This window comes from Chromobacterium sp. FG89 (genome assembly GCF_057808735.1).
Window position 1 is genome coordinate 55,655 of sequence record NZ_JBMDIQ010000006.1, and the last position, 56,916, is coordinate 112,570.

The following is a 56,916-nucleotide window of genomic DNA, read 5'->3' on the forward strand; positions in this document are numbered from 1 at the left end:
CAGCCGGTGTTCTCCTTCAAGCTGCGCGGCGCTTACAACAAGATGGCCAAGCTCAGCGCGGAACAGCGCGCGCGCGGCGTGATCACCGCCAGCGCCGGCAACCACGCGCAGGGCGTGGCCTTGTCCGCCAGCCGGCTGGGCTGCGCGGCCACCATCGTGATGCCGGTGACCACGCCGCAGATCAAGATAGACGCGGTCAAGCAATACGGCGGCCAGGTGGTGCTGCATGGCGATTCCTTCAACGAAGCCTTCCACCACGCGACTGAATTGGCCGCGCAAAACGGCATGACTTATATTCCGCCGTTCGACGACCCGGACGTGATCGCCGGCCAGGGCACCATAGGCATGGAGATTCTGCGCCAGCACCCGGACGGCTTGAACGCCGTCTTCGTCGCCATCGGCGGCGGCGGCCTGGCCGCCGGCATCTCCAGCTTCATCAAGCGGCTCAAGCCGGAGATCAAGGTGATAGGCGTGCAGCCGGTGGATTCCGACGCCATGCGCCAATCCATCGCCAAGGGCGAGCGCGTGGAGTTGAAGGACGTGGGCCTGTTCGCCGACGGGGTGGCGGTCAAGCTGGTGGGCGAGGAGACTTTCCGCATTTGCCGCGAGCTGCTGGACGAGATCATCCTGGTGGACACCGACGCCATCTGCGCGGCGATCAAGGACATCTTCGAAGACACCCGCTCCATCGTGGAGCCGGCGGGCGCCTTGGCGGTGGCCGGCGCCAAGGCTTACGTGGAGCGCGAAGGCTGCGTGGACCAGACCCTGGTGGCGATCTCCTGCGGCGCCAATATGAATTTCGACCGCCTGCGCCATGTGTCCGAGCGTTCCGAACTGGGCGAGCGGCGCGAGGCCGTCATCGCGGTGACCATTCCGGAAAAGCCGGGCAGCTTCAAGCGCTTCTGTACCGTGATAGGCGGCCGCAACATCACCGAATTCAATTACCGCTTCGCCGATCCCGGCACCGCCCATGTCTTCGTCGGCGTGCAGATCAGCGGCAAACAGGACCTGGAGAACATACTCTCCAGCCTGAACGCGCATGAGCTGGACAGCATCGATCTGACCGACAACGAATTGGCCAAGCTGCACATCCGTCATCTGGTGGGCGGTCACGCGCCGCAGCTCAAGGACGAGCGAGTGCTGCGCTTCGAGTTTCCGGACCGCCCGGGCGCGCTGATGCGTTTCCTGGAGGCGATGAGCGTGGACTGGAACATCAGCCTGTTCCATTATCGCAATCACGGCGCCGATTACGGCCGCGTGCTGGTGGGCATACAGGTGCCGGCCAGCGACGACGCGGAGTTCCAGCGCTTCCTCGACAATCTGGGCTATCCCTATGTCGAGGAAACCCAGAACCCGGCCTACAAGCTGTTCCTGGGCAAGACCATACGTTGAACCGGGCCGGCGGGCTGCTTGTGGTCGGCAGCCTGACGCCGCGCTCCTTCTTTGAAGCGAATCATGATCAAGGCAGTTCTATTCGATCTGGACGGCACCTTGGCCGACACCGCGCGCGATCTGGGCGCCGCGCTCAACCGCCTGCTGGCCGAGGAAGGCCTGCCGCCGCAGCCGTACGCGGCGGTGCGTCCCATCGCCAGCCACGGCGCGCGCGGGCTGGTCAGCCTGGGCTTCGGCATCGACCGCGAGCACCCGCGTTTCGAGGAATATCGCTTGCGCTTTCTGGATCACTACGAGCACAGCTTCGCCGACGAGACCGTCCTGTTCGACGGCGTCAACGGCCTGATCCAGGGCTTGATGGACAAGGGCTTGCTGTGGGGCATCATCACCAATAAGCCGATGCGCTTCACCGACCGTCTGGTGCCTTCGCTGCCTTTCATCGCGGCGCCGGCGGTGACGGTCAGCGGCGACACCGTGGGCGTGCCCAAACCGGATCCGCGGCCGATGCGCTTCGCCGCCGAGCGGATCGGCATCGCGCCTGAGCATTGCCTGTACGTGGGCGACGCCGAGCGCGACATCGCCGCCGGCCGCAGCGTGGGCATGAAGACGGTGTTGGCCAATTGGGGTTACATCGCCGACAGCGACCGGCCGGCGGAGTGGGGCGCCGACATCGCCATCGATCATCCGCTGCAATTGCTGGATCACGTTTAAGCGGCAATGGAAATGAAAAAAGCCACGGTTCTCCGTGGCTTTTTTGGTTTCGGCCTGGTGATTCTCAGGCGCGCAGGTTCTGCGCTATCGCATAGATGGGCGACAAGGCCGCCTCGCCCAGGCGCAGGCTGCGCTGGCCGCTCCAGCCGAAGTCGTCGTCCGGCAGATTGGCGTTGTCCTTGAACGGCATCTCCAGCGTGAAGGCGAGACAGCCGAAGTGTTCGCATACCCAGTTGGTGGCGATGGTCATATTGGCCTTGCCCGGCGCGTTGCGCGGGTAGCCGTGCTCGGTCTGGTAGTCCGGGCTGGCCAGCAGCAGGTGGTGGCGGAACTGATCGGCCAGGGTTTCCAGGCGCTCGTTCCACGATGGCACGCCTTCGGTGCCGGCCAGGAACACATAAGGAATGTTCTCGTCGCCGTGGATGTCCAGGAACAGGTCCACGCCGGTTTCCTGCATCTTGTTGCGCACCGCCAGCACTTCCGGGCTGGTCTCCGCGCTGGGGGCCGCCCATTCGCGGTTCAGGTTGGCGCCGGCGGCGTTGGTGCGCAGATTGCCCAGCACCGAGCCGTCCGGGTTCATATTGGGCACCACGTAGAAAGTGGCGCGGTCCAGCAGCGCGCGGCTGGTGGGATCCTGCGGGTCCAGCAGGCGGTTGAGCAGGCCTTCGATGAACCATTCGGCCATGGTTTCGCCCGGATGCTGACGGGCGATGATCCAGATCTTGAGATCCGATTCCACCTCGTGGCCTATGGTCAGCAGATTGATGTCGCGCTGCTGCACGGTAAAGCCCAGGTCGCTGACCTGGCACAGGCCGGAGCCCTGCGCCTGACCGATCAGGTTCAGATGCTGGTCGTAGGAATAGGGTTCGAAATAGGCGTAGTAGATGCTGCCGGACAGCGGCACGTGATCTATCGTCATCACGCCGTTTTCGTAGTGGGTGGGCACGCGGAACCAGTTGATGCGGTCGTAGGAGGCCACCGCCTGGTAGTCGACCCAGCCGTCCGGATAGGCGCTTTCGCCGGCGTTCAGGAAATTGAAGGTGCAGTGCTGATAAGCGGCGCCTTGCACGCGGAAGTAGAACCACTGGGCGAAATCGGCCGCATTGTCGCGGCGGATGCGCAGTTGGATGTCTTCGTAGTTGTCGGCGGAGACGATCTCGATGCTGCCGGCGTCAAAATTGCTGCTGATTTTCATGCGCTGAACCTATTGGTTTCCTGAAACGTGCTTAAGGCGGAGATTGTAAACCTGTCGCCGCTCACATGCCATCCTCAGGCGCAAGGCAAAGAAAAACCCCGTCGGCTGGACGGGGTTGCGCTTTAGCCTGAAACTGGACTTAAGCGGTGGGCGCGCGCTTGCTGGCGGTCTTCACCGCGTCGGCGGTGGCGCTGGTGGCGGCCTTGACGCTGCTGTCGGTGAACTCCACCACTTGCTGGGCGGCTTTGCTGAAGGTGTTGACCGCGGCGGCTGCGGCGGCTACCGAGCTTTTCACCGCGTTCAGCGCGGCGTCGGAGCCGGCCGGAGCGTTTTTGGCTGCGGACTCGATCGCGCCGATCAGCGACTTGTTGAAGCTGCCCAGGTTTTCTTCGGCCAGCTTGGTCAGTTCGCTTTGAGCGGAGGAAACGATGTCGTACAGATTGCGGGAATTGGCCAGAGCGGTGTCGATGTTCTGGGTGGCCAGCTTGTTCAGGTGGCTAACCGCTTCTTGCGGGTCGGTCACGCCGCTCAGCTGCTTGGCGATTTTGACGTTTTCTTCCAGCGACTGCTTGGAGATTTCCAAGTTCAGCTTGACCAGGCGCTCGGCGCTATCCAGAGTGATTTGCGAAAAGCGGAAAATGGTTTCCAGACCGTTCAGGGACAGCTTGTTCAGTTGCTCATTGCTGATGGACATAATGTATTCCTCCGCTGTGGGGTGAGACCTTAAAAGGAGATAGTCTGAATCAAAAATTTTGCACTGCACAATGACGAGTAAATGTATCATGCATTGCAGCAAAATTGGGAGCACTGACTGAAGATTTACTCTAGCGTGTTGTATTTATGATAAATTGCCGGCACACGGCACACCGTACCAAAATAAACCGGGAGCGTTACATGAGTGTTGAAAAGCGGGTCATCAAAAAGTACCCGAACCGCCGGCTGTACGATACCGCCACCAGTTCCTACATCACCTTGGGGGATGTGAAGCAATTGGTGCTTGATAATGTGGACATTCAAGTCGTCGACGCCAAGAGCCAAGAGGACATCACCCGCAGTGTGCTGTTGCAGATCATCCTGGAGGAGGAGAACGGCGGCATGCCGATGTTCAGCTACGAGGTGCTGACCCAGTTCATCCGCTCCTACGGCCAGGCCATGCAGGGCATGATGGGGCCCTTCCTGGAGAACAATCTGCAACTGTTCGCCCAGCTGCAGCAGAAAATGCAGGAACAAACCCGCGCGATTTACGGCGACAACACCATGTTGAACGCCAATCTGTGGGGCGAGTTCATGAAATTTCAGGGGCCGGCGGTGCAGAACATGATGGCCAACTACATGGAACAGAGCACCAGCATGTTCCTGGACATGCAGAATCGGATGCAGGAACAGACCAAGCAACTGTTCGGCGGTTTCGCCTTCCCGGCTTACAAGCAGGGCGAGGACGACAAGGACCCGTCCTAAAGAGCGCGTGTACGATCTCGCGAGCCAGCGAGACAAGGCGTTTTCAACGTCGTATCGCGCGCAGCGCAGCAGATCGCAAACAGACTCTAAGGCGCAGGCGGCCGGCTGGAACGGCCGCCTGTCCGTTTCCATCCGCCGCTTGCCCCCGGAGGGCTTGCCATGCCGATTCCCGCATGTTGGATGCCGGGCGCCGTTAGCGGCGCCCGCTACTCTTGCACGGCGTCCGCCGTGTTTCGATTTTCCCCGTTTCCCATTGACGACTCTAGCCGGCCGGGCCGGCAAGGCGCCGCGCCATGTCCGCCGAAGCGCTGAGCGCCTGCCTGCGCGCGGCGCAGCGCAGCCATCTGGACGGCGACTGGGCCGAGGCGGAGCGGGCTTATCGCGCCTGCCTGCGCGATTGGCCCGCGTGCGCCGCGGCCAAATCCTTTCTGGCTTTCCTCTTGCTGCAGACGCAGCGCCCGGCCGAGGCCGAAGTCTGGCTGAGCGAGGCGATCGCCGCGGAGGCGGGCCATGCGGACTGGCATTTCAGCCTGGGCATGGCTCAGGCGCGGCAGGGCCGTTCGGGCGACGCGCGGCGAGCTTTCGCCGCGGCCGCGGCGCTGGACGGCGGCCAGCCCATGTATTGGACCAATCTGGCCGCCGCCTGCGAGCAGGACGGCGATTTCGCCGCCGCGGAACAGGCGTGCCGGCAAGCGCTGAGCGCGGACGCCGGCTGCGCCGACGCGCACTTCCTGCTGGCCGGCCTGTGTTTGCGACAGGAGCGCCATGCCGAGGCGCGGCGCCACAATGCGTTGGGCATCGTGGCCCAGCCGGCCGCGCATGGGCCGATCGCGCGCATCGAGGCGCATTGCGAGCTGGATCAGCGCGACGCGGCCCTGGCCTTGTTGCATGACTGGCTGGCGCAAGCGCCGGACGATCCGGTGGCCTTGCATCTGTTGGCCGCCTGCGGCGGCGCGGAGCCGCCGCCGCAGTGCAGCCCGGAATTCATCCGGCGGACTTTCGACGCCAACGCCGAGGCGTTTGACGCCACCCTGACCAACCTGCATTACCAGGGGCCGCAGTGGCTGGCGCAATGTCTGGAACGATTGGCGCCGCCGCCGGCCGCTCTGGACGCGCTGGATCTGGGCTGCGGCACCGGCCTGGCCGGCGGGGTCTTGCGGCCGTATGCGCGCCGCTTGCAGGGGGTGGATCTCAGCGGCGAAATGCTGGCGCGCGCCGCGGACAAGGGCGTGTACGACGTCTTGACCCAGGGCGACATCATCGAATTCCTGGCGACGGCTCCATTGCCGGTCGATCTGATCTGCTGCCTGGACACCCTCAGCTATTTTGGCGATCTGGAGCCGGCCCTGAACTGGATGGCGCGCGCGCTCAAACCGGGCGGCTTGCTGCTGTTCAGCATAGAGCGCGCGCCGCGGGCTCTGCCGGGCGGTCACCGGCTGCAGCCCTGCGGGCGCTATCTGCACGATCCGGACTGGGTGGAGGGGCTGCTGGCGGCGTGCGGGTTGGCGTTGCGGGAGCGCCGGGACATGATGTTGCGGGAGGAGGCGGGGTGTCCGGTGCCCGGCGCTTTCTATTGCGCCGAGCGCATGCCTTAGCCAAGGCCTCTGCGGGCGCCTGCGCTCAGTGCTTGCTTTGCATCAGCTTGTCGGTCCAGGCCATCACCAGCGCGGACAGCAGGAAGGTGCAATGGATCACCACCTGCCACATCACGCCCTGCTCGGTGAGCGGATTGCCGGGGCTGCCCAGATTGGACGCGCTGATGAAGGTTTTCAGCAGATGGATGGAGGAGATGCTGATCAGCGCCAGCGACAGCTTGGTCTTCAGCACGCCGGCGTTGACATGGGACAGCCATTCCGGCCGGTCCTCGTGGCTGTTCAGACTGTCGATCTTGGAGACGAAGGTTTCGTAGCCGCCCACCACCACCATGATCAGCAGATTGGCGATCATCACCACGTCGATCAGGCCCAGCACGATCAGCATGATCTGGGTTTCCGTCATGCTGGAGGCGTCGGCGACCAAGTGGATCAGTTCTAGCAGAAACTTATAGACGTACACCCCCTGGGCGACGATGAGGCCAAGATAGAGCGGAGCCTGCAGCCAGCGGCTGGCGAAAATCAGGGACTCCATGCGTGAAACGAGAGTTTTCATATCGGTATCGTGTGAGGGGTTGACGGCTCAGAAGCTGTTCAAAGTCTGCGGCGCGGCGGCGGGATTTTAGACGAGGGCGTTGAAACCGGCTTCGAAATGCTCATGCATCACTGCCATATTCCGCTTTACAGCCGTTGTCGCCTTGTCTCGCCCCAGCTCGCGAGACTTTGAACCGGCTCTCAGGCCTATATGGAGGCGTCGGATTTTACTATCAAGTGAGGTCTGAAAGGAGAGCGTCGCTCGGCGGCGTCCGCATCCGGCCCTGCGTCGGCGGGGTGAAAACGAATTGGGGAGCCCGCGGCGCAAACCCCTCCGAACGCTGCGCATCGCCTGTCAAATCGTTGTATACTCTCGCGTTTTTCTTCAGCAAGGCCATCATCATGGCAGACAAGATTCCAAGCATCGGCTTCGTGTCGCTGGGCTGTCCCAAAGCCTCCAGCGACTCCGAGCAGATCCTGACCCGCCTTCGCGCCGAAGGCTACGATATTTCCGGCAGTTACGCCGGCGCCGACCTGGTGGTGGTCAACACCTGCGGCTTCATCGATTCCGCCGTGGCCGAGTCCCTGGACGCGATCGGCGAAGCTCTGAACGAGAACGGCAAGGTCATCGTCACCGGCTGTCTGGGGGCCAAGGGCGATGTGGTGCGCGACGCGCATCCGTCGGTCTTGGCCGTGACCGGCCCGCACGCCACCGACGAGGTGATGAGCGCGGTGCACGCGCATCTGCCCAAGCCTCACGATCCCTTCGTCGATCTGGTGCCGGACATCGGCGTGCGGCTGACGCCCAAGCATTACGCCTATCTGAAGATTTCCGAAGGCTGCAACCATCGCTGCACCTTCTGCATCATCCCGTCCATGCGCGGCGATCTGGAAAGCCGGCCGATTCACGATGTGCTGCGCGAAGCGGAGAACCTGGCCAAGGCCGGGGTCAAGGAAATCCTGGTGATCTCGCAGGACACCTCGGCTTACGGCGTGGACACCAAGTACAAGCTGGGCTTCCACAACGGCCGTCCGGTGAAGACCCGGATGACCGAGCTGTGCGAGGAACTGGGCCGCCACGGCATTTGGGTGCGTCTGCATTACGTCTACCCGTATCCGCATGTGGACGAGGTGATTCCGCTGATGCGCGACGGCAAGATCCTGCCCTATCTGGATATCCCGTTCCAGCACGCCAGCCAGAAGGTGCTGAAGCTGATGAAGCGTCCGGCCAATAGCGACAATGTGTTGGCGCGCATCAAGAAATGGCGCGAGATCTGTCCGGAACTGGTGATCCGCTCCACCTTCATCGTCGGTTTCCCCGGCGAGACCGAGGAAGACTTCGAAGAATTGCTGAGCTTTATCCGCGAGGCGGAACTGGACCGCGTAGGCTGTTTCACCTATTCGCCGGTGGAAGGCGCCACGGCCAACGATTTGCCGAACCCGGTGCCGGAAGCGGTGAAGGAGGCGCGTAAAGAGCGTTTCATGGCGGTGCAGGAAGAGATCAGCGCCCGTCGCCTGGAGCGCCGCGTCGGCCAGACCATGCAGGTGCTGGTGGACGAGATCGACGACGAAGGCACGGCGATTTGCCGCAGCTACGCGGACGCGCCGGAGATCGACGGCCTGGTGTTCGTCGAGGACGCCGCCGGCATGCGCGCGGGCGAGTTCTATTCGGTGAAGATCGTCGATTGCAGCGAGCACGATCTGTGGGGCGAGCGCCTGTCGTCCTGATCCGCCGACAAGAGCCGATCCACGCGGCGCGTCGCTTTCTGGCGACGCGCCGTTTTCATTTCAGCTCCGGCGCAGCAGGCGCTGGCGTGCCACCCAGGCTTGGCCCAGGCTCAGACCGCCGTCGTTGGGCGGCAGCTGCTCCGCGGTCAGCGGACGCAGGCCGGCCTGCTCCAGCAGCGGCAGCAGTTGCGCCATCAACTGGCGATTGCCGCAGCAGCCGCCGGCCAGCGCCACGATGCGGGTGCCGGTGGTGCGCGCCGCCTTGATCGCCCAGTCCGCCAGCGCGGCGGCCAGCGTGGCGTGCCACAGGCTGGCGATGGCCTGGTCGTCGTCCAGCCCGCAAAGATGGCGCGCCAGCGGCGTCAGGTCCAGCAGATTGGCGCGGGTGCGCCAGCCGCCGGCCAGCGGCTCGGCCGGTCCGGCCTGAGCCTCCAGTCTTTGCGCGGCTTCGCTTTCGAAGGTTTCCACCCCGCATTGGCGGGTCAGGCCGGCGATGGCGCCGAACCAGCGGCCCAGGCTGGTGCTGTCCTGGCAGTCGCGGCGGATGGCGAGCTGCTTCTCCAATTGCTGGGCGCCGGGCTGGGCCGCCAGCCGCGGCGGCAGCGGTCCCAGTTCCAGGGTTTGCCACAAGGCCACGGCCAGCTTCCACGGCGGCAGCCGGCTGCGTCCCACGCCGGGCAGCGGCAGCGGCGAGATGTGGCCGATGCGCTCGCAGCTGTCGCCGTCCACCAGCATCATTTCACCGCCCCAGGCGCCGTTGTTGTGGCCCAGGCCGTAGCCGTCCAGCGCCAGGCCCAGCGCCGGCTCGGTCACGCCGTGTTCGGCCAGCACCGCGCCCAGGTGGGCGTGATGGTGCTGAACCCGGATCAGCGGCACCTCCCATTGCTTGGACAGGTGTTCGGCCAACAGGCTGGAGTAGGTGCCGGTTTCCAGATCGCAGGCCACCGCCTGCGGGGCGACGCCGGTGAGGTCGAGCAGATGGTCGGCCGCCTGCTGCAGCGCCTCGCAGGTCAGCGGATGGTTGAGCGCGCCGATGTATTGCGACACGAAGGCGTCCTTGCCGCGCAGCACGGTGGCGGTGGCCTTCATATAGGCGCCCAGCGCCAGCACCGGCGGGCCGTCCAGCGCCAGCGGCACCGGGTCCGGCACGAAGCCGCGCGCGCGGCGGAACAACAGCGGCCGCCGCCGTTCCAGCGACACCACGCTGTCGTCGCAACGGGTGACGATGGCGCGGTTGTGCAGCAGGAAGACGTCGGCGACCTGGTTCAGCCGTTCGCGCGCTTCCTGGTTGCCGGTGACGATGGGCTCGCCGGACAGATTGGCGCTGCTCATCACCCACAGCCGCGAGCAGGGCTGGCGCAGCCAGCTGGCGCCGCCCGGGCGGCCCAGCGCTTCGTGGAACAGCAGCCATTGCAGCGGGGTGTAGGGCAGCATCACGCCCAGCGCGGACAGGCCGGGGGCGATGTCCGGCAGCAGCTGGTCGGCTTCGGGCTTCTTGTTCAACAGCACGATGGGGCGTTCCGGGCGCTGCAGCCAGGCGGCTTCTTCCTCGCTGACGTGGCAGAGCGCGCGGATGGATTCCACGTTCAAGGCCATGATGGCCAGCGGCTTGCCGGGGCGATGCTTGAGTTGGCGCAGCCGCGACACCGCCGCCGGGCTGGCCGCGTCGCAGACCAGATGGAAGCCGCCCAGGCCTTTCATTGCGATGCTGCGGCCCATATTGAGGATTTGCACCGCGCCGACGATGGGGTCGCCGTTCAGGCTTTGGCCGAAGCGGTCGGTCAGTTGCAGCTTGGGGCCGCACACCGGGCAGGCGGTGGGCTCGGCGTGAAAGCGGCGGCTGTTCGGGTCCAGGTATTCCTGGCGGCAGACCGGGCACAGCGGAAAGGCCAGCATGCTGGTGTTGGCGCGGTCGTAAGGCAGCCGGTGGGTGACGGTGTAGCGCGGCCCGCAATCGGTGCAGTTGATGAAGGGAAAGCGGTAGCGGCGGTCGCCGGGGGTGAACAACTCCTCCACGCAGCGCGGACAGGTGGCCACGTCGGCCGGCAGCCGGGCGTGGGTGACCGCGCCGCTGCTTTCTTCTATTTGAAAGCGTTGTTCGGCGTCGCGCAGCGGGATGTCGCGTTCTTGCAGCGCGTCGATGTGCGCCAGCGGCGGCAGCCGGGTTCGCAGCGCTTGCCGGAAGGCGCTCAGCGCCTGCGGTTCGCCCTGCAGTTCCAGCGTCACGCCTTCGCCGCTGTTGCGGACAAAGCCGGTGAGGCCGCATTCGCTGGCCGTGCGCCAGATGAAGGGACGGAAGCCGACGCCTTGAACCCGGCCCTGAACCGATAGGTGGATGCGTTGTTGGCTCATGGTGCTTGTGTCGCTGTGTGGGTGGTAGGGCAGGTCATGCGCAATGCCGCCAGTCCGAGAGGCCGTTCACGATCCGCTGCGCGGTGAGTGCTGCGTTGGGAATGCCGATGTGCTAAGCATGCATTCCGCTGTCTCCGCCGCAACGCCTGGTCCCGCTCCGGCTTGAGGGATCGTCAACAGGCTCTTAGAGGTTTTGCTGCGATGCGCAATACCTTTGTCATTTCCTTGGCGAATTTAAATTCGCCGATTCTGTTGCCAGCCTAGCAGCGCTCCCCGGTCTCGCGCTTTGTCCTAGATCATGTATATGAGTATTTGACGATTTACTGAATGCAAAGGGAATGCGCTGCGGGAGGGCGGGACGGGAGCGGAGCGGAGATCTCGGGTCTCGACGCCGCTGCGGGGCGGGGCTGTTGCAATCTGACTACATGACGGCGGTTTGCATCGTTATAATGCCATTTGGAATTTTTACGTGAACAGCCCGGCTTGGATTGTTAATGTATTACTTAAAACAGTGTATAAAAGAAATCTCTAGCCCTGACATCCTGGCGTGCGCGGCGGATACGCCGCTGGCGGAAGCGGCGCGGCGCATGTTGCTGGCGGGCTGCGGCTCCATCGTGGTGCAGGATGAGGCGGGACGGCCGCTGGGGATTTGGACCGAGGCCGACGCGCTGACGCTAGACCGGCTGGACGGCGCGGCCGGCATGCGGCCGGTGGGCGGCGCGATGAGCGCGCCCTTGGTGGTGTTGCCGCACGATCTGCCGGTGAGCGAGGCGGTGGCGCTATTCCGCGAGCGCGGCATCCGGCATGCGCTGGTGGAACAGGCCGGCAAGCCGTGCGGCGTGGTGTCGCTGACCGATATCGTATTGAGTCAGGGCAGCGAATCCTTTCTGGGCGTGCGGCGGGTGGTGGCGGACCGCGCGGCGCCCTTGTGCCAGCTGGGGGCGGTGGACTCGCCGGAGCAAGCGCTGGCCCTGATGCGGCTGCAGGGCGCCACCGCCTTGGCGGTGCGCTTCGACAACGGCGACTACGGCATCCTGACTCTGCGCGACCTATTGCGGCTGCTGGCCGAGGGGCGCGCGCCGGCGACCTTGGCCGAAGCCTGCTCCTGGCCGCTGTTGGGCGTGCGCGACGGCAGCAGCCTGCTGCAGGCCAGGCAGTTGATCCTGCAGCACAAGATCCGTCATCTGGCGGTGTACGACGCCGACGGCGTTCTGCTGCAGCTGCTGGGTTTTCGCGACATCATCCAGATGGTGGAGCAGGAGTTTCTGCAGGAATTGCACTCCGCCTTGCGCGAGCGCGACGACGCGCTGCTGCATTCGCGGCGCAGCTTGTTGCTGGCGGACAAGGTGTTCGAATCGACGCTGGAAGGCATTCTGATCACCGACGGCAACGGGGTGATCCAGATGGTGAACCCGGCGTTCAGCCGCATCACCGGCTACAGCAGCCAGGAGGCGCTGGGCCGCACGCCCGCCTTGCTCAAGTCCGGCCGACAGCCGGCGGATTTCTACCAGAAGCTGTGGCAAAGCCTGAAAGAGAGCGGGGTCTGGCAAGGCGAGGTGGTCAACCGCCGCAAGGGCGGCTTGCTGTACACCGAGCATCTGAGCATTACCGCCATCCGCGACGCGGACGGCGAATGCCTGCATTACGTGGCGGTGTTCTCCGACATCACCCAGCGCAAGCAGTCCGAAGAACGGCTGCATTTTCTGGCCAATCACGACGCGCTGACCGGCTTGCCGAACCGGACGCTGTTTCTGGAGCGCTTGCAGGAGGCGATAGAGCGGGCGCCGCCGACCCAGGTCCAGTTCGCCTTGTTGTTCGTCGATCTGGACCGTTTCAAGCTGGTCAACGACACCCTGGGCCATCACGCCGGCGACGAATTGCTGGTGCGCATCGCCTCGGTGCTGTTGCAGCACGCGCCGCCGCACTCCACCGTGGCCAGGCTGTCCGGCGACGAGTTCATCCTCTTGCTGCCGACGGTGGAACGGGTCACCCAGGTGGCGGCGCTGGCGCAGCAACTGCTGGACGGCGTCACCGAGCAGTCCGGCCTGACCGGCCACGAACTGTTCATCTCGGCCAGCATAGGCATCAGCATGTATCCGGAGGACGGGGTCAGCGCGGACGCCCTGTTGGTGAACGCGGACTCGGCGATGTACCAGGCCAAGGAGCGCGGCAAGAACAATTTCCAGTTCTACACCTCGGACATGAACGCGCGGGCGATGGAGAGGCTGAAGCTGGAGTACAGCCTGCACCGCGCCTTGGCCCAAGAGGAGCTGGAGGTGTGGTATCAGCCCAAGGTGGAGTTGGCCACGCGGCGGGTGGTGGGGGCCGAGGCCTTGCTGCGTTGGCGTCATCCTGAGCTGGGCCTGATGGCGCCGGCCAAGTTCATCCCCATCGCCGAGGACGGCTCGCTGATGGTGCCGATGGGCGAATGGGTGCTGGACACCGCTTGCCGCGACTGGGCGCTGTGGCGGAGACAGGGCCTGACCCCGGGGCGGATCGCGGTCAATGTGTCCGGCCGCCAGCTCAAGTACGGCAGCTTCGCCGACACGGTGGCGCACACGCTGCGCCGGCATGGCCTGGATAGCGGCGAACTGGAGCTGGAAATCACCGAGAGCGTGGCGATGGACGAGGACTGCGGCATGGTGGAAGCCTTGCAGCGGCTGCGCGAGCTGGGCGTCTATCTGTCCATCGACGATTTCGGCACCGGCTATTCCTCGCTGTCCTATTTGAAGCGGCTGCCGGTCAAGGGCTTGAAGATAGACCGCTCCTTCATCATGGACTTGCACCATGACGGCGACGACGCCGCCATCACCCGCGCCATCATTTCCATCGGCCGCAGCCTGGGCCTGGAGTTGGTGGCCGAGGGGGTGGAGCTGGAATCGCAGCGGGACTTTCTGTTGCAGCAGGGCTGCCGTTTGGGACAGGGTTATCTGTTCAGCAAGCCGCTGCCGCGAGCCGAGTTCGAGGCGCTGCTGGCGGCGCGGGCATGAAAAACGGCGCCCATGGCGGGCGCCGTTGTCTTCCTGCGGCGGAGGGTCAACCGGGGCTTAGCCGCCGATCTTGTCGCGGCCGCCGAAGTAAGGCCGCAGCACGGCCGGAATGGTCACGCTGCCGTCGGCGTTCTGGTAGTTTTCCAGCACCGCCACCAGGGTGCGCCCCACCGCCAGGCCGGAGCCGTTCAGCGTGTGCACCAGCTGGTTCTTGCCGTTTTCGTCCTTGTAGCGCGCCATCATGCGGCGGGACTGGAAGGCCTCGCAGTTGGAGCAGCTGGAGATTTCGCGATAGGTGTTCTGCGCCGGCAGCCAGACTTCCAGATCGTAAGTCTTGGCGGCGCCGAAGCCCATGTCGCCGGTGCACAGCGTGATCACGCGGTAGGGCAGTTCCAGCGCCTTGAGGATGTTCTCGGCGTGGCCGACCATGTCTTCCAGCGCGGCGTAGGAGTCTTCCGGCTTCTCGATGCGCACCATCTCCACCTTGTCGAACTGGTGCTGGCGGATCATGCCGCGGGTGTCGCGGCCGTAGCTGCCGGCTTCCGAGCGGAAGCAGGGCGAGTGCGCGGTCAGTTTCAGCGGCAGCTCCTCGGCCTTGAGGATGCTGTTGCTGACGGTGTTGGTCAGGGTGATTTCCGAGGTGGAGATCAGGTACTGGTCCACATTGCCTTCTTCGCCGCCCTTGGTCACCTTGAACATGTCTTCGGCGAACTTGGGCAGTTGGCCGGTGCCCAGCAGCGCGCTGTCGTTGACGATGTAGGGGGTGTAGTGCTCGACGTAGCCGTGATCGCCGGTATGGGTGTTCAGCATGAACTGGGCGATGGCGCGGTGCAGCCGGGCGATGTCGCCCTTGAGCACGGTGAAGCGCGCGCCGGACAGCTTGGCGCCGGTGTCGAAATCCAGGCCCAGCGGCGCGCCCACGTCGACGTGGTCTTTCACTTCGAAGTCGAACTGGCGCGGCGCGCCCACGCGGCGCACTTCCACATTGTCGTTTTCGTCCTTGCCCGCCGGCACCGATTCGTGCGGCAGGTTGGGGATGGACATCAGCCAGGCGTCCAGCTGTTTTTGCACCGCGTCGAAACCTTGTTCGGCGGCTTTCAATTCGTCGCCCAGCGTCGCCACTTCGGCCAGGATGGCTGACACGTCTTCGCCCTTGCCCTTGGCTACGCCGATCTGCTTGGAGGAGACGTTGCGCTTGGCTTGCAGTTCCTGCATGCGGGTTTGCAGGGATTTGCGTTCGGACTCCAGCTGGTTGAAGGCTGCGGTGTCCAGGGTATAGCCGCGGCCGGCCAGACGGGCGGCGACGGCTTCGATGTCGTTGCGAAGCAGATTGATGTCGAGCATGGTTAGGTTGGTCCTGTTTCTTTCACTTATTCGGAGTCTTGCCGGGCGTCGTCGTCGAGCTGACGCAGGAAATCCAGCTTGTCCCTTATTTTGCTTTCCAGTCCGCGCGGAGTCGGCTGATACCAGCGCATGTCTTCCAATCCTTCCGGCAGATAGGTCTCGCCGGCGGCGTAGGCATGGGGTTCGTCATGGGCGTAACGGTATTCGTGGCCGTAGCCCAACTCCTTCATCAGCCGAGTGGGCGCATTGCGCAAGTGTACCGGCACCGGCCGGGATTTGTCCTGCTTGATGAAGGCGCGGGCCTCATTATACGCCTTGTAGCCGGCGTTGCTCTTGGCGGCCACGGCCAAATACAGCGCGGCTTGAGCCAGCGCAAGTTCGCCTTCCGGGCTGCCCAGGTGCTCGTAGGTGGCGGCGGCGTCGTTGGCGATCTGCATCGCGCGCGGATCGGCCAGGCCGATGTCCTCCCAGGCCATGCGCACCAGCCGGCGCGCCAGATAGCGCGCCAGATAGCGCGCGTCGGCGCCGCCGTCCAGCATCCGCGTCAGCCAGTACAGCGCCGCGTCCGGATTGGAGCCGCGCACCGATTTGTGCAGCGCGGAGATCTGGTCGTAGAAATCGTCGCCGCCCTTGTCGAAGCGGCGCGCGTTGACGGTCAGCACCTCGGACAGGAAGTCGCGGTCTATCTGGCCGGTCTTGCGCGCGTAGGCGGCGGTGCGGGTCTGTTCCAGCAGGTTGAGGAAGCGGCGGGCGTCGCCGTCGGCGTAGCCGGTCAGGGTGTCGATGGCGGCGTCGTCGAAGCTCAGCCCCTCCAGCGCGCCGTTGGCGGCGGCGCGTTCGAACAACTGGCGCAGCTCCTCCTCGTCCAGGCTGTTGAGCACATAGACCTGGGCGCGGGACAAGAGCGCGGAATTGACCTCGAAAGAGGGGTTTTCCGTCGTGGCGCCGATGAAGGTCAGCAGGCCGGATTCGACGAAGGGCAGGAAGGCGTCCTGCTGGCTCTTGTTGAAGCCAGATACGATCCTATGCACCTGTTGTAAATCAATAGGTTGGAGTGCCTGACTCACGGTTTTTTGCACAAAACGCCGCTTTTCATGCACAATTTTTTGCACCAACAAAATTGATTGTGCAAGCCAAGGATCAGATTGGCTTGTGCAGGTCAGCATAGGAAGGGGTCACAGTGTCGGTCTACCCAATCAAGTACAAGGTTCTGAACAAGGAGACTGGCCGCAAGGTCAGTGTCACCAGGTGGCGTGTCCAGATCCGCAAAGGAGGTGAAAACCTCTCTAAGCTCTTTGATGATGAAGCTGTAGCTAGGTCATGGGAAGAGCAAGAGCTGCACCGTATCAATACTGGTTTTCCTCAGAATCTCATCTTTGATCAAAAGTATCAACTTGAAATGCCTGACATGAGAAGGCTGCTCAAGGACTACTTTGAGCAATACATGAGCAAGCATTCCCCTACTTCACTGAAGACCAACAGCAACCGTTGCCTTCGTGCCATTCCTCAAATTCCAATCTATCTTAAAGAACTTGGTCCCAAGATCGACAACTATCGTTATAAGAACACAATTGTTGATGCAATGCTTGGAAGGACATTCAACAAAGATCACATCGAATTTGGGAACTTCAAAATTGATACGGTGGACTTCTGGCTCTTAATTGCCTACATAGAGTCAAGGAAAAGCACAGGCATCAAAAACAACACCATTCTCCGAGAAATTTCAACAATCAGTTCGGCTTTTGAGAAAGTCTACAAGCTCTATCCAGAACAATTCCCTCATGGACTCATGAACCCTGTGAAGATGCTTCCCAAGGGCGAGAAGCCAAAGGCATATCTTGGCAGGAAGCGAGTTCTTTCTGATGATGAGGCCGTGCAAATTGCCGAATGGATGAAGCTCAAAGCCAATCAAGAGCCCTGCTACTTGTTTGTCACCTGCCTTGAATCAGGAGCACGAAAAAGCGAGGTTCTTGGCGCTCAGTGGGAAAACGTCAATCTTAACCTTTGGTCTATTCATATTCCGAAGACAAAGAATGGCAAGCCAAGGGACATCATGATCCCTGATGACGAAGACTTTAGGGAATGGCTCAAAGCAAACCGATTGGCAAAGGGTCCTATCTTTAAATTAACGGCATGGAATTTCCGTCAATATTGGGTTGATGCCTTGAAAGCTCTTGGTCTTTATGATGATCCAGATACCCGCCTTCACTTTCACGATACCCGCAGGACAGCACTGACCAAGTTGATTCGCCAAAAGCGGTCAAATAACTTCCAGATTGCAAAAGAAATGGGAGTGTCACCACAGACTGTTGAGCAGACCATTCAAAATATGCCCGATAGGTTGGCAGAGGTCTTTGCGAAACTTCGATCAGGTGCATCATTGAACGAAGAAGAAATCATGCTTCTTGCCGGTCATAGCTCGTCAGCCATGACCAATGTGTACTATGGCGACAGGAACTGACCCCTCCACCGTCAAGCTTCATTTGATAGGGTTATTTGACAACCCAAATTTGCACAACAAGTTTGATTTATTAAATAGAGAAAGATAAAAACAATGGCAGTTCTCCCGCTAGTGGATACTTTCACCACGCCCTATGAAGTCTGGTCCCAAAGAGATGCGACACAAGAAGAGATGTTGGCTCAGTTACGGACCACAGGACGTATGCCTCACTCCCGTATCAATTATCAGCTTCAACTATCAGTTACCAATGGACTTCAAGCCGCCCAATATATGGCACAAGTCGCTGCGGATGGTGGGTTGGAACGCCACATAGATGCTGAGTTAGCCAATAGCACCGCGTATGGCACTTGGAGAAAAGCCATGCCTTCGGCAACACCCAAGAGTCTGTCCGACTATCAGAAAAAGTACCCCGCCTGTAATTTCTCAGCTATCAACAGCGATATCAACAGCATTGGCGCAGCCCTCTCACCCGGACAAGTCCTGTTTCATGGCGGCTGCTGGCCTAGTGGAATGAGCCTCACAACTTCAATGCCGCTTTCCACGACCTTCTGCCCGCAGGTAGCATTGAGAGAAGCAGAGCATGGTGGCAAGGCATACGATGCTGGTTGCATTGATCTGTTTGTACTTCGGGTAACTACGTCTTCGACTAATGTTTTCGCCTTTAGGCTAAATGGCACGAACTTGGGTCACGAAAAAGAGGTACTTTTTGCATCAGGGGCCACCCTGACACTTCGCAACCGAATACTCATTCGTAATAACTACCAAGTTGCAAAAGTCACCACTGGTGTAACTATGGTGTACAAACAAGTGCCTATCCAAGTTCTGGAGATCGACATTTCTTAGCTCGATCTAAGGCACAGCAATGCCACCGATTGAAGCCAGTGCAAAGGAGACGGCTTTTAACATGGTCATTCTTTCTTGTTGACGCAACTTGTTCCCCCTCATACAGTACGACCATCAACAAGCAAGAAGCACTGTAGTGGCTTGTTGAGCAATTCAAGCAACTACAGTCTTACCTACTACTGGAGAAATTTATGGCAGAAGCCAAGAAGCTGACCCTTGCAGAGATCATTGCCAAGCGCAAAGAGTTTGAGGAAATGGTTGCCGCCCAAATGGAAGCAGAGCGTCCTGCTGCGCTGATTGCCGTCAAGGAGCAGATCGCCACCTTCAACTTCACCGCTGACGAACTCGGTTTCAAGGGTGGCTCTTCTGGCAAGGCTGCTGGTGGCAAGGGAGCTTCTGCTGGTGGCACTCGCACCATCACCAAGCCGCTGAAGTCCACGAAGGGTGACGAAACTGGCGTGTGGCTGGCTCACCCACCCAAGTTCCTTGAGACTGAAGGTTGCTTCACCGCCTATGAGAGCGGCAAGTCCGTTGATGCATGGCTGGTCACTCCCTCTGAAAGCAAGGCCAAGCTCAACTTCCTGAAGAAGCTGTCCAGCCGTCTGGGTAAAAAGCCCACCAAGGAACAGTTGGGTGAAATCACCGAAGCAGAGTTCAAAGCAGCGTAAGCTTCTCCCACCCAGCAGAAGCACCCCTCGGGGTGCTTTTTGCCGTTGACAGTCCGATCATACGTAGGGCCGCTTTCCAATGAACATCGCGCAAGTAGAAGAAAAAGTTAAGGCACTCGCAGGAGGCATCAAACAGGCTGAATTCCTGTATGACTTGCTTGAGTGCTATGGCAAGCCCAAGGCTTCCATCACTCGCCTAAGAATGGCTGGTAAGGGTAGCTACAACCTCTCCAAGAATGCCGACGAAGTTCTTTGGAAAAAGCAGGTCTACTTCAAGGCCACTAACAGCGACAAGTTGCTGACGATCATCGATGAGATGAAGCATGCTGACGTGGTTGCCAAGCACCAACCGCGCTTCATTATCGCCATCAATGCCACCCACCTTCTGGCGATTGATACCAAGACGGAGGATACCCTAGATATTCCTCTGGCCGAACTGAACAAGAAGTTTGATTTCTTCCTTCCGTGGGCTGGTTTGGAGAAGACTCAAGCTCAGGGTGAGAACCCCGCTGATGTCAAAGCCGCCGAAAAAATGGCGAAGCTCTTTGACCTCTTGCGCGATAACAACCCGGCGACCACAGCACAGGAAATTCACTGGCAGAACGTGTTCCTGTCCAGGATATTGTTCTGCTACTTCGCTGAAGACACTGGCATCTTCCCGCCCAAGCTCTTCACCAACCACATCGGCTCGCACACGGCTGCTGACGGCAGCGACCTGGACGACTATCTGAAGCGTGCCTTTGACATCATGGATCAGGAAAGCCGTGAGGGTGTTCCTGAGTACCTGGTCGATTTCCCCTATGTGAATGGCGGACTGTTCGCTGACAGGCTACCCGTTCCGAAATTCAATCGGAAGTCACGTGCCATGCTCATTGAGTGTGGTGCCGATCTGAATTGGTCAGAGATCAATCCCGATATTTTCGGGTCGATGATTCAGGCAGTGGTTGACCCCAGCCAACGGGGCAACATGGGCATGCACTACACATCAGTGCAGAACATCATGAAGGCAATTGAACCTCTCTTCCTCAATGAAATAAAGGCAGAATTTGAGAAGCACTTTGACAGCAAAGCAAAGCTTGAACTGCTTCTTCTTCGCTTGGAACATCTGAAAATTTTCGACCCAGCCTGCGGATCGGGCAATTTCCTCATCATTGCTTACAAGGAACTTCGCCAGCTTGAAATGGAAATTTTCAAGCGACTGCAAGAGCTAACCCCAGAAGGCATTTTTCCGCTTTCAAGAATTAAGCTGTCTCAGTTCTATGGCATTGAGCTTGACGACTTCGCGCACGAAATTGCAATCCTGTCCCTATGGCTGAAAGAGCATCAGATGAATCTGAAGTTCAAAGCCACCTTTGGTCACTGCAACCCGGCGCTACCCCTGAAGAGTAGTGGCAACATCAAGAGCGACAACGCCGTTCAAGTGAATTGGGAAGACTTCATCGCAGCAAAGGAAGACGAACAAGTCTACCTGCTTGGCAACCCTCCCTACCTTGGAGCCCGAAACCAAGAGCCAGAGCAGAAAGCAGACCTAGCATTGGTCTTTGAGGGGCACGAAGAGTACAAGGACTCCGACTATGTATCTTGCTGGTTCCTAAAGGCTGCGCGCTTCATTGAAGGCAAGAACGCCAAGTTCGCGTTCGTGGCGACAAACTCCATTTGCCAAGGCGAACAGGTTTCCTATGTGTGGCCTCGAATCTTTGACCGGGGCCTTGAGATCGACTTCGCCTATACATCTTTCAGGTGGTCCAACTTCGCCAAGAGCAATGCGGTGGTCACTTGCGTGATCGTCGGCGTGCGAAACGAAAGTGACCGAGAGAAGCGGTTGTTCGGTCTGGACAGCTACAAGATCGTCAAGAACATCAACGCTTACTTGGCCGAAGGCAGGAACGTCTTCGTTCGCAAAGCCGATACTAGCATTTCTGGCTTCCCTCAGATGGCTATGGGCTGCATGGCACGGGATGGTGGCAATCTCATTCTAAAGCCAGAAGAGCGGGATGCCATCGTTAAGCAATACCCTCAGTCCAAGCCGCTATTCAGGAAGCTCTACGGCACTCAGGAATTCATTGATGGCAACCCACGTCAATGCCTTTGGATCGAGGACGAACAGCTTGATCTTGCACGTTCTATTCCACCCATCAAAGCACGCATTGATGCCTGCTATGACTTCCGTGTGAAGTCAAAGGCTAAGACTACGAACGGCTACGCAAAGATCGCTCACAAGTTCGCACAGCGTGTGCAACTCAAGGGTGGCTCGATCATCGTTCCAAAAACGTCTTCCGAGAGACGCGAATACATTCCTATCGGTTACATGGACGCGGCTTCGGTCGTGTCCGACTCGGCATTCGTCATCCTGAATCAGGACCCAACCGTCTTCGGCTTGGTCTCATCGAAGATGCATATCGTCTGGGTAGGGGCCGTAGGCGGCCGCATGAAGACGGACTACAGGTATTCGTCAGCAATCTGCTACAACACCTTCCCATTCCCAGAGGTCAGCGACAAAAAGAAGCAAGCTGTCGCAGAAAAAGCGATGGCCATCGTTGCCATTCGTGAAGCCTATCCTGAGCTGAGCATCGAGGATTTATACGACCCCGACACTATGCCTGCCGATCTGAAGCAGGCACACCACGAACTGGACGTGGTGGTTGAGCAGTGCTACCAGATCAAGCCGTTCTACAGCGATACCGAGCGCTTGGAATGCCTCTTCAAACTCTACGAAAAAATGATGGAAGCAGAGCATGCCTAATATCGTTGACGTCACCTACGCCCAGACCGGCAAGAGCACCAGCACCAATCAATACGGCATGCGGGAGATGCAGGAGCGTGCCTTTGAAGCTCGCAATGCTCAATACCTGCTGCTGAAAGCGCCTCCAGCTTCAGGGAAGTCTCGTGCCCTCATGTTCATCGCTCTGGACAAGCTCATCAACCAAGGGCTGTCCAAGGCAATTATTGCAGTGCCTGAACGCTCCATTGGTGCTTCGTTTGACACCGTAGAACTGAGCAAGTTTGGCTTCTTCTCAAACTGGACCGTCGAGCCAAAGAACAACCTCTGCACGCCTGGTGGCGATCAGGGGAAGGTTCAAGCACTGGTCGACTTCATGAAGGGTCCAGACAAGATTCTGATCTGCACCCATGCCACCCTTCGCTTTGCTTTTGAGGCATTGGAAGAATCAGATTTTGACAATGTGCTACTTGCCATTGACGAGTTCCACCATGTCTCTGCTGACGGGGAGAACCGGCTTGGTGAGTTGCTGCGCACCGTCATGGCAAAGTCAGACGTGCACATCGTGGCAATGACAGGCTCTTACTTCCGTGGTGACAGTGTGCCGGTCCTGCTGCCCGAAGACGAAGCCCAATTCACCAAAGTCACCTACAACTACTACGAGCAGCTAAACGGCTATACCTTCCTCAAGTCTTTGGGGATCGGGTATCACTTCTACCAAGGAAAGTACACCACCGCCATCGGTGAAATTCTGAACACCGATCAGAAGACCATTCTTCACATACCCAATGTCCAGTCAGGTGAATCCACCAAAGACAAGTATGACGAGGTGGATCGTATTTTGGACATCATTGGCACGGTCACTCACCGTGACCCTGAAACCTGTGTCATTCACGTCAAGCGACATGGTGATGGCAAGGACTTGAAGGTTGCCGATCTCGTTCATGACGAACCCAAGGCACGCGATCGCATCGTTGACTACCTGCGCAAGATTGAGAAGCCAGAAGACATGGATCTCATCATTGCCCTGGGCATGGCAAAGGAAGGTTTTGACTGGAAGTTCTGCGAACACGCCCTGACCGTTGGCTACCGCGGATCGCTCACCGAAATCATTCAGATCATTGGCCGCTGCACCCGCGACAGCAACAACAAGAGCCACGCTCAATTCACCAACCTCATCGCCCAGCCTGATGCCACTGACGAGCTTGTGAAGCTGTCGGTGAACAACATGCTCAAAGCCATCACTTGTTCCCTCCTTATGGAGCAGGTTCTGGCACCAAACTTCAAGTTCAAGACCAAGGTCAACGATGACGATAAGAGCACCGATACCGAGATCAAGGTTCGTGGCTTGAAGGAGCCGAGCTCCAAGCGTGTCAAGGACATCATTGAGTCCGACCTGAACGACCTGAAAGCGGCCATACTTTCTGACGACAAGCTAGTGAAGGCTCTGCCTGGCAATGTTGATCCCGAAGTGATCAACAAGGTCATGATCCCCAAAATTATCAAAATCAAATACCCTGAACTGAGCGATGAGGAAGTTGAAGAAGTCCGTCAGCACGTGGTTGTCGATTCGGTCATCAAGAATGGCGAGATCAAACAGGAAGGTGACAAGCGTTTTGTACGCATGGCTGACAAGTTCATCAACATAGACGACTTGCACATTGATCTGATCGACCGGGTGAACCCGTTCCAGAAAGCGTTTGAAATTCTGTCCAAGTCACTGACCACGAAGATCTTCAAGGTGATTCAGGACACCATTGAAGCCACACGTGTGCAGATGAGTGACGAGGAAGCCATCCTGCTCTGGCCCAAGATCAAGGACTTCGTGAAGACCCACGGCAGGGAGCCAAACATTGCTTCGCTTGATCCTCTTGAGCGCCGCATGGCTGATGCCGTGGTCTACCTGAAAGCCCAGCGACGTCAGCAAGGAGTCTGACCGTGGAGAAGGATGACCTTCTAAAAATCCTGCAAGACGATGACATGGGCTTGCTCAATGTAAAGCCCAAACGTGCTGCTATCGGCGTGGATGAACGTCTGCTGGCCTCGTTCCAGCAGATCAACGATTTCTACCGTCAGCACGGCAAGGAGCCAGAGTCCAACCCCTCCAACATCCTTGAGTTCCAACTCTTCAACAGGCTCAAGGGACTTCGCGCCAGCAAGGAGAAATGCGAAGCCTTGCAGGACGCAGACGAGTTCAAATTACTCAACTTCGTGGAGCCTGCCAAGCCCATAACCTCAGTTGCTGACATCTTCAAGGATGACTCTCTGGGCCTATTGGACGACGAAGCCGCCAGCATCTTCGAACTAAAGCATGTGCCGTTGGTAAAGGAGATGCCCGACAAGATCGCACAGCGCAAACGCTGCCCAGACTTTGAACAGTTTGAGCCCTTGTTCAAACAGTGCCATGCAGAGCTTACCGCCGGCGTCCGTGAGGCACGCGGCTTCACTGGTGAGCAGCAGATCCAGCCTGGTCACTTCTTCATCCTCCATGGCATAACTGCCTATGTGGCTGAAGTCGGTGAGAAGGAGGTGAAGAACGGCAAGGTCAACGCCCGGCTTCGCTGCATCTTTGAGAATGGCACCGAGTCCAACATGCTGCTTCGTTCGTTGGCAACTGAACTCTACAAGGACGAGACTGGCCGCCGCATTCTGGACCCCACAGAGAAGGCCCTCGAGGCTCTGGAGCAGATCAAAGCAGACGACGAGAAGTCAGGCTACCTCTATGTGCTTCAGTCCCTCAGCACCGTGCCTGAGATCGCAGACACGAAGAACCTGTTCAAGATTGGCTACTCCACAGTGCCTGTGCCTGAACGGATCAAAAACGCGGCCGAGGAACCAACCTACCTCATGGCACCTGTGAAAGTGATTTCTGTCTTTGAGTGCTACAACCTCAACCCGCAGAAATTTGAACTGCTGCTGCACACCTTCTTTGGTAAGGCATGCCTCAACGTGGATGTTTTTGACAAGGCGGGCAAGCGGTTCTCACCTCGTGAGTGGTTCATTGCGCCACTTCACATCATTGAAGCAGCGGCACACATGCTGATCAACGGGGACATCGTGAACTACCGATACGATCCTGAAGCCCAGAGCATAGAAGAACGATAGAGCTTCCTTCCCAAAAAGATAAGGGCAAGTCGCAATGACTCGCCCTTTTTCTTTCTCGTTAGATTCGGCACCACCCGGTTTCTAACAGAACACCCTTGACATTCAAAGAATTTTTCAATATAGATGTTCTACCAAGACAATTAAATAGTATTAAATTAATAGCCGCTTGTCAACGCTCAAAATTATGCAATTGCTCTTGGTGAAAATCAAGGGCATTTTTTATGTCCGCGAAAGACAAGTTGAAGTGTTATATGTCCTTGGGCAGCAAGAGTAATCGTAAGACCCTTGACTCAGCATCGATCAACTTGTGAAGAATACAGGAATTCTAGACTGCTTGATCTTGGTTGCACCATACAGCGACGAATGAAACAGCAAAACTTGAGTGATTGGGGGTTAATCAGCAACCAGGAAGAATCCTGTGCCCACACAACATGCAGTCTCGACATCCTGGAAGTATTCAGTCAGTCATTTGTGTGACGAAAAGAGCACGGCTCATTAAAGTGAAGTAGATTGGCAGTTTACAGCGATGCGATAGATTACCGAAGGCAATAGACGAGAAGTTGCCACCACCGCCAAACGAAAGAGCCCAATAGCACAAATGTTCTTGTCCAAGGGATAAGGGAGCTACTTTCAAGCTACTGACGGAGAGCTATTCATGTCAGCTCTCTTAAGCCAGATGTTGGGAGGTGCGAGCAAATATAGGTTTAGGCTTAGTTCTGGAAGGAACGTCTTGGATACCCTGCACCCTGCTGTTAGTTGAGCAGAAAGAAACCAAGATTCGTGCAAATAGCTAACTATTTGCAAGGGCCGCAGTTCGACAGGATGAACTCGGCAGAAAGCAGAATTGCACTAGAACTCAATTGTGAGATTTTTCTAGCCAGCAAGGGATAAGGCTTTGCCGCAGTTTCCGAAGGAAACAAGGCAAAGCCATGTACTCTTCATATAGAAGATGGATTAATCATCATCCAAGAAGAATAGATTAGCCCCACTGAAACAAAGAAGAACTCGCAGAGGATTGACGATAGTCAATCAAAATTGGAAACGGCAAAAATACGCCTTGAAGCAATCAACAAAAAAGCACCCGAAGGTGCTTTTTTTAATCGGCAGGCATCTTACATCCGCCTGTAGTAGCCAACGATCTCCTCCCTCACGGCCTCAGCAAGCTCCAGCTTCATATGACCTGTCAGCTTCATTTGCTGCCCCAGTGCATCGGCGCAAACATAGGCAGTTTGGACATATCCATTGGCAGAACCACTAACTGATTCTGTAACAACAGAGAATTTCTTAATGTCAGAGCGAGAGTTGCTTCTTGCCCCCACCAAACTGAACCCCATCAGGAAGAAGACGGATGCGGTATTTACGGCCTCCAAACACAAACTTCAAGAGTAGCAGCGGAGCAGCCAGAGCTACCAGTGCCGCCTTTCCCATGTGGTTCTCAATGAATCCAATAGAAATGTACTCACCGAGAAAAACCAAGCCAATCCAAACCACCGCATAGGTAAACAGCAGGATTACGGTCAAACCGACAGGGTTAGATGCGGCTCCGAATGCCCCTGCACGGCTACCTTTGACCACAACTTCAGCCGAGCCATCAGATTGCTGAGTCACCTGGTATTGCTTCACAAACGAGCTTTTCATATGTAGAGGATCAATCATGTTCAAGGTTGTTCTGGTAAGTCGCTGGCATCAACAAGCTGCTTTTCCAGCTACTCATCCTCAACCCGACCTTTCGGGTTGATACTCAACTTTAACGCATGTTCATCTTTTTGGGTTGACAAGCAACCATTTGGGTTGTCAAAGATCGTGGAGAGAACATGCCGCCAGAGAACAACCAGCACGGAGAATTATTCAAGAGCATCGGGCGCACATTGGCCCAACGGCGGGAAGCCAAGAGCCTCACACAGGATCAGGTGGCGGAAGCCCTTCACATCGGTACAGAGGCTGTATCCCGCATGGAGCGAGGCATCACCATGCCTACCGTCCAACGTCTGGCAGAGCTTGCCGAGGTCTATGGATGCGGCATCGATGAGCTACTGATTGCCAGCAGCACCAGGACCGGCGACCAGGCCGAACTGATCTCTCAGATCCTCCACACGCTTCCCGAAGCAGACAGAGCCATGATCGTTGAGGTGGTGCAGCAGATAGCCGCACGCTTGAAGGATCGGCTTTAAGTCAGAAGAAGGCTATGGATTTATGGACGATATGCGTTGCATAGCGGCATGCTTGCCGTGGACAACTCTACGAGTTCTCCACCGCACATACCTTCGCCCACAAGCTCCACAGCCTGCCATTACATCAATTCAAGATTTAAAGAGAAGAACAGCCAAAACTAAAATCGTGGCTTCATTTTTGTACCTTGAGAAGTTTCACTGTCTTCAAGAAACTTCTGCCTGATAGCCAAGATTCGGTTTTCCACGACCTTTATTGGCTTGTCGTAGGAAGCTCTAATCTCAACAATCTTCCTATTGTTGAATGCTTGCGGCCTGTCATCCTCATCGGGAACACGCTTGCCGTGGCGATGCCACTCCCTTGTGCCATCAGCACCTTCCACAGCCGGCCCGTTCTCGCGGTGTAACTCGCCGTTTTGGTACCAAGCTGTAGCTCCACTAGCTGCCTCGACGGCTGGCCCACCGATACGGTGCAAGCTACCGTTCAGATACCAACGGCGGCTTCCATCCGCATTGACCACAGCGGGCTCATTCAGTCGGTGCCTATTGCCGTTGATCCACCATTCCTGACTTCCATCCGCCCAAATAACCGCTGGGCCGTCCAAGCGATGAAGCGCCCCATTGCGATACCAAGACTGGGTGCCATCAGCTTCTGAACAAGCTGGGCCAGCTTCACGATGAAGTTGATTATTGAAGAACCAAAGCTCCGCTCCTTCTTCTTGGTAGCGTCCATTCTTCATACGCGCACCTCCCCCTGAGTCTTTCTCATAACCTAGCAAAATTCATCGATAAATCAAGTAATCTTGGCTATCGATCTTGAGCACCTATCAGGTGCTTTTTTTACGACCCTACGTTTTCCTTGGTACCACCAAGAACCAGTTCATGGACCCTTTTTCGATTAAGGCGTAAAGTTCGCATCATTGATTGACGACGTGAACAAATCAATCAAACAAAGCGATCAACTTGTAAATATAGCGATTACCCTATCAATTACCTACTTAGTGCATGGGGCACTAGAAAGGAAGGTTCTAACAATGACTTAAACAAAGGATATTTATCATGCAAACACTTATCTCTGTGCCTACTGGCACTTTTATTGCGGTACCTAACGGTGCCTTCCCTCTTAAAGATGTTTTGGTTGCTCCAACAACAAAGCAGATCATTGAAATTCTTCGCAATGAAACTCGTGCTAATGGTAGGAAGTTGAGGATATTCCTTTCTTTCTACCAGACCTTTGACATGGTGGCCCAGCTTCAAGAACAAGGTGTTGCTCCTGAAACAGTAGATATTGAAGAGATTTCCACTGTTGCTTCTCTTGTGATTGAACAGGGCTTTGACACCATCATGGAAACCTTTACTGAAGCAGAGCGTGCCTTTTTGAACTCCCTCTTCAAAGAAGGTGAGGTGAGCCATGTCTAAGAAGGCAGCGACACCTGAAGTTGACTTTGCAGGCATTCCACACGGCCTTCTGACTTTGGAGCAGTTCATGGATTCTTCAGATGGTCAGGAAGTTATCCAGACCATGAAGAGCATTACGAGTGACCCTTATTCACTCATTGTTCCTTGCCTTATCTCTTATCAATATTATGACTTGTTCGCTCATTTTAATGATAAGGCGATTCCAACGAAGGAAGAGCGCAAGAATGATGAGGCTCTTCTAGACTTGGCAACTAGGTATGTTGTTGAATACCTTCCAAATATCGTGAGCGATATTGGACAAGAGAGGATTGGGAAGCTGATTCAGGCTCTTTCACCAGATTCATCAGTTTAGTAGAAATAATCGAGCCGTTAATGGCTCTAGCTGACAACTAGAGCCAAGCACCTGAATAGGCCTGGTGCATCCCATACAGCGATCAACTGCCAGTTTAGCGACTACCCACTTAACACCTACCAGTGAAATGGTTCATCTGGAAAGGAGGGCTCAAACATGACTTAAAACACAAAGGAATTCATCATGAAAGAACAAGAATATTTTGATGTTGGTTCTCATACCAACTACTTCAGTAACGCGGATGGCCAGACAGGCTTGGCCGCGGTCCCTTCCAACTTCGTTGATTTGGTGCTGACCGACCCACCTTATGGCATTGCAGACAGTGCCAAGCTCACCAAGAAAGGCAGCAAAATCGTCACCACCAGCCAGGCATGGGGTGCTGACTTCCACGATAGCTGGGCCAGCATTGACGACTACTACCACTGGCTCAAGCCCTTCATTGCGCAGTTTGTGCGGGTGCTTAAGGACAATGGTTCCTTGATTCTCTTCTTGGATCGGAAGTACACCGGCTTGATTGCTCACTACTTGGAACGTGACTTTGATCTGAATTTCAAGAACAAAATCTACTTCAAGAAGAAGAACCCCGTTCCCAGCATTCGCAAGAACAACTATCGCAGCACGATTGAAGAAGCTGTGTGGTTCACCAAGGGCAAGCAGTACACCTTCAACTTCGGTGCGCAGGCAGACATGGTGCAGGTGTATGAAGGTCCCATTGGGAAGAAGAAGACTGCCCACCCTACCGAGAAGTACACATGGATGGTGGAGCCTTTGATTCGCAACCACACCAATCCAGGTGACGTGGTGCTCGACGCCTTCGCAGGGTCTGCCACCACCTTGGTAGTAGCGAAGCAGCATGCCAGGAATGCTATTGGCTTTGAGAAGAGTCCTGCCATCTATGCGATGGCCAAGGCCCGCATCGAGGCAGAGCAGCTTGAACTCGCCTTCCATGCACCTGACGACGAAGCCGCCATCGTGCGCGAACTGAACAGGATCATGGATGCCGAACTTGCCACCACCTCCAGCAGCACAGCCGACTTGGTAGCAGCATAAGGAGAGCAGCTATGAAAAACATGACGTGTCTCCAATACTGCATCAACGGCATGAGCGATCGCATTTTCAGCTTCGCCAAGACCAACGAAGGGAAGAAGCTCATTGCGGTCTACAAGAAGTTCTTCGTCATCCGTGAGAACCAGATTAAGGAACTTTTGATTGCCTACAACAGCTATTTCATGGTGGCTGCTGTTTTGAAGCTCAAAGGCATGCCAGAGCACCCACGATCAGTGATTGAATTCATGGCGAGTGAAGAATTCAACGCCTTACATCTTGAATTAACAAAGGCTGTAGAAGACAACTACCCCATGTTGATGTCTTGCTTGGATAGGAAGCAGAAGCGCAAGCTTGATGCACTTTTTGCATAAATAAAAGCACCCGGTTGGGTGCTTTTCATTTTCCACGGCAGTCTATCCTGACCACTTTCCTTTTTCTCACAATCTCATCAATCTCAGGTGTCAGGGTTCTATGAAGTTCCAACATGGCAGCAGAGACTAAACATCCCCCAAACCAAAACTCTTCAACCCGATTGTGACCACTACCCTTTATGACAGCAGGACCGTCTTCACGATGAAGCAGACCACCCTTCTTCCACCTCTTCACGGTATTGTCTACGACACACTCAACCTTCGGCTTCATGCTCACCTCCACAGAAGAAACGACTCACTCTAGTGTGCTCTTCCAGGGTTGATCTGTCTTGCGGCGTCAGTCAAAATCATATGAATTTAACTGAACATAGCGAAACATGAGCCGACAACTCCAACTGAGATATCTCGTAGGCAAGCGTATCGCTCAGAAGCGCAAAGATGCCAAGCTAGTTCAAAAGGATGTGGCTGCGGATATGAACCTCAGCACTGAGGGCTATGCCAGGTATGAGCGCGGCGACAGTTCCCCAGACGTCGAATTTTTGGGCAAGCTTGCCAAGGTTCTGGGGTGCTCTGTGGCTGAACTGGTGACGGAAACCAGCACCGAGGTGAATGCTCAAGCCCAGCACATAGCCAACCTTATTGCCGATCTAGGCAGTAGCGATAGAGATGAGGTAGTGAAGATCGTTGAAAGCGTTTGTGCCGTTGCCCATAAGAAGTACAAGAAGCAGCCGCCAAAATGAACCCTCCTGCCGAGGGCTCCTACTTCATTTCCAAGCCTGGATCAGACTTGAAAATAAAGCAGGTCGACGGAAAACCTACTACTTGGCCACATCGAACTGCAAGACCTCTTCAAAGACTCTATTGCGCGCCTTCGCATCTTTGATCAATGCGGAAGCGGGCATGACATACAGATGCAGGGGAATTTCATTGTTGCTGCCAATGAGGAAATCATTGTAGACAACTCTGTCATTCAAGGAGAAGACATCCTTGAAGCCCGTTTGCTTCATGTCTCTATAAAAGGCATCATCGATTTCCACCACTGAGAAGGCGAACACTTCTAGCACGGTAGGAATTCTGTCTGCAAGCTCACTGGCATAGAGCCTGCATTGCATGAGAGCCTTGTTGTTCTCAAAGATGTCCGCACCCGGCTTCTTAAACTCAATGATCACCAGTTTGTTGGGGTGGTTCTCATCATCCTTGGAGAAGAAAGCGGCAACATCAGGACGACGGTTCTGCTTTTCGGCAACTACCTGCCCGACTTCTTCAATGATCTTGGCTAGTGTCTCGTCGCTATAGATATTGGAGTAGGACAGGAATTTGTCGTCTACCAACCAGACATTGTTCTCTCGGATTTCACTACCATCGCTTCGCTTGGGCAAGATCGCATTGTGCAAGGCATCTTCTGCGCTGCTGGGAGGCATCTTGGCAAGTGAATCAATCACCAAAGCCCGATGAACAATGAACCGAGCTAGGTCTTCGCTCGCCAGGTGGGACACATCATCCCAAGACACTGGACGACCGCTTTCCAGCGCATCGATAAGCTGATCTTCCCTTCTGGCTTGCTGGGCTCTGTAGGTTTTCACGACCTCATCCGCATCCAGCAGAGCAGCATTGCCACCCAAAGAATCGAGTTTTATGAAGGGATAGTATTTCTTGAGCTTGTCGACGTTTTGATTCTTGAACTGATCGACGTCACCTTCAGCGGCTTCATCAATCATCTTCATGCATTCCTCGTGGATACGAGGCGTCAGCTTCTCACGGCTGATGGGCGAAACCATATCAACATCTTCATCGGTCTTAGGAAGTTCTAGCCGTTGACGTTCAATGTTGGATCGCTTGTTGAAGTAGTCCGAAGTAACGAAGATCAGATGACGGCAAATATCAAATCGTTTGCTGATGACGTATTCTTCAATACATAGCTCATCAGCACAAAGCATCGCCACGATACCTTTTCTTGGCGGCTCATCCCTAAACAAGTAGCAGTTGAATTTCTGATCTAAAAATTCAAACTCTCGCGTCAACTCAGCCTTAATAGCTTCACCCGAAAAGATGTAGTTCTCATCAAAAGGCTGTCTTGAGTTGTGAGTGAACTTCAGAGTGATGCTATGACCGGCCTGATGCTTGAGGAATAGAAGAAGCCGAAGATCGTCACAAATCGCATTTACCAACTTGGTCACTTGCGTGTTGATCTTCTCTTTTAGCTCCATCAACGTAATGCTGGTGCTGACTGTGCCATCAACAGCCGACTTCCTAACATCGTCAAGCTTGAATTCCGGCGTGTAGTCAAACTCCACAAGTTCACTGGAAAGCTGGCTCCTGATCTTGACGGACTTGGCATATTTGAGGAATGCCAGTCGGCCCACACCTTTACCACCGATGCTGTCTTTGTGGCCTGTGCAAACTTCATCAAAGAAGTTCAGATTTTCAGGGGTAAAACCTTCACCATCATCAACAATGGTAATTGTTTCAAGCACTCTTCTTTCTTCAGTGCCCGGAGTGAGTTCTTGCTGCTTCTCCGAGAAATGAAGATCAACTGAAATTTGTTTGCTTCCCGCATGAATAGAGTTGGTCAATGCCTCTCTAATCACGTCACGAGCACTAACACCACCTTTATAGTGTTCAGCGATGAACTTTCTTAGATTGATTCTTGCCATCGATGCTCCACTAAATAAAGGTTAGATGGGCTCTAGCAAGACCATCAATCATCTACCAAATTGTACCTTGCGAGCATCGATCCAGGCAATGTTCTCAGAGGGTGGGCACGCCAGTGAGAACGCCTCGTCGTTCCTTAACCACGTGAGGCCGGGGCCGCCACAAGGCGTGTGCGATGCAGGTCAATCACTCAACAGTCAAAGCACCTGCCTTCAGTCGATTCTTTCGCACGATAGATTCAAGCACTACTTGAAGCTCCTTAAGCCTTTGGGACTCATCTGGAATGCCGAAAGCTTGAATTACATCTCTCAAATCTGCGACGGATATTTGCAAGTCAGATTGAGTGCTTACAGTGTTCTTATCGTATCGAAAATTCATCACTCATCTTCACCAGAGGCATTTACATTATTTGAGTCGAAATCACTTCCATCGCTTGACGGATGAAACCCTTCCGCGTCACTGACTGTCTTTTTCAATTTCTCAAAGTACTGCCCCTCCTTTCCAGAAGTGGCATTGAGAAACCACTTCTGTCTCATCTGATAGTCAAGGTCCTTTTCGATCAACTCTTCAAGCTGATCTTCAAAATTCACCCCCCCCTTGATGCCATAGACGTATTTAGCCAATTGATACAAGCCTCTGGACATACGTGGACCTATTCGTACTGTGTTTCTTGGATTCTTTACGCTTCTTTTTGTCATGATTATTTTTCTCCTTTTGACCATGAATTATTGAAACGTATTTTCATGTGAAGTCAACATCCAATGCACCATCTCACATTGGCTTCATGTCGCATAGCTACATAGATGACTCATCGGTCTCATGTCGCATGAACACATATATGATGAATCTGCCTCATGTCTCATAGCGACGTCATCTTCCATTGATTTTATTGCTGATGACAAACGTCGCGTTTTAAACATCAAATTTTTCAGTCATAAAACATCAGCTCATACTGCTGATGATCGTTGACTTCGCTTTTGATCCTGCTAAGGTATTTATAAGCACCGTTACTTTAACCCCTTCTAAAACCGAAAAAACAGGGAAAAGAACTTTAAGCAAGGTCAATCAATCCTACGTATATCCCTTTGGGCTAACTTTAGGTTTGAATATCGTGGGCTTCACCCACACCCGCTGCTGCGCGAGGCTCGATAAAAATAAGAACAAAGGAGGCTCCCTATGGGATACCCACAAAAAGAAAAAGACCCAACTCTTAAAAGAAGAGCGGGCCAGACTGGCATAGAAGCCAACAGAAAAATTCGCAGCAAGCGATTTGAAATCAGGTTCACATCTGAAGAATGGGTGGCACTCCAACAACGTGCCTCAGAAGCAGGCGCTTCTTCCACAGCAATCTGGGCCCGTTCTGTTCTGCTTCCAACGCACGATCAAGCCAACCAAGAAACCAAAGCAGAGCACAAGTTGCGTGTTCAGCTTTTGGCTTCTCTTGGAAAAATCGGCAGCAACATCAATCAGATTGCTCGTTCTCTGAACCGCATGAAGATGTGGAACAGCACCACAGAAGGCATGTTCTCCGAACTCACCAAGATCCAGGAAGGAGTGAGCACCATTGCAGAGCTATTCAGGGGGAAGAAATGAGCACCACAAAAGAGTTACCAGAGGAGTTTTCAGGCATAGCCGATTTCAACCTTATCACTACCAATTATGAAACCGGCATCACTTCGGTTGAGATCTACACCAAGTATTACCGCAACGGAGTCTTGCATCGAGATGATGGAGCTGCTGTTCTTCTTGAGGGAAAGCCACATGAATACTGGGTTCACGGACGTCAATACTCTCAAGCGGAGTACGGTCACTTTCTTGAGAAAAAAACACTTAAGGAAAAGCTTGAATCCAACCTCGGTGAGAAGGAATCTTCAAAGCGAGGAAAATATGAGAAATGGAAGATATGAAGAAATGGATAGAGTTTGTTGGTTCTTAAATGGTCGATTACATCGTGAAGACGGCCCTGCTATTGAAAGAAATGATGGTGTCAGGTTTTGGCTCCAATACGGAATTCAGCATCGTGAGGGTGGGCCTGCTATTGAACATAAAGATGGCACCTGGCACCTTTGGTACCAAATGGGTGAGCTACATCGTGAAGACGGTCCTGCCGTCGAAAGAAGTGATGGAACAAGGGAGTGGTTCTTACATGGCAAATCACTAACGGAACAAGAGTTCAATCAATGGCTTGACAAGAAAAATTTGTACGAAAAGCTTCAATCCACCCTTGAACCAAGGCACAACGAAAATAAGAAAAAGATATGAACGTCACTATTTTTCCAACAGGCAAAGGAGGTTCCGAATCAGCCGTTAGATACTTACTCAGCGATACCGATCATGAAGGCAAGAAGCGATCAGTCATGCCTGAAATTATTTTTGGCGATCCAACTACCTTCGCCGAGATCGCCAATGCCACGAAAAGGCAGCACAAGTACACCTCTGGCGTCATCGCCTTTCGTGATGGTCTTGAATCCCAGTCCGTCACACCAGAGCAGATCACCACACTAATTGAAACTTTCAGATCTACCGTCCTACCAGGCTTGAAGGTGGATGAAAATTTCGCCGACTTCTGGGTCATGCACCGCGATAAGGGCAACCTTGAGCTTCACTTCCTTGTTGCCAATACAGAGTTGTCTAGTGGGGCTCAGTTAAACATTCATCCACCCGGCCAGAAGAACATTGAGTTCTTCAATGCCTTTTCTGCTGTGATGAATGACAACTTCGGCTTCGCTCAGGTGGTGCCCGATCCACTCAAGATCGCCTTGAAACCGTTTGAGACCAAATCACCCAATGGGAAGAAGGACAAGAATGCAAAGAATGATTTTGCCAAAGTCCTTCATAGCGAGATCGTCAATGGCACCATCAGCAACCGCAATCAGTTGATTGGCTACATGAAACGCCACGGACTTGATGTGCAGGCTGTTGGTAGCGAGTTCGTCACCGTTCGCCTACCTGGTGCTGGCAGGAACACCCGTCTGAAGGGACCACTGTTTTCCAAGGACAGCGATTACGCCGCACTCGTGACAGAGCACCACGAGTCCAAGCTTCCGAAGTTCCTAACCCCAGCAGAAGCCAAGGATCAGCAGGAGAAGCTGATCGCCGGTATCCGCGCCAGAACAGCCTTCAATCAGCGCCGCTACCTCACCCCTAAGCTTGGTGCGAAACGACCTTCCAGGGCCAACAAGCTACCGACTGCGAATCTTCCACACCGCGCAGCACGCCGCCAGGATGAACAGGATCAGAAGGTCCAGCCAGTGCATGACAAAGAGATCCGCAGCACTCTCAAGGAACAGCTTACCCAGTTGAAGGAACAGGCCAATCCCGCATTGAAGCTACCGACAGCCAACCTTCCACACCAGGTGGCCCGCCAGCAAGACGAGCGAGATCGTGAAGGGCCGCTATCTAGTGTCATAGGTGTTGGTGCAGCAGTTGGTGGACTTGAAGCACAGATCGGCAATCTCTCCATGCAGTACCACAGCCTTCTCCTTTCGCTGGTCAGTGCCAAGGGTAGAAGAGCTTCCCAGATCAGGAGCCAGCTTGCAGCCTTAGAAGCAAAGCTAATTGCATTAAATCTTGAACTTGAGAAAAAGAAGCTGCAAGCCAAAGATCCAAACAAACTAACAAACATATAAAGCACCTTCGGGTGCATTTTTATTTCCATCCTATTAAATAGTTAAATTCATATGAATTTAACTTGACAATATAAATTCTTCTTCTAGATGTACAGCAACAGGAGAATTTAATGATCAAGAAGAAAAACAACACGTACAGGCTGATAAAGAAAAACATTTGCAAGTTGGCTGTCATACAAACAACCACGGGATTTTCTCCTGATCGTTTGGTATCACTTTTTCTGAGAAACCTTTCCCCAGATGAAATTCCCATTCCAAAGAAGACGAAGGATGGTTACTGGGATTGGAAACTTGCTGACAAGACAGCCTATAAATACTTCAAGAAAGAACTAACCGTCTATCTGAAGAGGAATGCAGACACTGCCAGCTTTCATGCCATGCAAGAGCACTTCAAATGCAGCCATCTAACCAAAGACTACTTTGGTGAGCACTATATATCCTTGGCTGACAACTATTTTGCACAAGAACAGCCCTTGAAGAATTTCGTACGAGAGGGATTCATTGCCATCAACCCAATTGCCCCAGAGATGTCCCCCAAGGAGATAGCCATCAGAAATCAGAAGCTAGGAAAAATCTCTGTGAAGCATTGGATTGGCGACATCATCAACTACGACTACTTCAGCCAAGCACCAGGCTTCATGATGAAGAACGTTGAGCAGGCTCTTCAGTACATTGACCTATATATACTGAACATTCTGAACGAAAAGCAGCTTGATCACGAACTTATGAAGCTATCCACCAACCAGAGACTGGAAGCCAAGCTCGCGCCCAAGGAAACACCGAAAACAAAGATCCAAAAGATATGAAAAAGCGCCCAATGGGGTGCTTTCTTCTTTTCGTCAGTCAAATTCATATGAACTTAACTTCAATCTTCATCATTTCTTTGAAGGAGTATCGAATCTGTATGGCTGCAAGAGTGCCAAGTGTTCTTTGGTTGGATTCTTCCAACTGAATCCTCCCTTTTTCCATGACTCTGTTTCAACAAGCCTTCCTTTAGTCTTCCCCCACTCAATCAGCTTTTCCATCATGGCGTCATGCGGATAGACATAGACATCATCTCCGCTTCTGAAGGCGACATAGAGATCCTTCCCGCAGTATTTACGATTGACTTCAAAACGGCCCTTCTGCTGAACTTTCAAAAAGGTCCTTCCATCAACATGACTAGCAATAAAATCCGCACCTAGCCAATCATCGTTGAGTGGAATGCAGTTAAATCCATAGTCAGCCAACCGGGCGGCAATCTTGTGGAAGTTGTAGCTCTCCTTCTGAGGGGAGTTCAAATCTGCATAGGCAATGTGCTTGAATTCTTGTTTTGGCATGTCTGCACCTATCTCGCATAGCGGCTGATGCACCCGCCACACATCCATTCGCCATCGTCATAGATTCCGCCAGTCATGTCGGTCTTCTGGTGACACCAGCCACACACCGCATAGATGACCGTGCCGTCATACCGATCTCGCTCGGGCTCACGGCAGCCCTTCTGATTGGATGGCAGCAGCCTGGGATCTGGCGCCGTGGCGAACCTTCCGCAGTTCGTACACCACTGACCACCATGATGTTCAATCGTGCTGGCCTTCTTACAGTGAGGGCAGACAACCACATCGGGAGCAATCACAGGCAGCACGTCGACCGGGACCAGCTCAGCAATGCTTTCCACCCTCTTGCAACTCATACCGTTGCTGTTCAGGTGGTTCAGCAAGGGATCAAAGCCCTTGTCTCCACTGAGCACGAAGCATTGGGTGTCAGGGGCTGTCTCAAAGGTTCTGCCGAGTTCAAAGGCAATGTGAAAGTCCAAGGCATTCTTGCCAGCACCTGAAATTTTCAGGAAGTCCACCCGCTTGAACCTATGGGCTGTTGCTGGCTTCTTGGAAGCCCTGGGATGGTTCTGGTTGGCGCCGACGAAGATGATGGCTCTGAAGCTCTCATCCAAAGGGGATAGGTCGACCTTGTGCTTGTTCTCAAGGTCCACGAGCAGCAGCTTACTGCCGCTGGCCGATGATTTAGTGCTGGTCATTTCTTCGCCCACCACGAACCAGGTGTTCAATGTATGGAGAAATTTTCTCCATCATAAAACCAGTAAACTCAGCAGCCTTCTCTTTCGGAATAATCTCGTTCTCTTTTATTCCAAGACTCTTGGCAGCATGATCAAAGCCCTCTTTAACGGCTCGCTCTAAGGCTCTGCTCTGACCTCTAGCCAGAATAATTGGTAAAGCATAGTCCGCTGCTGCCTTATGCTTTTCCTGGTCAAAGCCTTCACCCCTCATCAGGGATGAAAATTCTTCTTCGCTGATTTGAGGATTCACCTTGACGGCGACCCGCTCCCCATCTACTGGATTGACGGTGTAAATCTCGTTCCTGTATGAGCCTGCATACTGGTCACTCAGGAGAACAACAATCCTGAAGATGCCAAAGTATTCAATGTAAGACCAGAGCCGTTTTTTCTTCGGATCACCATGCAACGACACACAATGAAAAATGCTGTCCGTGGGCCTTCCTTGAACAAGGTCAGATAGATAAGCAAATCCGAATGGGCTGTCTTCCGCTTGAGGGTTCAGAAGATACTCCAGAGCCTTCTCGCATTGAGCGTGTGGCACTCCGCATTCAGATGCAAAGGCGAAAGCCGTCTTGACCAATGATCTACCAGCTTCTGGCCCTCCCAACGAAAGGCTGACGTGAAGAGGTGAATCCAAGTAGTTGGTTTTTACCTCCAGCTCACTTAGAGCCTTTTCAACATCAAAATTCGGATACTTTCTAGAAATACCTTTGAGCCGCTGCTTCGCCTCTTCAATGGTCTTGGCGGTCAGGTTGATCTCGATCTTCCCTCCGAGATCCTTTTCTGAATACGTAGACTTCTCCGGTGTGAACGAGCCGTCATTGAGCAGCCAATATTTATCACCCTCCACTGTCTGCACGATCTGCTTAGGCGGCTCGCCTCGCTCTCTACTGATGCCGACTGCCAAAGCGAACCAGTTAAGTTGCCTTGCAAGTTCTGCATCCCAGCCCTCACCACGCTTGTTATTGCAGTCGTTGCATATGAATCCAGTCGTCTTCTTCCTACCGCCAATTGCATTGGGAATGATGTGCTCTTTCGTCTTGTTCTTTCCTGATAAATTCTCAGGACACAACGCACATTTTTTAGAAGAAGTCATCAAGCTCTCATCATATGAAGTTGAGCATGAGACGACCAATAGAATTGGTCAGATCACGAGCAAAGAGAGCCAGCCACCGCTGGGAATCGTCACCAAAGTGAGACTCGCTGAAGCCGTTCCTTGAGTTTGCAATGGCATTGGTCAAGGTGGGCATGGCATTGACGATCTCAACAGGAAACGGGCCTTGCGCCTGAAGTTTCTTGCTGATGTCCTCCTTCACCACCTTGCATAACGGCATGAGGTCCGTCAGGGCAGCTTGGGCAGGAACATGCTTGCGAACATATGCCTTGTAGAGCCCTTCAAGACAGGTGTAGCTCAACGTCGTTGCCCTGTTGTAGTGGTGGGCATCAATGGCTTGGTCGATGTCCTTGAGGCTCTTGTTCAGCTTCTCCGAGTTCCAGAGGTCAACGGGAACCACCGTGGTAGGCACCGCATAGCCACCACCAAATACGATGTTCCTGATGTTGTCTGCCGCAGGCTTGTCGTGAACCTCAATGTGGTTGATGAAGACACGATAGAGGCTGAACCTGCTGGGCTCTGGAAGACCTTGGATAAGGTCCCAATAAAAGTCCTTGCGTGAATTGGACTTTCCTTGGCTTTGCCTCAACGGCAGCAACTGCTGATAGCTTGGCGAACCAGGATCGACCTGCTGCACCATGCGGCAGAAGGTCGCACCACCGACATACAGATCCTTGTTTTCGCTGCTGTTGAGTGAAGCGAACAAGTAGTTGTAGGCCGCGATCCAGTTGACCGTAGACATCACCTTCTAACCCCGGCCGCTTCTGTCAAGCCGGGCTACAGCACAGGTGTCAGCCCCACTTTCAAGAAAGCGATCCTCATAGAAGCTTTCCTCTTGCTCCATTACGCTATCCCGACTTCATCAATGATTAAACAAAGAGTACCGCCGCTCTAGATGCTGGCCCAACAGATGGACAAGCGACGAAGGGACGATCCAGATCAGAACAAGGATGGACACATAGGCAAAATCCACCAACCCCGTTTGATGCTTCAGTGCAATAAAGAAAACAGGACAGAGAGCAAGTTCAAGCAGGAAGATAAATGCGGTGTTGCCATGCTCCCGCAGGTGCTTGTACGACTCGGCCAAATCCACCAGTCTTGAATCTGTTTTTTCGGCGGTGTTGCCTTCATCATCTTCCCAGGTGCTCTTTTCCTCAATTACCCCTCTTCTTTTGGAAAGTTTATTCAGATAGGCGTATGCAACACTGGCTTCGTAGCCTTGACTGAATCCGAACAGCTCTCTTCGGGCATATACCTTGTAGAGCCGAACTAGTTGAACTGCCGCAAAGACCGACACACTGGCGAAGGCGAGCCAGAGCCAATCAAACCAAGCTGCGGCAAAGGCTGCAAGTGCGAAGAGAACTGCATGTCCATAGGGGCTGAGCCAGATTCCAGATAGCGTGCCTTTCCTATCCTTGAAATCCAAGACTCTGGTCGCATGGAAGACAAGAATGGGGTATGAGGCGATATAGCAGTACAGAGAGCCGAAGAGTAGCCAGACGATCAGATGGGCGGTACCGAAGTCCTTCCACTCTTTCAGAAGAAAGACCGGAACGTAGTTGGAAATCGCATCCTTGGCATTCAAGTCCAACCATCGGATGATCAGCATTCCCGCCACGGAAGGCAGGAAGTAGCGAACAAGATAGTTTTCCCACCAGCGGGTGGCGGCTGAAGCGCTGCTCATCTTTAAGGTTTCCTGTCAGTTCCTGTTAGCTTCATCATCCCACTTCTTCAGTAGAAGCAGCTTCTCACCGATCTTGATCTCAAGACCTCTAGGTGTTGGTTGATACCAACCGGGTTCATGCATGCCATCGGGAAGATAGGTTTCCCCAGCAGCATAAGCATTGGGTTCATCATGTGCATAACGGTACTCATGCCCATAGCCTAGTTCTTTCATGAGCTTTGTTGGTGCATTCCGAAGATGGACAGGAACCTCACGGCTTTTATCCTGCTTCACAAACGCACGAGCTTGGTTATAGGCGTTGTAACCAGCATTGCTTTTTGCGGCAACAGCAAGATAGATGACTGCTTGACCAAGTGCCAACTCACCTTCAGGACTGCCCAACCGTTCATAGGTCAAGGCTGCATCGTTGGCTATCTGCATTGCTCTGGGGTCGGCAAGGCCAATGTCTTCCCACGCCATACGAACGATGCGACGGGACAGATACCGCGGATCAGCACCACCGTCCAACATGCGAGTCAACCAGTAGAGGGCAGCATCAGGATGGGAGCCACGAACCGACTTGTGCAGGGCTGAAATCTGGTCGTAGAAATTGTCCCCGCCCTTGTCAAAACGCCTCGCGTTCAGGGACAAGGCATTCTGTATGAAGTCAGCATCAATCTTGCGGACACCAGCAGCACCAGCAGCCGTTTTGCACTGCTCCAGCAGGTTCAGAAACCGTCTTGCATCACCGTCTGCATAGCCAATGATGGTGTCCCGCGCCAGGTCGTCAAACTCCAGCTCACCAAGGGCCTTCTCTTGAGCCCGTTGAAGCAGTTGCTTCAGTTCCTCGTCCGTCAGCGACTTCAGCACATAGACCTGAGCCCGCGACAGCAAAGCCGAATTCACCTCAAAGGAAGGGTTCTCTGTGGTGGCTCCAATGAAGGTGAACAGCCCTGATTCCACGTGAGGCAACAAAGCATCTTGCTGAGACTTATTGAACCTGTGAATTTCGTCCACGAACAAGATGGTGTTCTTGCCTTGAGCAAGATATTGCCTCGCCTGTTCCATTGCTTCCCTGATGTCTTTGACACCGGAGAGAACAGCAGACAAGGCGATGAACTCACACTTGAAGGCAGTGGCTGTGAGTCGTGCCAAGGTCGTTTTACCGACACCCGGCGGCCCCCAGAAGATCATGGAGTGCGGCTTGCCCGACTGGAAGGCCAGTCTCAGCGGCTTGCCCTCACCCAGCAAGTGAGATTGCCCAATGACCTCGTCCAAGGTCTTGGGGCGAAGGGCTTCAGCCAGTGGTGCAGAAGGCTCTTGTGCGAACAAATCAGCCATGCTTCACCACCTCCGAACAATGGGGAAGCCCCAAAATCTGCACAATGACTCTTCTAAGCTGTTGATTTATATATGACTTGACAGCCTTGTTGAAGCGGTGCACCTCGTCGACGAACAGAATGGTGTGGCGGCCGGAGCGCTGCAGCGCGGCGTGCGCGCGCTCCACCGCCTCGCGGATGTCCTTGACGCCGGAGAACACCGCCGACAGCGGGATGAATTCAGCGTCGAAGCTGGCGGCGAGTATGCGCGCCAGCGTGGTTTTGCCTACGCCGGGCGGGCCCCACAGAATCATCGAGTGAGGGGTGCTCGCTTCCACCGCCAGCCGCAGCGGCTTGCCGGGGCCGATCAGGTGCCGCTGGCCGATCACCTCGTCGAGGCGGCCGGGACGCAGCGCTTCAGCCAGCGGTTTTTTCGGTTCATTGGCAAACAGATCGTTCATGGCGGGGTTCTGCGGCGGGGAAAATCAAAGCGACAGTATATCAGTTGATCCGCCGGGCGCGGCTGCCGCGCGGATTTGTTGCGGCGCAAAAAATCTGGCGAGGACGGGGGATTGCTGGCAAATTGTTTCCATCGTCATGAGACGGGGAATAAAGGGGATAAACAATGCAAGCCATGGATACCGGCCGCCTGATTCTGCGGCCCTTCGACGAAAACGACCTGGACGCTTTTTACCGGCTCGGCACTGTGGCCGAGGCCATCCGCTATGTCGGCAATACGCCCTTCGGCTCGCGCGAACAGGCTTTGCAAGCGATGCGCGACGGCCCGCTGGCGGATTACGAAAAACACGGTTTCGGCCGAGTGGCCTGCGTGTGGAAGGACAGCGGCGAGGTGATCGGCTTCAGTGGCCTGAAATACATGGCGGCGGTGGACGCGGTGGAGCTGGGCTATCGCTTTCTGCCCGAGTACTGGGGCCTGGGCCTCGCCACCGAGTCCGGCCGCGCCTGTCTGCGTCTGGCGCGGGACGTCTACGCGCTGGATAGGCTGGTGGGCCTGGTGCACCCCGACAACGCCGGGTCCGCGCGCGTGCTGGGCAAACTGGGCTTCGCGGTGGAGGGGAGGCTGAGTTTGGACTTCATTCCGGACACGCCGGTGGAGGTGTTCGCCAGGCGCTTGCTGGCCGACGAGGCCTTGTGAAGCGAGCGCCCGAAGATCTGACCCGAATTCTGCAACCCGCCGCGCCGGCGGGTTTTTTCTTTGGGCGCCGCCAGGGTGGAATCTGGCGGTTTTGCCGAATTTGACGCGCGTCAAATACGCTCGTGGTTGCGCATGACATGGGTGAAATCTGATGCATAGAATCTCGCCGTGATAATTTTTTTGTCATCGCCATGAAACTGCATCTAGACGCCGAAGTGCTCGCCGACTTCGTATCCGCCCTGTTGGGGCCGGACAGCGAGGTGGCGGTGCACGATCTGTCCAATCCCAGCGCTTCGCTCAAAATCATCCGCAACGGGCATGTGTCCGGCCGCAGCGTCGGCGCGCCGGCCACCGATCTCGCCTTGAGCATGGCGCGGGAGTGTTCCGGCAAGGGCGGCGAGGATTACCGGCTGAACTACCGCAGCAAGACCCGGAGCGGCGTATCGCTGCGCTCGTCCACCCTGGTGATCAAGGACGACGCCGGCCGCGCGCAGGCCATGCTTTGCGTCAACTCCGACGACAGCCGCTACAAGCGCGCGCTGGAAGCGGTGCAGGCGCTGCTGCCGGCGGAACTGTCTCACGATCCGCACCAGGAAACGCTGTCGCAGGGTATCGACGATGTGGGCGTGGGCATCATGCAAAGCGTGTTGGAGCAATACGCGATCGATCCGGCGCGCTTGTCCGGCGATGAAAAATTGGAGGCGATCCGGGAATTGAATCAGCGCGGCTTGTTTTCCGTCCGCGGATTCGTCGGCAAGGCCGCGCAGGCGCTGGAGATTTCCGAGCCCACGCTTTACCGCTATCTGAAGCAGTGTCGTGACTGAGGGCTTCTGATTCGCGTCCGTCGTCCCTTCCCGCGCTGTTGGCGCTGCGCGGCGGGGACATCCAAGCATCCGGTTGGCGCCGGAGCGCTTGGGACAGCATTGAAACCACTAAAGGATCAACGAGTATGGACATCACCCAGGTGGGCGTCAAGCCCAGGGCAAGCGCTGCCGAGCGCGCGGGAATGAGCGAGGCGGAGTGGCGGGAGGCGGTGCGTTTCGACGGCATCGACCGCGGTTGGGTCGTGATGAGCATAGGCATGGCGATAGGCGCCGGCATTGTGTTCCTACCGGTGCAGGTGGGGCTGATGGGCTTGTGGGTTTTCCTGCTGTCGTCCGTCATCGGCTATCCGGCGATGTATCTGTTTCAGCGTCTGTTCATCAACACCCTGGCGGAGTCCCCCGAGTGCAAGGACTACCCCAGCGTGATCAGCGGCTACCTGGGCAAGAACTGGGGCATTTTGCTGGGCGCGTTGTACTTCATCATGTTGGTGATCTGGGTCTTTGTGTATTCGACCGCCATCACCAACGACAGCGCCTCCTTTCTGCACAGCTTCGGCGTCACCGAGACCTTGTTGTCCGCCAACCCCTTCTACGGACTGGGCCTGATCTGTCTATTGGTGGCGCTGGCCTCCCGAGGCGAGCAACTGCTGTTCAAGATTTCCACCGGCATGGTGTTGACCAAGCTGGGCGTGGTGGCGGTGCTGGGCCTGGCCATGGTGTCGGAATGGAAGCTGGTCAATGTGGGCGCTTTCCCATCCGTGGGCAGCCTGATCAAGGACGCCATCATCATGCTGCCGTTCACGCTGACCTCCATTCTGTTCATCCAGAGCCTGAGCCCGATGGTGATTTCCTACCGCGCGCGGGAAAAGTCGCGCAAGGTGGCGCAATACAAGGCGATGCGGGCGATGAACATCGCCTTTGGCATCCTCTTCGTCACCGTCTTTTTCTATGCGGTGTCCTTCACTCTGGCGATGGGGCATGAGCAGGCGGTCAAGGCCTCGCATGAAAACATCTCGGCCCTGGCCATGGTGGCCAGCAGCATGCCGGGCGATATGGTCAAGCTGTTCAGCCTGATCCTGAATATTTTCGCGGTGATGACCGCGTACTTCGGCGTTTATCTGGGCTTCCGCGAGGCCTGCCAGGGCCTGGCGATGAATCTGCTGCGCCGGGCGATGCCGGAGGAGCGCATCCGTCCGGATTGGGTGGCCAAGGGCATCATGGTGTTCACCATTTTGCTGTCCTGGGGCGCCATCGTGCTGAACGCGCCGGTGCTGAGTTTCACCTCGATCTGCAGTCCGGTCTTCGGCCTGGTGGGCTGCTTGATCCCGGCCTACCTGGTCTACCAAGTGCCCTTCCTGCACAAATACAAGGGCGGCGCGCTCAAGATCATCATCGCCACCGGCCTGCTGTTGTGCGTGTCGCCCTTCCTGGCCTTCTCCTGAATTTCCGCCGCCGTTCCATTTTGCGGGCGGCGGCAAGACTTTGATTTAATTTGATTGGAAAGCGTAATCACCATGTGTACATCGACTCTCAACACTGATTTGTGGCCGAAGTTCGTCAAGGCGGCGCGCGCGGAAGTGGCGCCGGCGCTGGGTTGCACCGAGCCGATTTCATTGGCCCTGGCCTGTGCCATCGCCGCCAAGACGCTGGGCCGCGCGCCTGAGCGCATCGAGGCGCGGGTATCGCCCAATCTGATGAAGAACGGCATGGGCGTGACCGTGCCGGGCACCGGCGCCGTGGGCCTGCAGATCGCCGCCGCGGTGGGCGCGCTGGGCGGCGATCCGGACGGCAAGCTGGAAGTGCTCAAGGGTTTGAGCGGCGAAACGGTGGACGCGGCCAAGCGCATGCTCGCCGAGCATCGCGTGACGCTGAGCATCGCGGACGTGCCCAACATCCTCTATTCGGAAGCCCGGGTTTTCGCCGGCGAGGAGACAGCCCGCGTCTGCATCGCCGATTCGCACACCCATGTGGTGCTGATCGAACGCAATGGCGCGGCGTTGTTCCGCGCTGAACTCGAGACCTCCGGCCAGGCCGGCGCCGCGTACGACTTTTCCGACGCGACGGCGCGGGATGTCTACGACTTCGCCACCCAGGCGCCGCTGGAGACCATGGACTTCATCCACGAGGCGGCCACCTTGAACGAGGCGCTGTCGCGGGCGGGCATGGGAGGGCAGTTCGGCCTGCATATCGGCGCGACCTTGCACAAGCAGGTGAGCGCCGGCTTGCTGTCGGATAATCTGCTGACCCGCATTCTCACCCGCACCACGGCGGCGTCCGACGCCCGCATGGGCGGCGCCACCCTGCCGGCGATGAGCAATTCCGGTTCCGGCAACCAGGGTATCGCCGCCACCATGCCGGTGGTGGTGGTGGCCGAGCACGTCGGCGCCGACCGGGAAACCCTGACGCGGGCGCTGATGCTGTCTCACTTGATGGCGATTTACATCCACGCCCGCTTGCCCAAGCTGTCCGCGCTGTGCGCGGTCACCACCGCGTCCATGGGCGCGGCGGCGGGCATGGCCCATCTGTTGGGCGGCGGCTACGCGGTGGCCGGCATGGCCATTTCGAGCATGATAGGCGACCTGGCCGGCATGATCTGCGACGGCGCGTCCAATAGCTGCGCGATGAAGGTGTCCACCTCGGCCGGCTCCGCCTACAAGGCGGTGTTGATGGCCTTGGACGGCGTGTGCGTGGCCGGCAGCGACGGCATCGTCGAGTGCGAACTGGACGCCTCCATCGCCAACCTGGGCAAGCTGGCCAGCCAGGGCATGGTGCAGACCGATGTGCAGATTCTGAAAATCATGATGGACAAGCAGGCGGCCGCCGCGAGCTGATGCGGCGGCGGGTTTGCGCGCGGCCGGTGTCCGGCTTGACGCCCTTGAAGCGTAACGGTTTCGGGGGCGTTTCTCATGGCGTGGCGTGTTTGCGTTTGCAGCGTCCAGCACGCGAAGCGGGCAGGCGATGGCGCAAAACGACAGTGTCTTGCGGCGCGCGCGTGATGATTCCGGACGCGGAAAATCGCCGCTGTGCGGGTTTTTAAGGGGAGGGTCGCGGCGCTGCGCCGCTAGGAGCTAAAACCAGGAGATGGTGCGAAAGGAGAGACTCGAACTCTCACGCCTTGCGGCGCTGGAACCTAAATCCAGTGCGTCTACCAATTCCGCCACTTTCGCTTTGATGCCGCTTGCAAATCCGGCCAGAAGCCCTAATTTGCAAGGGAGTGCAAGAATACCCGAAGCGCTTTCCCGGCGCAAGCCGGCCCGCCTGGAAACTTATTGCCACGGCGGCGGTCACTGTCGGTACAATTTGATAAAAATCCCTTTGGAGAAAGGCTTAATTATGCACCCGAACCTTGAGACGGCCTATCAGACGACCGGTATGGCCGAGGTACGCCATAAGGTTCTTCGCAATACTTATGGTTTGCTGGGCTTGTCGATGATCCCCACGGTGATGGGGGCCATCGTCGGCACCAATATGAATTTCGGCTTCCTGGCCGGCAGCCCCATCATCGGCATGCTGGCGATCCTGGCCGTGTTTTACGGCCTGGTGTTCGCCATCGAGAAAAACCGCTACAGCTCGGCCGGCGTGTTCCTGATGCTGGGCTTCACCTTCCTGATGGGCTTGCTGTTGGGGCCCTTGCTGCAACTGGCGTTCAAGTTTTCCAACGGCGGCCAGCTGATCATGACCGCGGGCGCGGCCACCGCGCTGGTGTTTTTCGTGATGGCGGGCATCGCCACCACCACCAAGCGCGATCTGAGCGGGCTGGGCAACTTCCTGACCGTGGGCGCCATCGTGCTGATGGTGGCGGTGGTGGCCAACATCTTCCTGCGCATGCCGGCCTTCCATCTGATGATCTCGGCGGCCTTCGCGCTGTTCAGCTCGCTGATGATTCTGTGGCAGGTCAAGGTGGTGGTGGACGGCGGCGAGGACAGCTATATTTCCGCCGCGCTGTCCATCTACATCAGCATCTACAATCTGTTCACCAGCTTGCTGCAACTGCTGCTGGCCTTCGCCGGCGAGCGCGACTAAAACCCGCGCCGGCATCGCCTTCCAATCAAAACGCCCCGTCCGGGGCGTTTTTTTGTTCCTTTTTTTTCCCTTCCCTAGCGCTTCTGTCTGACAAATCCTGACGCCCGCCCACCGGTCCGGCGGCGCTTTCGGCTGGCCGCTCGCGGCGTGGCTGGCGATGGCTTGTCTAGTTCTTTCCCTGCTAAGCGGTTGATTTTGACAAGATTTTTCGGGCTTTGTTGCTTCGTGTTGTCATATTTGCGAATGGGAATTATTGCATTTTGTATTATGAAGTTTTTATATACGATAAAAATAAATAGGACTTTGGCATTTTTGGTTTTGATGATTCACTGCTTAGGCAGGCGCCGCTTGGGCCGGCTGAACGCGGCGACGGACGCCGCCTCGGCGGCCCGGCGCGAGCGCCGACGCAGGTTCGCCGCATGGCGCCCGGAGCAGGGCGGCTAGTGTTCCGGGTTTGGGCGCCGGCGAAGAACCGAGGATTTCACCGCCGCTGGCAGGCGGCGGCGAATGGCCGGGAGCGATGGGGTGGCAGCCCCGGACTCACGGCGGTTGTTCCCTATCGACAGCAGTTTCGACACTTAGGAGATGCAATGCGTATCCATATCACGGTGGGCGCGGTTTCGCTGGCCCTGGCGTCCCTGGCCGGTCAGGCCGCAACGCCCTTGCAAGCGGGAGATCCGCTGGTGTCCCAGCAATGGTTCCTGCAAAACACGGGGCAGAACGCGTTTTCGCAACGCGGCGGCGTGGCCGGCATCGATCTGAACCTGGCGCTCAGCCATTCGCGCAGCATCCAAGGCCGCGGCGTGACGGTGACCGTCATCGACGACGGCTTGGAAATCCGCCATCCGGACCTGGCGGGCAATGTGGTGCCCGGTTCCAAGAACCTGGCCAACAATAGCGACGACCCGACCCCCAGCTCGGCCACCGACAGCCACGGCACGGCCGTGGCCGGCATCGCCGCCGCGGTGGGTTTCAACAATCTGGGCGGCCGCGGCGTGGCGCCGGCGGCCAGCCTGAACGGCTTCAACTGGCTGAAGGCGCAAACCACCGCCGGTTGGATGTTGTCTCACGGCAAGTCGCCGAGCGACAGCGCCGGCCAGTCGTCCACCCTCTCCCGCGTGTTCAACCAGAGCTACGGCAGCTCGGCGATCCGCTCGATCCCGGGCAATCCGGACACCGATATGACGCTGCGGGTGCGCGACGAGGCGCACGAGGACGTCAGCCTGCGCAGCAACGGCGGCAAGGGCGCGGTCTTCGTCAAGTCGGCGGGCAACGCCTACGTCAGCTTCCAGTCCGGCTCTGACGACGACGGCAAGCCTACTTATGTCTTGGCCAAGGCCGGCAACGACGGCCTGCCGATCCAGGACTCCAACCTGACCACCGACAACAGCAATTACTGGAACGTGGTGGTGTCGGCCTTGAACGCCGACGGCGTGCGCTCGTCCTACTCCTCAGTGGGCGCCAACGTGCTCTTGACCTCGCCGGGCGGCGAGTACGGCACCGCCAGCCCGGCGATGGTGACCACCGATCTGGTGGGTTGCGACCGCGGTTCCAACTCCACGCTGCGCCCGTCCACCAATCAGTTGCACGGCGGCACTGCGCTGGACCCGAATTGCGATTACCGCGGCACCATGAACGGCACTTCCGCCGCGGCGCCGGCCGCCTCCGGTTCGTTTGCGGTGCTGATGTCGGCGTATCCCAATCTGAGCGCGCGCGATGTGCGCGATCTGCTGATCAAATCGGCGCGCAAAGTGGACGCCAATCATGCAGGCGTGACCCTGGCGTTCAAGGACGCCAAGGGCGGCGCGCACAGCTACCAGGCTTTGCCGGGATGGCAGAACAACGCCGCCGGCCTCGCTTTCCACCCGTTCTACGGCTTCGGCCTGATCGATGTGGACAAGGCGGTGGAACTGGGCCGCAATCACAAGCCGCTGACGGCGCTGGAAAAGACGCGCTGGCAGACGGTGTCGGTGATGAAGGCGATTCCGGACGCCAGCGAAGCCGGCCTGGACAGCGCGTACACCCATGCCGAGGATTTGACGGTGGAAGCGGTGCAGGTGCTGGTGGACGCGAAACACGGCCGCGCCAACGACCTGGCGGTGGAGCTGATCTCGCCGGCCGGCACCCGCTCGGTATTGCTGTCGCCGCGCACCGGCCTGGTGAATGAGAGCTACGGCCTGAACCAGCAGCGCCTGTTGTCCAACCACTTCTACGGCGAATCGGCGCGCGGCCAATGGCGGCTGCGCGTGATCGACACCAACGGCGCCGAGTACTATTACGACTACCGCGACGCTCAGGGTCAGCGCACGCTGAGCCTGCCCAACGCCGCCGGCACCCTGCGGTCTTGGTCCATCCGCTTCATCGGCCACAAAGGAGCATAACGATGAAACATTCCCTGATTCTGGCCGGCCTGCTGGCCCTGGCCGCCGGCGCCCAAGCCGCCGACGTTCCGTCCTTCAAGCAGAAGCCGGGCGGTCAGCCGCTGGTGATCAACGGCAAGACTTATTACAAACAAGCGGCGCCGGCCGGCAAGCTGCCGCTGGGCGTCAGCGCCCGCTCGGCGGCGAGCGAAGGCGGCGCGACGCTGAAGCGCGGCGACGTGCTGCGTTCCGAAGGCGAACTGGCGCCGTCCAAGGTCAGCGGCGTGGTGATGGTGAAGCTGGCTTCGCCGCGCGACGAGGCCGCGCTGGCGCGCGATCACAGCCTGAGCGTGCGCTACCGCACCCAGAGCGTGGTGGTGTTCGACGCGCCGGCCCAGGCCGAGCTGCTGTCCTTGCAGCAGCGTCTGGCCGCGGACAAGCGGGTCAAGCAGGTGCAGTTGGAGGTGTTCAGCAATAGCGAGTTGCCGCAGTAAGGGCGTTCGCCAGTCCAAAGGACGACGCCGGCCCGGGGCCGGCGTTTTTCATGCCTCGGCGGTGTGCGGCTGCAGGTGGCGGGTGTTTTGGCCCAGTTCCACCAGCAAGCGATCCAGCCGCGCGATGGCGTCGGCGATGGCCTGGGTTTCGCCGGACAGGCTGCGCGTGGATTCGCCCACCGCGGTGATGTCGTGGGCGAACTGGGCGAAACCCTGGTTCTGATTGGCTTCCGCTTGAGACATCTGGCTGAGCAGGCTGGCCAGCTCGCCGGTTTCGCGGATGATGCCGGAGAGTTTTTGCTGGGCGTCCACCGAATGGTCGCGGCCGGTCCGCATCTGCTGATTGCCGTCCCGCATCGCCACCAGCGCCTGATTGGTGCCGTCGACGATCAGCCGGATCTTCTGCTCGATGTCCAGGGTGGCGTTCTGGGTGCGCTCGGCCAGTTTGCGCACCTCGTCGGCCACCACGGCGAAGCCGCGGCCCAGCTCGCCGGCGCGCGCCGCCTCGATGGCGGCGTTGAGCGCCAGCAGATTGGTCTGGTCGGCGATGTCGCGGATCAGCTGCACGATGCCGCTGACCTCGGCGCTGCGTTCGCCCAATTGTTCCAGCCGGCCGGAGGCCAGCGCAATCACCTCGCCGGCCTTGCTCAACTGGCGCACCGCCTGGTCCATCGCCTCGCCGCCGCCCAAGGCCGCCTGGCCCGCGGTGTGCGCCAGCTGGGTGGCGGTTACCGATTGCTCGGCGTTCTGGCTGGTGACCACCGCCATCTGCTGGGCGATCACCACCATGTCCTCGGAGCGTTCGCGCTGGCTGGCCATGGTGTCGGCCATATTGCCGGTGCTGCCGGCGATGTCGCGGCTGGCGCTGGAGGCGGCCTGGATGGACTGGGTCAGCTGGGCCATCAGCTGCCGCATCGCCTGTTGCGCCTGTTCGGCCTCGCGCCGCGCGCTTTCCAGTTTCTCGAAGCTTTTGACCTTGGCCTTGTCGAAAGCCAGCGCCAGGGCCAGCACCACCAGGGACAGGCCGGCCAGAGACTTGGCTTGCAGCTTGGGGATTTCCGCGTGGGGAATCGGGTTGGCCGGCAGCAGGCCGCGGGCGCTCAGCCACAGGAAGAGCCCGATGGCGGCCGCGGTCAGCGCCAGCCAGACCATGCCGGAGACGCGGGTGGCGACGAAGACGGCGGTGAAGGGAATGGCGGCGAACCAGACAATGCTGGTGGATTGGATGCCGCCGTTGACGTAGACCATCCAGCACACCATCGCGTACATGCAGCTGGTGATGAATTCCGCGCTGAAGCGCACCGCGCCGCTGAGCTTGAGCAGCAGCGGCCCCAGCAGCAGGCCCAGGCCGCCTAGCGCGATGCCGGCGGCCATCGCGCGGTGGCCCAGTTGCAGGTATTCGACGGCGAACAGCGGCGCCACCAGACCGGCCAGCAGGCCGACGCCGACGACGGTGCGGCCGCGGATCGCCTGTTCCGGGGATAGGCGGACGCGGTCCGGGATGAACCATTCGGTGATGGTTTGAATCGACATGGAGTGCCCCTCTGATGCGTTGTAGACGCGGCTGCGGACGCAGCTTGTTGTTGTGCGGCTCTTATGGCGCTCCAATGTAAAACAATTGTTTGAATTAACGCAATGGCATGACCGGACAGGGCGGCGAAGGGGAGGGGCGCTGTTGCGCGGAACGGCGAAACCGCCTGCCGGGCGGCAGGCGGTTGGGGGAGGGCGGCTTCAGTTCAAGCGGACTCGCCTTGCTCCGCCTGCAGCGCGGTCAGCGCGATGGTGTAGACGATGTCGTCCACCAGCGCGCCGCGCGACAGATCGTTGACCGGCTTGCGCAGGCCTTGCAGCATCGGGCCCACCGACACCACGTTGGCCGAGCGCTGCACCGCCTTATAGGTGGTGTTGCCGGTGTTGAGGTCCGGGAACACGAAGACGGTGGCGCGGCCGGCCACCGCGCTGTCCGGCGCCTTCTGGCGGCCCACCGATTCCACGCTGGCGGCGTCGTACTGCATCGGGCCGTCTATCAGCAGGTCCGGCCGCTTTTCCTTGGCGATGCGGGTGGCTTCGCGCACTTTTTCCACGTCCGAGCCGCTGCCGGAGGAACCGGTGGAGTAGGAGATCATCGCCACTCTCGGCGGAATGCCGAAGGCGGCGGCGGAGTCCGCCGACTGAATGGCGATGTCGGCCAATTGCTCGGCGTCCGGGTCCGGGTTCACCGCGCAGTCGCCGTAAACTAGCACCTGCTCCGGCATCAGCATGAAGAACACGCTGGAGACGATGCGGGCCCCCGGCGCGGTCTTGATTAGCTGCAGGGCCGGGCGGATGGTGTTGGCGGTGGTGTGCACCGCGCCGGACACCAGGCCGTCCACTTCGTCCAGCGCCAGCATCATGGTGCCCATCACCACATTGTCTTCCAGTTGTTGCTCGGCCATCGGCGCGTTCAGGCCCTTGCTCTTGCGCAGCTCCACCATCGGCGGCACGTAACGGCCGCGCACCTCGTTGGGGTCGATGATTTCCACCGATTCCGGCAGGGCCACGCCCTGGGCTTCCGCCACTTGCAGGATTTCGGCGCGCTGGCCGATCAGCACGCAGCGGGCGATGCCCTTCTCGTGGCAGATGGCGGCGGCCTGGATGGTGCGCGGTTCGTTGCCTTCCGGCAGCACGATGCGCTTATTGGCCTTGCGCGCCTTTTCCATCAGCTGATAGCGGAAGGCCGGCGGCGGCAGGCGCAGTTCCTGCGGCGCGCCGATGTATTGCTTCAGCGGCGCCACGTTCAGGTGTTCGGCGACGAATTCGATCACGCGTTCCATGCGCTCGCGGTCGTCGGACGGCACTTGCAAGCTCATATTGTTGAGCGCGCTGCTGGTGTCGAAGGTATTGGATTCGCTGGCCATCACCGGCATGCCGCCGGTGAAGGCTTGCTGGCACAGCAGCATGATGCGCGGGTCCGGCATCGAGTCGCAGGTCAGCAGCAGGCCGGCCAGCGGCACCCCGTTCATCGCCGCCATCGCGGTGGCCAGCACGATGTCCTCGCGGTCGCCCGGGGTGATGATCAGCGCGCCGGGCTTGAGCAGGTGCACGATATTGGGCACGGTGCGGGCGGTCACCACCATGGTGCGCACGCGCCGGCTGGTCAGTTGGCCGGCGTGCAGCAGCCGCGCCTTCAGATGATTGGCCACGTCCAGCGTGCGCGGCGCCAGCAACTCGGGTTCGTGCGGGATGGCGCCCAGCAGCGGCAGTCTGACCTTCTTCATCAGGCTGCCGCTTTCCAGCACCTCGGTGGCGATGTCCTGGGCGTTCTGATCCTTGGGCACCCGGTTGAGGATGTAGCCGGCGACTTGTCCGCCCTGACCACCGCCAAAGGCCTGGATGCTCATTTCCAGTTGCTCGGCGATCTCATGGCTGGCCAGGTTGTCGGCGGCGCTGACCAGGATGGTCTGCGCCTGCAGATTGCGGGCGATCTTGGTGTTGAGGAAGGTGGAGAACACCTGCTTCTGGTCCGGCACCAGGCCTTCCACCAGCACCACGTCCACCTGATGGGCCGCCTGCTGATACAGGCTGACCACTTCCTCCATCAACTGATCCACCTGGCCCTTGGACAGCAGGTGTTCCACCCGCTCCATCGGAATCGGCTCCGGCGGATTGAGCCGGCAGATGGCGCGCGCGAAGTGGGTGGAGCGCTCCGGCTCCTTGGGGTCCGCGCCCTGGGCGATGGGCTTGACGAAGCCGACGCGCAGGCCGGCCTGTTCCAGGCTGTGGATGGCGCCCAGCGCCACCGAGGTCAGGCCGGCGTTGAAGCCGATGGGTGCGAGGAAAAAGGTTTGCATGGTTTCAGAGACTTTCCTGTGACGCGCGGCGGGCATGGGCGCGAATGGCGGTCCGGCACCGACCGAACGGTGTCGCAGGCTGCAGGCGCTTGGCGCGATGAGTCGTTAAATTCAGCATTTCGGCAAAAATCAGCGGTTTTGTCGCCATTGGACCCGAGCTCGCGGCCGCGGCGGCGGGCATGGATTCCCGCTGCGTCGGACGCGGCTTTCAATCGGTATAGCATTGCCGGAAGCCGGCGTCAGCGCCGCGGGGTCTCCGGCGAAAAGCATGGCTGCGCCTGCTTTTACGCGGCAGGCATTGTAACTGGCGGCATATCGGCTACAGTCCAGATGGGGTCAGGCTCCAGGGCCGGACGGCGGCGATGACGGCGATTATAACATCATGAATTAAGCGACTCTAATATTGCATTGCAGCGTGAATGCTAAAGCTTTGATTCCTATCAAAAATATTATTCTAAGTATGATTTGGGTATGGCAAGCTGATGTTTTTACGCCAAGAACCCGCTTCCAGCAGAGAGGAAAGGCTTGCCCCGGTGGGGGGGCGGGGGCATAATCCGCCCCTCGGCCGCAAGGTTCGGCCTTGTTTTTGTTGATTGTTTTTGATAGTCCCGCAAACTCGTTTTAAGCGAGATTCGGCTGGTCTTATATCTTCTACCACGGAGGTGTGGGAATAATGTCTGATCTGGCTTCCGCTCAGTTGCTTCAAGCTTCTGCTGCCCAGCTACCCGTCTATACCTATTTCGATCCTGCCTATTACGCTCAGGAACAGCGGCTGCTGTTTGGAGACGCGCCCCTCTACTATGGCCATGAGCTGATGACGCCGAACGCCGGCGATTATCAGACTCTGGAATGGATGGGCCACGGCAAGATGCTCAAGAACGTGGATGGACGGGTCAAGCTGATCTCCAATGTCTGCCGCCATCGCCAGGCGGTCATCTATAAAGGCCGCGGCAACGGCAACCATATCGTCTGCAATCTGCATGGCTGGACTTACGACGCCGAAGGCGCTTTGCTGGGCGCGCCGCATTTTCCGGAAACGCCGTGCCTGAAGTTGAACCAGACCGAGCTGACGCGTTGGAACGGCCTCTTGTTCGACGCGCGCCGCAATGTGGCGCGCGATCTGGAAAACCTGGGCGTGGCCAAGCACATGAGTTTTGACGGCTACGCCTACCATTCCAGCCATCTGAGCGAGTACGGCTTCAACTGGAAGACCTTCATCGAAGTGTATTCCGAGGATTACCACGTCGATCCCTTCCACCCCGGCCTGGGCAATTTCGTCGATTGCGGCGACCTGAAATGGGAGTGGGGCGCGCAATACCATGTGCAGACCGTGGGCGTGAAGAACCAGCT

Annotated in this window: 50 protein-coding genes, 1 tRNA gene and 1 pseudogene (2 of these 52 only partly in view); 31 read left to right on the top strand and 21 right to left on the bottom strand. The window is 57.1% G+C overall.

What is annotated here, in order from left to right; all coding sequences use genetic code 11:
• Positions 1 to 1,392, top strand: the 3' portion of a protein-coding gene (gene ilvA, locus ACODRW_RS07800) for a threonine ammonia-lyase, biosynthetic (protein WP_227104302.1). It extends 138 nt beyond the left edge of the window; 1,392 of the gene's 1,530 nt are visible here — the last part of the coding sequence; the start codon falls outside the window, past its left edge; the stop codon is at positions 1,390 to 1,392.
• Between the two features lie 63 nt (positions 1,393 to 1,455).
• Complete coding sequence (locus ACODRW_RS07805; protein WP_107798630.1) at positions 1,456 to 2,103, top strand: HAD family hydrolase; 648 nt, start codon at positions 1,456 to 1,458, stop codon at positions 2,101 to 2,103.
• Positions 2,104 to 2,167: 64 nt separating this feature from the next.
• Here ACODRW_RS07805 and ACODRW_RS07810 read toward each other — a convergent pair whose 3' ends face one another.
• Both ACODRW_RS07810 and ACODRW_RS07815 read right to left on the bottom strand, forming a co-directional pair.
• Positions 2,168 to 3,298 carry a M14 family metallopeptidase gene (locus tag ACODRW_RS07810; RefSeq protein ID WP_235087429.1) on the bottom strand — a complete coding sequence of 377 codons (1,131 nt, stop codon included), beginning with the start codon at positions 3,296 to 3,298 and terminating at the stop codon, positions 2,168 to 2,170.
• A gap of 139 nt (positions 3,299 to 3,437) precedes the next feature.
• Positions 3,438 to 3,992, bottom strand: a complete 555-nt coding sequence (locus ACODRW_RS07815; RefSeq protein WP_019101299.1) for a phasin family protein — start codon at positions 3,990 to 3,992, stop codon at positions 3,438 to 3,440.
• Positions 3,993 to 4,192: 200 nt separating this feature from the next.
• Here ACODRW_RS07815 and phaR point away from each other — a divergent pair, with 200 nt between their 5' ends.
• Both phaR and ACODRW_RS07825 read left to right on the top strand, forming a co-directional pair.
• Positions 4,193 to 4,756, top strand: a complete 564-nt coding sequence (gene phaR / locus ACODRW_RS07820; RefSeq protein ID WP_107798632.1) for a polyhydroxyalkanoate synthesis repressor PhaR — start codon at positions 4,193 to 4,195, stop codon at positions 4,754 to 4,756.
• 293 nt (positions 4,757 to 5,049) lie between these two features.
• The gene (locus ACODRW_RS07825; protein WP_488905464.1) at positions 5,050 to 6,351 is read left to right on the top strand and encodes a tetratricopeptide repeat protein; all 1,302 of its coding nucleotides are present in this window, start codon (positions 5,050 to 5,052) and stop codon (positions 6,349 to 6,351) included.
• A gap of 25 nt (positions 6,352 to 6,376) precedes the next feature.
• Here ACODRW_RS07825 and ACODRW_RS07830 read toward each other — a convergent pair whose 3' ends face one another.
• Entirely contained in the window at positions 6,377 to 6,904 is a 528-nt protein-coding gene (locus ACODRW_RS07830) for a TIGR00645 family protein (protein WP_107798634.1), read from the bottom strand.
• 380 nt (positions 6,905 to 7,284) lie between these two features.
• Here ACODRW_RS07830 and rimO point away from each other — a divergent pair, with 380 nt between their 5' ends.
• Positions 7,285 to 8,610 carry a 30S ribosomal protein S12 methylthiotransferase RimO gene (gene rimO, locus ACODRW_RS07835; RefSeq protein WP_107801704.1) on the top strand — a complete coding sequence of 442 codons (1,326 nt, stop codon included), beginning with the start codon at positions 7,285 to 7,287 and terminating at the stop codon, positions 8,608 to 8,610.
• 60 nt (positions 8,611 to 8,670) lie between these two features.
• Here the strand turns inward: rimO and hypF are convergent, their stop codons facing one another.
• The gene (hypF, locus tag ACODRW_RS07840; RefSeq protein ID WP_107798635.1) at positions 8,671 to 10,962 is read right to left on the bottom strand and encodes a carbamoyltransferase HypF; all 2,292 of its coding nucleotides are present in this window, start codon (positions 10,960 to 10,962) and stop codon (positions 8,671 to 8,673) included.
• A gap of 494 nt (positions 10,963 to 11,456) precedes the next feature.
• On the opposite strand from hypF, the gene ACODRW_RS07845 reads away from it, so the two are divergent.
• Entirely contained in the window at positions 11,457 to 13,952 is a 2,496-nt protein-coding gene (locus ACODRW_RS07845; RefSeq protein ID WP_488905465.1) for an EAL domain-containing protein, read from the top strand.
• Positions 13,953 to 14,009: 57 nt separating this feature from the next.
• Here the strand turns inward: ACODRW_RS07845 and serS are convergent, their stop codons facing one another.
• The gene (gene serS, locus ACODRW_RS07850; RefSeq protein WP_488905466.1) at positions 14,010 to 15,296 is read right to left on the bottom strand and encodes a serine--tRNA ligase; all 1,287 of its coding nucleotides are present in this window, start codon (positions 15,294 to 15,296) and stop codon (positions 14,010 to 14,012) included.
• Between the two features lie 26 nt (positions 15,297 to 15,322).
• Positions 15,323 to 16,336, bottom strand: a pseudogene (locus tag ACODRW_RS07855) (replication-associated recombination protein A); the annotation flags it as partial.
• Between the two features lie 140 nt (positions 16,337 to 16,476).
• On the opposite strand from ACODRW_RS07855, the gene ACODRW_RS07860 reads away from it, so the two are divergent.
• From ACODRW_RS07860 to ACODRW_RS07885, 6 genes are all read left to right on the top strand, one after another.
• Positions 16,477 to 17,757, top strand: a complete 1,281-nt coding sequence (locus tag ACODRW_RS07860; protein ID WP_488905467.1) for a tyrosine-type recombinase/integrase — start codon at positions 16,477 to 16,479, stop codon at positions 17,755 to 17,757.
• Between the two features lie 93 nt (positions 17,758 to 17,850).
• On the top strand, positions 17,851 to 18,600 hold the full coding sequence (locus ACODRW_RS07865; RefSeq protein ID WP_488905468.1) for a hypothetical protein: 750 nt from the start codon (positions 17,851 to 17,853) through the stop codon (positions 18,598 to 18,600).
• Positions 18,601 to 18,791: 191 nt separating this feature from the next.
• Positions 18,792 to 19,268, top strand: coding sequence for a hypothetical protein (locus tag ACODRW_RS07870; RefSeq protein WP_488905469.1), 477 nt, complete (start codon positions 18,792 to 18,794; stop codon positions 19,266 to 19,268).
• A gap of 79 nt (positions 19,269 to 19,347) precedes the next feature.
• Complete coding sequence (locus ACODRW_RS07875) at positions 19,348 to 22,011, top strand: class I SAM-dependent DNA methyltransferase (protein WP_488905470.1); 2,664 nt, start codon at positions 19,348 to 19,350, stop codon at positions 22,009 to 22,011.
• Positions 22,004 to 23,923 (top strand): DEAD/DEAH box helicase, encoded by a 1,920-nt coding sequence (locus tag ACODRW_RS07880; RefSeq protein ID WP_488905471.1) that lies wholly within the window; start codon positions 22,004 to 22,006, stop codon positions 23,921 to 23,923. The genes ACODRW_RS07875 and ACODRW_RS07880 overlap by 8 nt, the downstream gene beginning before the upstream one ends.
• A 2-nt stretch (positions 23,924 to 23,925) precedes the next feature.
• Entirely contained in the window at positions 23,926 to 25,092 is a 1,167-nt protein-coding gene (locus ACODRW_RS07885; protein ID WP_488905472.1) for a GIY-YIG nuclease family protein, read from the top strand.
• A gap of 1,290 nt (positions 25,093 to 26,382) precedes the next feature.
• Here ACODRW_RS07885 and ACODRW_RS07890 read toward each other — a convergent pair.
• The gene (locus tag ACODRW_RS07890) at positions 26,383 to 26,748 is read right to left on the bottom strand and encodes a hypothetical protein (protein WP_488905473.1); all 366 of its coding nucleotides are present in this window, start codon (positions 26,746 to 26,748) and stop codon (positions 26,383 to 26,385) included.
• Positions 26,749 to 26,906: 158 nt separating this feature from the next.
• Here ACODRW_RS07890 and ACODRW_RS07895 point away from each other — a divergent pair, with 158 nt between their 5' ends.
• Positions 26,907 to 27,263, top strand: coding sequence for a helix-turn-helix domain-containing protein (locus ACODRW_RS07895; RefSeq protein WP_488905474.1), 357 nt, complete (start codon positions 26,907 to 26,909; stop codon positions 27,261 to 27,263).
• 158 nt (positions 27,264 to 27,421) lie between these two features.
• Here the strand turns inward: ACODRW_RS07895 and ACODRW_RS07900 are convergent, their stop codons facing one another.
• The gene (locus tag ACODRW_RS07900; RefSeq protein WP_488905475.1) at positions 27,422 to 28,000 is read right to left on the bottom strand and encodes a hypothetical protein; all 579 of its coding nucleotides are present in this window, start codon (positions 27,998 to 28,000) and stop codon (positions 27,422 to 27,424) included.
• Between the two features lie 319 nt (positions 28,001 to 28,319).
• On the opposite strand from ACODRW_RS07900, the gene ACODRW_RS07905 reads away from it, so the two are divergent.
• The 4 genes from ACODRW_RS07905 (at position 28,320) to ACODRW_RS07920 (ending at position 30,449) form a co-directional block, all read left to right on the top strand.
• On the top strand, positions 28,320 to 28,679 hold the full coding sequence (locus ACODRW_RS07905) for a hypothetical protein (RefSeq protein ID WP_488905476.1): 360 nt from the start codon (positions 28,320 to 28,322) through the stop codon (positions 28,677 to 28,679).
• Positions 28,672 to 29,031: a hypothetical protein gene (locus tag ACODRW_RS07910; protein ID WP_488905477.1), complete on the top strand. Its 360-nt coding sequence runs from the start codon at positions 28,672 to 28,674 to the stop codon at positions 29,029 to 29,031. The genes ACODRW_RS07905 and ACODRW_RS07910 overlap by 8 nt, the downstream gene beginning before the upstream one ends.
• Positions 29,032 to 29,214: 183 nt before the next feature.
• Entirely contained in the window at positions 29,215 to 30,081 is an 867-nt protein-coding gene (locus tag ACODRW_RS07915; RefSeq protein ID WP_488905478.1) for a DNA-methyltransferase, read from the top strand.
• 11 nt (positions 30,082 to 30,092) lie between these two features.
• On the top strand, positions 30,093 to 30,449 hold the full coding sequence (locus ACODRW_RS07920) for a hypothetical protein (protein ID WP_488905479.1): 357 nt from the start codon (positions 30,093 to 30,095) through the stop codon (positions 30,447 to 30,449).
• Positions 30,450 to 30,474: 25 nt separating this feature from the next.
• Here the strand turns inward: ACODRW_RS07920 and ACODRW_RS07925 are convergent, their stop codons facing one another.
• Positions 30,475 to 30,720 (bottom strand): hypothetical protein, encoded by a 246-nt coding sequence (locus ACODRW_RS07925; protein ID WP_488905480.1) that lies wholly within the window; start codon positions 30,718 to 30,720, stop codon positions 30,475 to 30,477.
• Between the two features lie 106 nt (positions 30,721 to 30,826).
• Between ACODRW_RS07925 and ACODRW_RS07930 the strand changes: the two genes are divergently transcribed.
• Positions 30,827 to 31,189, top strand: coding sequence for a helix-turn-helix domain-containing protein (locus ACODRW_RS07930; RefSeq protein WP_488905481.1), 363 nt, complete (start codon positions 30,827 to 30,829; stop codon positions 31,187 to 31,189).
• 78 nt (positions 31,190 to 31,267) lie between these two features.
• Here the strand turns inward: ACODRW_RS07930 and ACODRW_RS07935 are convergent, their stop codons facing one another.
• Both ACODRW_RS07935 and ACODRW_RS07940 read right to left on the bottom strand, forming a co-directional pair.
• On the bottom strand, positions 31,268 to 33,103 hold the full coding sequence (locus ACODRW_RS07935; protein WP_488905482.1) for an ATP-binding protein: 1,836 nt from the start codon (positions 33,101 to 33,103) through the stop codon (positions 31,268 to 31,270).
• Between the two features lie 375 nt (positions 33,104 to 33,478).
• Positions 33,479 to 33,799 (bottom strand): hypothetical protein, encoded by a 321-nt coding sequence (locus tag ACODRW_RS07940; RefSeq protein WP_488905483.1) that lies wholly within the window; start codon positions 33,797 to 33,799, stop codon positions 33,479 to 33,481.
• A 478-nt stretch (positions 33,800 to 34,277) separates the two neighbouring features.
• Here ACODRW_RS07940 and ACODRW_RS07945 point away from each other — a divergent pair, with 478 nt between their 5' ends.
• The 5 genes from ACODRW_RS07945 to ACODRW_RS07965 all read left to right on the top strand — a co-directional run bounded on the left by ACODRW_RS07945 (position 34,278) and on the right by ACODRW_RS07965 (position 37,536).
• On the top strand, positions 34,278 to 34,694 hold the full coding sequence (locus ACODRW_RS07945; RefSeq protein ID WP_488905484.1) for a plasmid mobilization protein: 417 nt from the start codon (positions 34,278 to 34,280) through the stop codon (positions 34,692 to 34,694).
• Positions 34,691 to 35,008, top strand: a complete 318-nt coding sequence (locus tag ACODRW_RS07950) for a hypothetical protein (protein WP_488905485.1) — start codon at positions 34,691 to 34,693, stop codon at positions 35,006 to 35,008. Before ACODRW_RS07945 ends, ACODRW_RS07950 begins: the two co-directional genes overlap by 4 nt.
• The gene (locus ACODRW_RS07955; protein ID WP_488905486.1) at positions 34,989 to 35,363 is read left to right on the top strand and encodes a hypothetical protein; all 375 of its coding nucleotides are present in this window, start codon (positions 34,989 to 34,991) and stop codon (positions 35,361 to 35,363) included. The genes ACODRW_RS07950 and ACODRW_RS07955 overlap by 20 nt, the downstream gene beginning before the upstream one ends.
• Positions 35,360 to 36,730 (top strand): relaxase family protein, encoded by a 1,371-nt coding sequence (locus tag ACODRW_RS07960; protein WP_488905487.1) that lies wholly within the window; start codon positions 35,360 to 35,362, stop codon positions 36,728 to 36,730. Before ACODRW_RS07955 ends, ACODRW_RS07960 begins: the two co-directional genes overlap by 4 nt.
• A gap of 110 nt (positions 36,731 to 36,840) precedes the next feature.
• On the top strand, positions 36,841 to 37,536 hold the full coding sequence (locus tag ACODRW_RS07965; protein WP_488905488.1) for a hypothetical protein: 696 nt from the start codon (positions 36,841 to 36,843) through the stop codon (positions 37,534 to 37,536).
• A 69-nt stretch (positions 37,537 to 37,605) separates the two neighbouring features.
• Here ACODRW_RS07965 and ACODRW_RS07970 read toward each other — a convergent pair whose 3' ends face one another.
• The 7 genes from ACODRW_RS07970 to ACODRW_RS08000 form a co-directional block, all read right to left on the bottom strand.
• The gene (locus ACODRW_RS07970; RefSeq protein ID WP_488905489.1) at positions 37,606 to 38,049 is read right to left on the bottom strand and encodes a hypothetical protein; all 444 of its coding nucleotides are present in this window, start codon (positions 38,047 to 38,049) and stop codon (positions 37,606 to 37,608) included.
• Between the two features lie 8 nt (positions 38,050 to 38,057).
• On the bottom strand, positions 38,058 to 38,744 hold the full coding sequence (locus ACODRW_RS07975) for a PIN domain-containing protein (protein ID WP_488905490.1): 687 nt from the start codon (positions 38,742 to 38,744) through the stop codon (positions 38,058 to 38,060).
• Positions 38,731 to 39,879: an HNH endonuclease gene (locus ACODRW_RS07980; RefSeq protein ID WP_488905491.1), complete on the bottom strand. Its 1,149-nt coding sequence runs from the start codon at positions 39,877 to 39,879 to the stop codon at positions 38,731 to 38,733. Before ACODRW_RS07980 ends, ACODRW_RS07975 begins: the two co-directional genes overlap by 14 nt.
• A 10-nt stretch (positions 39,880 to 39,889) precedes the next feature.
• A complete protein-coding gene (locus tag ACODRW_RS07985; protein WP_488905492.1) occupies positions 39,890 to 40,639 on the bottom strand; it encodes a hypothetical protein in 750 nt (249 codons plus the stop codon).
• Between the two features lie 120 nt (positions 40,640 to 40,759).
• Positions 40,760 to 41,581: a hypothetical protein gene (locus tag ACODRW_RS07990; RefSeq protein WP_488905493.1), complete on the bottom strand. Its 822-nt coding sequence runs from the start codon at positions 41,579 to 41,581 to the stop codon at positions 40,760 to 40,762.
• 15 nt (positions 41,582 to 41,596) lie between these two features.
• A complete protein-coding gene (locus ACODRW_RS07995) occupies positions 41,597 to 42,901 on the bottom strand; it encodes a replication-associated recombination protein A (protein WP_488905494.1) in 1,305 nt (434 codons plus the stop codon).
• On the bottom strand, positions 42,894 to 43,340 hold the full coding sequence (locus ACODRW_RS08000) for an AAA family ATPase (RefSeq protein WP_488905495.1): 447 nt from the start codon (positions 43,338 to 43,340) through the stop codon (positions 42,894 to 42,896). The genes ACODRW_RS07995 and ACODRW_RS08000 overlap by 8 nt, the downstream gene beginning before the upstream one ends.
• Positions 43,341 to 43,504: 164 nt before the next feature.
• On the opposite strand from ACODRW_RS08000, the gene ACODRW_RS08005 reads away from it, so the two are divergent.
• The 4 genes from ACODRW_RS08005 (at position 43,505) to ACODRW_RS08020 (ending at position 47,690) form a co-directional block, all read left to right on the top strand.
• On the top strand, positions 43,505 to 44,035 hold the full coding sequence (locus ACODRW_RS08005; RefSeq protein WP_486635593.1) for a GNAT family N-acetyltransferase: 531 nt from the start codon (positions 43,505 to 43,507) through the stop codon (positions 44,033 to 44,035).
• A 191-nt stretch (positions 44,036 to 44,226) separates the two neighbouring features.
• Entirely contained in the window at positions 44,227 to 44,859 is a 633-nt protein-coding gene (locus ACODRW_RS08010) for a helix-turn-helix transcriptional regulator (protein ID WP_235087437.1), read from the top strand.
• 125 nt (positions 44,860 to 44,984) lie between these two features.
• The gene (locus ACODRW_RS08015; protein WP_488905496.1) at positions 44,985 to 46,301 is read left to right on the top strand and encodes an SLC5/6 family protein; all 1,317 of its coding nucleotides are present in this window, start codon (positions 44,985 to 44,987) and stop codon (positions 46,299 to 46,301) included.
• A gap of 72 nt (positions 46,302 to 46,373) precedes the next feature.
• Positions 46,374 to 47,690 carry an L-cysteine desulfidase family protein gene (locus ACODRW_RS08020; protein WP_107798641.1) on the top strand — a complete coding sequence of 439 codons (1,317 nt, stop codon included), beginning with the start codon at positions 46,374 to 46,376 and terminating at the stop codon, positions 47,688 to 47,690.
• Between the two features lie 251 nt (positions 47,691 to 47,941).
• On the opposite strand, the gene ACODRW_RS08025 is transcribed toward ACODRW_RS08020, so the two are convergent.
• A tRNA-Leu gene (locus ACODRW_RS08025) sits at positions 47,942 to 48,026 on the bottom strand.
• A 166-nt stretch (positions 48,027 to 48,192) separates the two neighbouring features.
• Between ACODRW_RS08025 and ACODRW_RS08030 the strand changes: the two genes are divergently transcribed.
• The 3 genes from ACODRW_RS08030 (at position 48,193) to ACODRW_RS08040 (ending at position 51,736) form a co-directional block, all read left to right on the top strand.
• Positions 48,193 to 48,882 (top strand): Bax inhibitor-1/YccA family protein, encoded by a 690-nt coding sequence (locus ACODRW_RS08030; RefSeq protein WP_039753556.1) that lies wholly within the window; start codon positions 48,193 to 48,195, stop codon positions 48,880 to 48,882.
• Positions 48,883 to 49,472: 590 nt separating this feature from the next.
• Positions 49,473 to 51,263, top strand: a complete 1,791-nt coding sequence (locus tag ACODRW_RS08035; protein WP_227104284.1) for a S8 family serine peptidase — start codon at positions 49,473 to 49,475, stop codon at positions 51,261 to 51,263.
• A 2-nt stretch (positions 51,264 to 51,265) separates the two neighbouring features.
• Complete coding sequence (locus ACODRW_RS08040) at positions 51,266 to 51,736, top strand: hypothetical protein (RefSeq protein ID WP_107800096.1); 471 nt, start codon at positions 51,266 to 51,268, stop codon at positions 51,734 to 51,736.
• Positions 51,737 to 51,784: 48 nt separating this feature from the next.
• Here ACODRW_RS08040 and ACODRW_RS08045 read toward each other — a convergent pair whose 3' ends face one another.
• The gene (locus tag ACODRW_RS08045) at positions 51,785 to 53,269 is read right to left on the bottom strand and encodes a methyl-accepting chemotaxis protein (RefSeq protein ID WP_107800095.1); all 1,485 of its coding nucleotides are present in this window, start codon (positions 53,267 to 53,269) and stop codon (positions 51,785 to 51,787) included.
• Positions 53,270 to 53,472: 203 nt separating this feature from the next.
• Positions 53,473 to 55,566, bottom strand: coding sequence for a phosphate acetyltransferase (pta, locus tag ACODRW_RS08050; protein WP_107800094.1), 2,094 nt, complete (start codon positions 55,564 to 55,566; stop codon positions 53,473 to 53,475).
• Positions 55,567 to 56,239: 673 nt separating this feature from the next.
• On the opposite strand from pta, the gene ACODRW_RS08055 reads away from it, so the two are divergent.
• On the top strand, positions 56,240 to 56,916 hold the 5' portion of the coding sequence (locus ACODRW_RS08055; protein ID WP_488905497.1) for an aromatic ring-hydroxylating oxygenase subunit alpha. 433 nt of this gene lie beyond the right edge of the window; the window shows 677 of its 1,110 coding nt (coding positions 1-677); it begins with the start codon at positions 56,240 to 56,242; the stop codon falls past the right edge of the window.

Bases quoted from the DNA above. Each gene is read 5' to 3' on its own strand.
- ACODRW_RS07965 (WP_488905488.1), top strand. From the start codon at position 36,841: ATGATCAAGAAGAAAAACAACACGTACAGGCTGATAAAGAAAAACATT.
- ACODRW_RS08045 (WP_107800095.1), bottom strand. From the start codon at position 53,269: ATGTCGATTCAAACCATCACCGAATGGTTCATCCCGGACCGCGTCCGC.
- ACODRW_RS07935 (WP_488905482.1), bottom strand. From the start codon at position 33,103: ATGGCAAGAATCAATCTAAGAAAGTTCATCGCTGAACACTATAAAGGT.
- ACODRW_RS07990 (WP_488905493.1), bottom strand. From the start codon at position 41,581: ATGAGCAGCGCTTCAGCCGCCACCCGCTGGTGGGAAAACTATCTTGTT.
- ACODRW_RS07910 (WP_488905477.1), top strand. From the start codon at position 28,672: ATGTCTAAGAAGGCAGCGACACCTGAAGTTGACTTTGCAGGCATTCCA.
- ACODRW_RS07905 (WP_488905476.1), top strand. From the start codon at position 28,320: ATGCAAACACTTATCTCTGTGCCTACTGGCACTTTTATTGCGGTACCT.
- ACODRW_RS07975 (WP_488905490.1), bottom strand. From the start codon at position 38,744: ATGACCAGCACTAAATCATCGGCCAGCGGCAGTAAGCTGCTGCTCGTG.
- ACODRW_RS07900 (WP_488905475.1), bottom strand. From the start codon at position 28,000: ATGAAGAATGGACGCTACCAAGAAGAAGGAGCGGAGCTTTGGTTCTTC.
- ACODRW_RS07955 (WP_488905486.1), top strand. From the start codon at position 34,989: ATGAGAAATGGAAGATATGAAGAAATGGATAGAGTTTGTTGGTTCTTA.
- phaR (WP_107798632.1), top strand. From the start codon at position 4,193: ATGAGTGTTGAAAAGCGGGTCATCAAAAAGTACCCGAACCGCCGGCTG.
- ACODRW_RS07945 (WP_488905484.1), top strand. From the start codon at position 34,278: ATGGGATACCCACAAAAAGAAAAAGACCCAACTCTTAAAAGAAGAGCG.
- ACODRW_RS07825 (WP_488905464.1), top strand. From the start codon at position 5,050: ATGTCCGCCGAAGCGCTGAGCGCCTGCCTGCGCGCGGCGCAGCGCAGC.
- ACODRW_RS07950 (WP_488905485.1), top strand. From the start codon at position 34,691: ATGAGCACCACAAAAGAGTTACCAGAGGAGTTTTCAGGCATAGCCGAT.
- ACODRW_RS07985 (WP_488905492.1), bottom strand. From the start codon at position 40,639: ATGTCTACGGTCAACTGGATCGCGGCCTACAACTACTTGTTCGCTTCA.
- rimO (WP_107801704.1), top strand. From the start codon at position 7,285: ATGGCAGACAAGATTCCAAGCATCGGCTTCGTGTCGCTGGGCTGTCCC.
- ACODRW_RS07815 (WP_019101299.1), bottom strand. From the start codon at position 3,992: ATGTCCATCAGCAATGAGCAACTGAACAAGCTGTCCCTGAACGGTCTG.
- ACODRW_RS08005 (WP_486635593.1), top strand. From the start codon at position 43,505: ATGCAAGCCATGGATACCGGCCGCCTGATTCTGCGGCCCTTCGACGAA.
- ACODRW_RS07960 (WP_488905487.1), top strand. From the start codon at position 35,360: ATGAACGTCACTATTTTTCCAACAGGCAAAGGAGGTTCCGAATCAGCC.
- ACODRW_RS07970 (WP_488905489.1), bottom strand. From the start codon at position 38,049: ATGCCAAAACAAGAATTCAAGCACATTGCCTATGCAGATTTGAACTCC.
- ACODRW_RS08030 (WP_039753556.1), top strand. From the start codon at position 48,193: ATGCACCCGAACCTTGAGACGGCCTATCAGACGACCGGTATGGCCGAG.
- ACODRW_RS07915 (WP_488905478.1), top strand. From the start codon at position 29,215: ATGAAAGAACAAGAATATTTTGATGTTGGTTCTCATACCAACTACTTC.
- ACODRW_RS08000 (WP_488905495.1), bottom strand. From the start codon at position 43,340: ATGAACGATCTGTTTGCCAATGAACCGAAAAAACCGCTGGCTGAAGCG.
- ACODRW_RS07925 (WP_488905480.1), bottom strand. From the start codon at position 30,720: ATGAAGCCGAAGGTTGAGTGTGTCGTAGACAATACCGTGAAGAGGTGG.
- serS (WP_488905466.1), bottom strand. From the start codon at position 15,296: ATGCTCGACATCAATCTGCTTCGCAACGACATCGAAGCCGTCGCCGCC.
- ACODRW_RS07830 (WP_107798634.1), bottom strand. From the start codon at position 6,904: ATGAAAACTCTCGTTTCACGCATGGAGTCCCTGATTTTCGCCAGCCGC.
- ACODRW_RS07895 (WP_488905474.1), top strand. From the start codon at position 26,907: ATGCCGCCAGAGAACAACCAGCACGGAGAATTATTCAAGAGCATCGGG.
- ACODRW_RS07995 (WP_488905494.1), bottom strand. From the start codon at position 42,901: ATGGCTGATTTGTTCGCACAAGAGCCTTCTGCACCACTGGCTGAAGCC.
- hypF (WP_107798635.1), bottom strand. From the start codon at position 10,962: ATGAGCCAACAACGCATCCACCTATCGGTTCAGGGCCGGGTTCAAGGC.
- ACODRW_RS07920 (WP_488905479.1), top strand. From the start codon at position 30,093: ATGAAAAACATGACGTGTCTCCAATACTGCATCAACGGCATGAGCGAT.
- ACODRW_RS07865 (WP_488905468.1), top strand. From the start codon at position 17,851: ATGGCAGTTCTCCCGCTAGTGGATACTTTCACCACGCCCTATGAAGTC.
- ACODRW_RS07845 (WP_488905465.1), top strand. From the start codon at position 11,457: ATGTATTACTTAAAACAGTGTATAAAAGAAATCTCTAGCCCTGACATC.
- ACODRW_RS08015 (WP_488905496.1), top strand. From the start codon at position 44,985: ATGGACATCACCCAGGTGGGCGTCAAGCCCAGGGCAAGCGCTGCCGAG.
- ACODRW_RS08020 (WP_107798641.1), top strand. From the start codon at position 46,374: ATGTGTACATCGACTCTCAACACTGATTTGTGGCCGAAGTTCGTCAAG.
- ACODRW_RS07930 (WP_488905481.1), top strand. From the start codon at position 30,827: ATGAGCCGACAACTCCAACTGAGATATCTCGTAGGCAAGCGTATCGCT.
- ACODRW_RS08035 (WP_227104284.1), top strand. From the start codon at position 49,473: ATGCGTATCCATATCACGGTGGGCGCGGTTTCGCTGGCCCTGGCGTCC.
- ACODRW_RS08010 (WP_235087437.1), top strand. From the start codon at position 44,227: ATGAAACTGCATCTAGACGCCGAAGTGCTCGCCGACTTCGTATCCGCC.
- ACODRW_RS07980 (WP_488905491.1), bottom strand. From the start codon at position 39,879: ATGACTTCTTCTAAAAAATGTGCGTTGTGTCCTGAGAATTTATCAGGA.
- ACODRW_RS07870 (WP_488905469.1), top strand. From the start codon at position 18,792: ATGGCAGAAGCCAAGAAGCTGACCCTTGCAGAGATCATTGCCAAGCGC.
- ACODRW_RS07890 (WP_488905473.1), bottom strand. From the start codon at position 26,748: ATGATTGATCCTCTACATATGAAAAGCTCGTTTGTGAAGCAATACCAG.
- ACODRW_RS07875 (WP_488905470.1), top strand. From the start codon at position 19,348: ATGAACATCGCGCAAGTAGAAGAAAAAGTTAAGGCACTCGCAGGAGGC.
- ACODRW_RS08040 (WP_107800096.1), top strand. From the start codon at position 51,266: ATGAAACATTCCCTGATTCTGGCCGGCCTGCTGGCCCTGGCCGCCGGC.
- ACODRW_RS07805 (WP_107798630.1), top strand. From the start codon at position 1,456: ATGATCAAGGCAGTTCTATTCGATCTGGACGGCACCTTGGCCGACACC.
- ACODRW_RS07940 (WP_488905483.1), bottom strand. From the start codon at position 33,799: ATGACAAAAAGAAGCGTAAAGAATCCAAGAAACACAGTACGAATAGGT.
- ACODRW_RS07810 (WP_235087429.1), bottom strand. From the start codon at position 3,298: ATGAAAATCAGCAGCAATTTTGACGCCGGCAGCATCGAGATCGTCTCC.
- pta (WP_107800094.1), bottom strand. From the start codon at position 55,566: ATGCAAACCTTTTTCCTCGCACCCATCGGCTTCAACGCCGGCCTGACC.
- ACODRW_RS07880 (WP_488905471.1), top strand. From the start codon at position 22,004: ATGCCTAATATCGTTGACGTCACCTACGCCCAGACCGGCAAGAGCACC.